Raw genomic sequence first — 57,671 nt, forward strand, 5'->3', positions numbered from 1 at the left:
GGCTTTGTTTATAATTTCGCCACCATCATCTTAACGCCCATCGGTTGGGGACCGGCCGCCAACGATTTAACCATTGGTCTCTGGTGTATGGCCGGACCACTGGCCGCCATTTTACTCCAACGGGCCGGCGCCGCTTTCATTGGTGAATTCATGAGTGCCTTTGTCGAAATGATTTTTGGTGGTCAATGGGGCGCCGCTAATCTAATCTCAGGCCTAATTCAAGGATAGGTAGTGAAGCCGGCTTTGCCATCACCGCCTATAAAGCCTTTGATTGGCGTGGCTTACTTCTCAATTGTGTTACGTTAACCATTGCCACCTTTGCTTGGGATTGGTTTAAAAATGGCTATAATCAATTTAACCCAACTACCGTGCTGGGAATGTTAATCATCCGCTTCTTGTCAATTCTGATTTTTGATGGTTTCCTAATTCATGCCATTCAAAAATGCTCACTAACAGCCAAGTTTTAAGTAATTAATTATGACAATTCAATTAACTAATTTAACCTTTACTGACCGCCAGCGAACCATTTTACAATTACCACCGATTGAATTTGCTAGTGGCCAAACACATTTGATTATCGGGAATTCAGGGGCTGGTAAATCAACCTTCTTAAAAATCATTGCCAACTTATATCCTAAATATCGCGGTCAATTAACGGGCACCATTACCGGGAACGACCACGTCGCAATGGTTTTTCAACATCCCGGCTTACAATTTACCATGGATACACCCCGCCATGAACTGAACTTTGTCCTCATGAATCAGGGGGTCCCGCCTTCCCAACAAGCGGAGCAAATTACCACCTTAGCGACTAAATTCGGGCTCACAAACCATTTGGATCAACCGTTCACCACTTTATCAGGAGGGGAACAACAACTAGTTGCCCTTGCAACGGCCATGGCTATGCAACCCAAAATTTTATTGCTAGATGAAGCCCTCGCTAGCTTGGACGTTTCCCATCAAACGCAAATTATCCAGCAACTCCAAACCTTACAGCAAGCGGGCCTCACCATTATTATCGCCGACCACGAACCAGCGATTTACCAGGCTTTGCACCCCAACGTTTATGAGCTCCAGGCCACTAATTTTCGTAAACTGACCCCGGCCGAAACAAATGCTTGCCTGCATCCGCAACTTGATACGGCGACCTTTTCCCTCCCCACTGGTAACGAATCATTAACGGCCACTGATTTGACCATTCAAACTAGTTCGCAAACCTTATATGAACATCAATCTTTTTCCTTGCCAAGCCACGCTATTACTCTTTTAACCGGCCCGTCTGGGAGTGGAAAAACAAGTTTCTTAAAAGCGTGTTTTCAGTTAATTCCTTATACCGGGCAGTTGAATTTCCAAGGGCATGACCTAACCAAATGGCGACGGAAACGACTAACTTACCAGCTCGGTTGGGGCTTTCAACAAGCCGCCGACCAATTCATCCAAATTACCGTCGCCCAAGAATTGGCAGTGAGTCTGAAACACAGTCACCAACCAACGCTTTGGCAAGCACACCAAGCCGATATTTTACAACAATTACGCCTGACTGAATTACTCGACCGCTCTGTCTATACCTTGAGTGGTGGGCAACAAAAATCGTCCAAATTCTTAGTCTGCTGATTTTAGCCCCACCACTATTATTTTTAGACGAACCATTCGTAGCTTGGATCCCGCCATTGCGCAACAAATTGCCAATTTAATTCAAACGTGGCAACAATTAACCAAAATGACCATCATTATTATCAGCCATCGGATCGCCCCCGTGATTCCAATTGCTGATTATCACTTAACACTTCATCAACAACAATGGTCGTTTACGGAGGAGTTAACTTATGAAACTCAGTCTACAATTTAGTTGGGTCTTGATGTTGGCCCTCATCGTAACCTTCACTCATCAACTAACGACGAACCTAGGTTGGCTGCTGGTCATTATTGGGGCCTTGTTCATCCGCCGATTACCCTGGAAATCACTAATTAAATTATCCTTAATCCCCCTTATCCCGGCCCTGGCATTATTCGTTAGCGTCTATTACTTTGGTTCCCATGATTTAACGGCGGCCCTGGTATTAGTTAGTCGGCTTTACCTGTACATTGGAACGAGTGCGCTCCTTTTTGCGCAACGCTCCCCGCAAGCATTGCTGAATACCTTTCAAGTTGAATTAAAACTTCCCGCCACCCTTAGTTACGGAACCTTAGCCGCCATCAACATTTTTCCCAAAATTAACGGTGAATTACAACGGATCCGCTTGGCCGGTCAACTACGTGGCGTGACCTTCCACTTATGGTCACCAGCCTTATATTTTAAAGCTATTTTAGCGGCCATTAATTGGTCCGATCAACTTGCCCAAGCAATGGAATCCCGGGGATTTAACCCCGTGGTCATTGATCAACAGCGGTCGCAAGCTCGTTGGACGACGAAAGATTGGCTCCTCTTACTTGGTGGCAATCTCTTAATTATCATTAGTTACATCATTTAAAAAAACAGGCTCGGCACTATCAATTTAGCGCCGAGCCTTTTAACTACAAGATATTAATAAAACTAGTGATAATCAAACTGTTACAGAAGTCAATAAAGAGTGCCCCGACTAACGGAACCACAAACAAAGCATTCGGTGACGGACCAAATTTTTCGTTGACGGCGGCAATGTTGGCCATCGCATTCGGCGTGGCCCCCATCCCAAAACCAGTCGTTGCCGTCGTGAAACAAGCGGCTTCGTAATCGCCCCCCATAAAATGGAAAACTACATAGTATGCAACGGCGGCAGTTAAGATCCCTTCCGCTAATAAGATGACAACCATTGGTAAGGCCAGATCAGCCAAGAGCCATAATTGCATACTCATTAAGGCCATCGCTAAAAATAAATTCAACGAAATGTGACCAAGCGTATCAATTTCTTCATGCGGAAATGATAAAGCTTCAAAATGATCCCCGACATTCCGCATTACGGATGCTAATAACATCGCCCCAATATAAGATGGGAATGTAATCCCAACTTTTAAGAAGAAGTTATAAATTAACGTCCCAGCGCCGACCGCCACGGCAATCCAAATCGCCGCTAACATAAACCGTTCTTGGTTAATTGAAGGGCGCTTGGCTTCTTCCCGGGCCGCTGCATACGTTAAGACTGACCGTTCATTCGAGTCATTATCGTCAACATCGCGTTGATACCGCGTTACTTCTTCATTCAATGCTTCTTCTTCAAAGGTCATTTTTTCGGGCTTTAAATGTAATTTATTAATCCGGCGGAAGGCTAATGGCCCCCCGATGGCTGATCCAGCCACTAACCCAAACGTCGCGGCCGCAATCGCGACGTCGTTGCTCCGGCGACCCCATTGGCTTCAAGCACGGGACCAAATGAACCAGCCGTTCCCGTTCCCCCGACCATTGGAATTGAGCCCATCGCTAACCCTAACTTAGCATTCAACCCAAATACCTTAGCCAAGGAAGCCCCAACTAAGTTTTGACCGACACACAATAAGCAGACAATCACGAGGAAAACTAAAACCTGCTTGCCCCCGCGCCCTAATTGCTTAAAGGACGCCGTTGCCCCAACTGTACAATAAAAAACGGTCATAAAGAACGTCTGAAACGTCGCATCAAACGTGATATACCCTAGATGCGTGGCATAACCAACTAAATTCAAAAGGGAAAAGATAAATCCCCCCACCACGGGTGCCGGAATACAATACTTCTGTAAAATCGGCCACCGCAATGTCAGCCAACGTCCAACCAGTAAAACCACTGCCGCCACACCAACCGCTTGGTAGGCAGTTAATTTTATAATGTGCATTTTCTCTTTACCTCCGTTTTTTATGATTAGGACTTAATTAAATTAAAATTAAATCAATAAATTAACTATAACGAAAATCTAAGAATTATGAAAGTAATTTACCAAAGCGGTTACAATTAAAAGTTATCGGAGAAAATGGGTTAATAAAATAAAGCCGAGCATTCTTCAAACTAAAGATTATAAGCACGAAAAAAACAGGCCAGCTACCAATTCTGGGCTGACCTGCCATAAAGATAAACTTAATTTAAGCCTGCGCTTGTCGCTTCATCCGGGCTTCCGCCCACATAATGTAAATCAGTAATAAGACGGATAAGCCACAGGCGCCGTACAAAATGGTATTACTTGCCACCCAGCCATAATGAGCGACTAAAATCCCAATTAAGGCCGTTGCTAAGGTTTCCCCGAAAATGTATTGGAAGAAGCCCATGAATCCAGTCGACGAACCAACCGCAAACTTTGGCACGGCTTCATTAACCATTAACCCAACTAGCGTCAATGGAGCATAAATTAAGGTCCCCATAATGAATAGTACCGTCACAATAACCGCATGACTCGTACTAAAGAAGTAACCCGTTAAACAAACAATTAACCCAAGCACACAGGCTAAACAAACGAGCGCTCGCCGATCTTTCAAAAAGTCTGAAATCGCCCCCATTAAAATCACCCCGGGGACAGCAGCTAATTCAAAAATCCCGACTAACCACTTCGCAAAACTAGCATCAAAGCCTTTGGATTGGACTAAATAACTCGGAATCCACGACATAATCCCATACCGCACCAAGTACAATGACATTGAAGTTAAGGTAATCGCCCAAACTAGTGGATTCTTTAATATGTAGCGCACGAAAACTTGACCTAAACTTAAATCTGTTAAATCATTAGCTGACGTTTCACCACCATCGAGAACAATTTTGTCCCCCGTGTATTCAGCAATACTTGGTAATCCAACCGCGGCTGGACGTTCTGACCCCGCCCACAAAACAAAGGCCGCAATTATTAATGAAATTACTGAGGCGGCATAGAAGACCGCTTGAATTGAGCCCGCAAATAAAAACGTTGCTAATTGAACAACAGCCACACAAGCAAAGGCCCCCGCATTATGCGCCGATGACCAAATTGAGTAAACCGTTCCACGCCACCGTTTTCCCCACCAAAGTTGGATGGTCCGTTGACAAGCGGCCGCGCCCATCCCTTGGGCAATTGACATCACGAGCATCAAAATCATCATGACGTAGAAATTCTTCGTCGCCCCTAAGCCCACGTTTAAAAGCGCCGAAATAATCAACCCGGTAGCTAAATAACGAATCGTATTCGCTTTATCACTTAACGCCCCCATGAAGAGCTTGGAAATCCCATATCCAATCCCAAAACAGGATAAAATCAATCCAATTTGCGCCGTTGAATACCCATAGGCATGCATAATATCATTTTGTTCAGTGGTGAAAATCAAGCGAATGATGTAGTAGCCAATATAACCAATACACAGTGATAATAAGACGCCCGTTTGATGCCACAAATAACTCGTCTTAACTTTCCCCGCTGGTACTTTCGTCGTCGCATCCGGCGCCGGTTGTAAAAATTTAAACATTCGTTTTGTCCCCCTCTAATATTCATTTCACTCGTAGTATAACGAGCACACCGCCTTCGTTGCAAGCGCTTTCACGAAATAACCATAGTTTATTTTTAAAGGGGTTTGTTGATATATCTTAGCTCGCCACGGAGCGTGTTATAATTAATAATAAATAACTTTGAGAGGTAACCAACCATGTTTCCAGAACGCTTACGGGCCCTCCGCCGCGGTCGCCAAATCACCTTACGAGGGTTAGCCGATGAATTAAACCGCCACTTAGGCCCCGGGGAAAAACCGAATACCCCCTCACAAATCGGGAATTGGGAACGCGGGATTCGAACGCCTAGCTATGTCGAAGCTCGCAAATTAGCCGAATTTTTCGATGTCAGCCTTGACTACTTAACCGGTCGCACCGATCACGATGAACGTGATTTAGCTAAATTATTCTTCGCTAATGGTGATTTAAAATTTAACGACACGACCCTTGATAGTCAAGATCGCTATGAAATTTTTCAATTAATTACTGGCTACTTAAAAGGTAAAACTGATCGCGATGAAACTGCTACTTTCTATGCCCAACAAGAAGAATTAAACCTTGACCTATGAATCCAAAGCAATTAAAAAAACTCAAAAAACAAGTTAAACACGCCCGCCAAGTTATCACTAAAGCCCCCTATATTGAGCAATTGGAACACTATGCAAAACTTTTTGACCAAGTTCCACCCGTCAAATACTTAATTAACTTAGTCTTAGCCAATGATCATTTAATTAAACAGGGGCTCCTTCCCCAACCAGTGCCACAGATGATGTTACCAGACGATATTCAAGATACCATTTTCCAACTCGTTAACGCCCAATATGCCCCTGGCGATCCAGCTGGCGACCGACTCTGGGACCAATATACGACCGCCTTGCCAAAAGTTGATAAATTATTGCGCGAATACCGAGACTATTTAGAAACCACTTACGGTATGTGGTCCTACCCCAATACTAAATTTATTACCGAACTAAGCCATTACTTACACGGAGCCCCCGTCCTAGAAATCATGGCCGGCTCTGGGTACCTCTCCAAAGGTTTACGCAGTCTTAATCCGACCCAAACCATTATCGCCACTGATGATTTATCGTGGGCCCAAGTTAATACGACCGGCAAACAACCGGTCACAACCATCGAAAATTACGATGCCCTTGCTGCCATTAATCAATTCGCTAATCAAGTCGAGTATGTGATTATGTCCTGGGCGCCGGATCGGGAAACGATTGATTTAGCAGTGTTAAATTTACTGCGCCAATCATATCCAACGCTAAAGTTCCTCGTCATTGGTGAATATCAAGGGGCTACCAACTCGCAAGCATTTTGGCAAACTGCTAAATTAAGTCAACCTGCGGCCCTGCAACCCGTTAATGCCGCCTTACATAGCTTTGACCTGATTGATGAACAAATCTATTTAGCCGAATAAAAAAAACCGTGTCCACGTTAATGGACACGGTTTTTCGTGATGTCTTGATTAAATTAATCGCAGGTTAAGCCAGCCGGTTCACAACAACTCCTTAACCACCCCACCAACAATCCGGTCGGTATTTGGGGCCATCAAATGAAAAATCATCCAACCAATCAATCCTGACTGGTGGCGACCTCTCGACTCATCTGAAACTAATTATACCACGTTCTTATTCAGCTTCACGGTTATTTTGAACTTGCGCCAAATGTTCGGTCACCCATGCCTGCAACGTACCTGAGGTTTCTGTAGCATCCGTCATGACTGCTTCCGCATTAGTTAATTCATCAATTCGCAAGCCAGAAGCATTTACTTCCGGGCCTTCAATTACCATGTAAACGTGAACGGGATAAGCAACTTCTTTGTCCAATAACTTAGGGTCAAGTCGCGCCGCTTCAACCATCGGTACATTAATCAAATTCGTTTCTAAGCGTACGTTAACATCCTCACCTTTAGGCATTGTGACTTGCCAACTAACTTGCGCTAAATAACCACTCGCCAATTGATCACTCAACCATGTCAAACCTTCGTTTAAGGTCGCTAATTGCTCAATTGTCGCCAAAGTAGTTGCTTGCGCCTTTACTTTAACTTGTTCATTTTCAATTTGGGCCAAATAGGCTGCCACTGTTAATTCCATTATTTATCCTTCTTTTGATACCAATTCCGTCGTGCATCTGTCCGCGTTTGGAAACCAATCACTAATCCAGCCCCAGCAGCCAACACGCCAATTAAACTCAAGCCTTGAATTAAAATCCCTAAGCCGGTCCAACGTGGGGTAACATTAATGATTCCGCCCAGCGATAGCACTCCTAAATACAACATCACAAACATGGTCACATAACTGGTTAAGACCGTCTTAAAATAACGGGCTCCCACGGCCACCACTGCTAAGATTAAAACCACTGCTAAGCGTGACCATGGCATTGCTTGGCCATGTTGGGTGGTCATCATGCTAAAATGATGGTCGCCATTAGCCAACTCACGCCCGTAGCTAACGCAAACTTTTGATTTTGATTCATCGGAAAAGCTCCTTTATTTTTACCTTCTTTTCAATTTATCACTCCCATCGATATGAAATCAAGCTTTAAATACGCTATAATAGTCACAATCTATTTGTTGGAGGGAAAGATACATGGAAATCAAGAATTACAAGCGCATTTTAGTCCCTGTTGACGGCTCCGAAGCCACGGAAAGTGTTGTTGCCCAAGCAATTTCATTAGCCCGGGCCTATCATGCCCAATTAGATTTATTAAACGTGATTCAAGTCGCGCAATTTAGCGATGGTCTTGTTTCATCAATGTCTTTATCCCAAGATCAAACGCAAACGTTAGTGACGACGACGACGGATCAATTAAACGATTTACGCCAAGCCGCCTTAGACGCTGGTGTTAGTGATGTGGATATTCATATTCGGTTTGGTAATCCCAAGCAAGTCATTGCCCATGACTTCATTGAAGATCACCACAACGATTTAGTCGTCATTGGTTCAACGGGCTTATCAGCAGTTGAACGCTGGATTGTTGGATCCGTCACGTCATACGTGATGAAAAATGCGGCAGCGGATGTCGTAGTGGTTAAAAAATAGGTCGCGAAATCCAGGTCGCGAGCTCAGCTATCAAAGCGCCTGTTGGCGTAACGATACAAATGGCGTCGGAACTGGCATCGCCAGGTTCGGCGTCATTTTGAGTTAGGCCCTAAGGCGCTGCTGAGCGAGCGTAGTTAGTATTAGGTCGTGAGGCGGACATTAAAACCGCCGTATCATAACGTTGAAACTGGCATTGGCGGATAGCATATCCGTCGGCGTCAGTTTTGCGTTATGACTAGGTGGTTGTCCGCCGAACGTAGTTACATTCAGGTCGTGAGCAGAGCGTTAAAAGCGACGTTAGGCTAACTTGGAAATGGGCTCTGACGTGGCACACGTCGGAGTTCGTTTTCAGTTAGTCCTAGTCGCTTGCTCGGCGAGCGTAGTTACTAATCAGGTCGCAAACCACGCATCAAAGTTACCATTAAAATGAGGTCGGAGAAATTCTATTCCCCGACCTCATTTTATTATGACTAATTCGTCATCACCGCACTATTTCCCCAAACCTTGGTAAAGCTAAAATCAAATGACCATATTCATTACTAACCACAATCCCTTTTTCTAACAACCGCTTGCGGTAAACACTCATTTTACTCGAATCAAAACCAACTTTGGTCCTGATATCTTTCACTCGCGATTCACCTTGAGCTATCACCGTAATCACTTTCCGATCATTGCCCGAGAGTTCTGACCAGATTTTTTTCATAGACTAATTCTTGCATGATTTGATCGAATTGTGGTAACACGGTCGCAATTGATGTTGCTTGAGTTTGGAAAACTAAATATCCTAACACCTGATAGGCAAACGGATAACCCATCGTGAGATTAGCCATTTCTTGTGCTAAGGCCGGGGTAACCTGCAAACTAGTTTGATACGAATGCGCCATTGCCCCTAAGTTTAACGGCGTCATGTAATATTTAGGTGCTCGATATAAAAATGTCAAATCTTTACTGTTCTGCAAATCGCTGACATTCTCATACAAACCCGTCATCAATAAGTACAGAGGCGCCTCATCACGAATAAACATTTGAAATGCACTGATAAATTGTTGCACCGTTAACCGATTAGATACATCATCAACTGTAATTAAAACCCGTTTCCCAGCTTGCGCCAGTTTTTCAAACATCATTTCCAAGACCGTTTCAATATCAACTACGGGAGGTTGATTTTTAATTTTTAAGCCAAATCCAAACGCCGACAAATCAATTTCTGCATTTTCTAGCAACGCATACACTGGCTGCTTCGCGTATAATTTCGCGGATAAACTCGTGAGCATATCCCGCGTTGGATTTAACCCCACTACAATCCAATCATCTTCCGTAGCCAATTCCCGACTAATTTGCGTTAACATGACCGTTTTCCCGGATCCACGCACCCCCGTAAACATAAAGACATTACTAGTTGGATTAGCGGACATTAAATCCGTTAACACGGTTTGCTTTAAATCAAATCGTTCAATATATTCCACTGGCTTTTTACCAAATGATAGTGAAAATGGATTTGATGACATCTTCGCACCCCATTCTTTTATAACTTTTTATAACTTTGAATTTATTTTATAACTTTTTATAACTTTTGCCAATTTTTCCTACCAAAAAAGACGAGGACGTCCTCGTCTTTGGTTAATTATTGGCTTCTACGGCAACTTAGTAACTTCGCTCGCCACGCGGAAGCCTAGTGCCTAACTATGACAAAGTCGCCGACCCTAGCATAGCTAGTGCCAACGACTTGTCTACGTTAGGCCACGGCTTCCCTAATGCGTGGCTCACGACCTGGGTAGTAACTACGTTCGGCGGTTTTAATGTCCGCCTCACGACCTATTTATTAAGTGCTTCCTCAACTTCAAAGCCCATTGGAATTGAAGGCATGGCTCCGTACTTTTGAACGGTTAAACTTGACGCCCGTTGCGCATACGTAATCGCTTCAGCTAAATTGCTCAAGTCAGGATTTAATTGACTCGTCATTGAGCCGATAAACGTATCACCAGCGGCCGTTGGGTCAACGGCTTTGACTAAGAATGGTTCAATAATTTGTCGATCATCACCCTTCGCACAATAGACACCCCGTTCACCAAGTGTAATCATCACTGTCTTAACCCCTTGGCGTTGAAAAGTATCCGCTATTTGGTCCATCGAAGCTTGGTCCGTTAACTTAATGCCTGTTAAAACTTCACTTTCCGTTTCATTTGGAATAATTACGTCTACGTATTGCAGCAATTCCGGTAAAATTTCGCTAGCTGGCGCGGGATTTAGAATCGTCATTACGCCATGCGCTTTTGCCCGCTTAAAGGCTTCTAACGTTACCGCTTGTGGCGTTTCGAATTGGGCAATCATGAAGTCAATATCTTCAAACACTTGATCCGTTCCATTTAAAACGGCATCCGTCATGGCTTGGTTTGCCCCACCATAAACCATGATATCGTTTTGTCCTTCGCTATTTAACGTGATTAAGGCCGTCCCCGTTCCATGGTTCATATCGGTCGTTAAATGCGCCGTGTAAATCCGTTCATCTTCTAAACATTGCCGCATTAACTTACCTTCATCGTCGTTTCCAACAGCCCCGATAAAGTAAGTTTTCGCCCCCGAACGTGCGGCCGCAACGGCTTGGTTCGCCCCCTTACCACCTGGAGCACTTGAGCGTTGTTGTGCTGAAATGGTTTCTCCTGGTTCTGGGAAACGAACCACTTGGTAAGTAGTATCGACATTTAAACTTCCTAAAACTGCAACCCGATTTGCCATCCATCAATTCCTCGTTTCTTCTTTTAATTCACCTACTAGTTTAACAAATAATAACAACTAAAACACCAGCCTGAACTTAATTTCATAGCTAGTTATATCAAAAAAAACGCTAGTTATCCTAACGTTGCTAAATATTGTTTATTCAATTACATTTGCGTTCGTGCCAGTTGCAAACGAGTCCGCAAAGTTTTTAAAACTAATCGAGATCATATCCTCTAACGCTGGTTCCGTAAATGAACCGACGTGTGGCGTTAATAATACCTTTGGATAAAGAGCTGCTAAGGCTTGCACTTGTGGATTTGGCAACTCGTTAATGGACGCAAATTCCTTGCCCATAATGTCTTTTTCCGCTACGAAGACGTCCGCTGCATACCCGGCAATTTCACCTTGCTTAATCGCTTCGATCACGGCTTGATGGTCAACTAATTCACCCCGCGCCGTATTAACGAAGATCGCTGAATTCTTCATTAACTTGAACGATTCGGCATTAAACATGTTTTCATTTTTTCCTGGGAAATATGGCACATGGACAGAAACAATGTCACTTTGGTCCAATAATTCTTCTAACGAAACAAATTCAACGATGTCTTTGAACCGATCATTAGGGAATGGATCGTAGGCTAAGACCTTGGCCCCCATTCCATGATAAAGTTTAGCTTCAGCAATCCCAATTTTACCCGCACCAACAATACCGACCGTTGATGAATGGATTTCTTTACTAAAGTAACTTGGTAGCACCCGGAAATTCCCTTCGGCCGTATTCGCAACGACTGTACTCGTTGACCGGAACATTTGCATTCCTAAGGTCATGGCAAGTTCTGCCACGGCATAAGGAGAGTAATTAGGGACCCGCGCAATTTGGAGCCCAAGTTCCTTGGCAGCCGTTAAATCGATGTGATTAAAGCCAACCGTCCGCGTGAAGACATACTTAATCCCGTAACTAGCAATTTTCGCTAAGTTATCCGCCGTTGCAGCACAGTTTCCCCGAATCAACACGGCATCCATACCTTGCGCTTCCGCCACATTCTCATCATTCATGAAGTCCGGTACTAACTTCAATTCATAATTATCTTGATTTAACCGGTGGAAGTACAGCTCTTCAATTGGCCGCACCCCGTAACATACAATCTTCATTTAATTCGCTCGCTTTCTAACTAAACTATTCTAGTGGAAAATTCCTGCTGAGTTTAAAATACTCAAAATTGCAATCCAAATTGGCATCATCACCACCGCTGAAACCGTTGAAATCAGTGATGAGTTAGACGTTAAGACTGCTTCACGATCATAACTAATCGCATAAGCTGCTGCTACCGTTGCCGTTGGCGTTGCCATCATGATTACCACCGTCGCAATTGCCGCATAATTCAATGGCATCACATGCGTAGCACTTAAAACTAATAATACTACTAAGTTAAATAATGGTACTAACACAACCTTATTAAATGAGTAATACCAAGCTAGCTTGTTCGAAATAGCTTCTTTCAAGGAAATTGAACCTAACGTACACCCAATTGCCAACCAAGCTAATGGGGAAGCTAGTGATGCTAAGTAGTTTAATGGTTTCCACAACCACAACGCCGTTTGATCAATCCGATAGAAAGCTACCGTTGTTGTTGCCCCGGTAGCAACTCCGGCTTTTAATTCTGGCACTGTTACTTGTGGCATCGCTGTTTGGGCAATCCAAAGTACAAATCCAACTAACGTAGAAATCACAATCGGATTTAAAAACATCTTCTTAATGTTTTCCTTTTCCATCTTCAAACCGGTCATCTTAATGTAAGCGTATGAGTATAAGAAAATCCGGTACCCGATATTAAAAATTGAGCTGTACAAGACCCCTTCAGTCCCATAAATAGCGCCCACAATTGGAATCCCGAAGAACGTCGTTGAACCAAAGGTCGTTAAAATTCCCATTACTTCCCGCTTGTCCATATCTTTCCGACTGTACAACAAGGGAGCAACAAAAATCAAAATAATGTAAATCACAAATCCCCATACCAAAATACCAAGCCCTTGATGTAATGACTTTTGGTTAATTGGTTGCATAAAGGAATTAAATGACAACGCAGCAATTGCGACTGATAAAACGACCTTTGTTAAAACTTTTCCGAAGTCAGGGCCAAAGGTTCCTTTTTTTCCGTAAATAAAACCCTAATAAGATAATTAATACCGTTGAAGTAATCGCACTTACGATACTTGGATTAGTAAAGGTTTGCATAATAGCATCACCAATCTTCATGACACTTGATCCTCCAATTTGTATAATATTGAGCAAAGTAGATCTTTTTGCTCAACAATATTTTATGCTTTTGCATCAATGCATTGGACTTGTATACAAATAGTATACTAACGCAAATTCAGAAAAATACAACCCCTTACGACTGAATTAATTCAATATTTCACAATTTTTTTGCCTAGCTACCTGATTTAACTTGAGGTTAAAATCAATTTCACAAAAAAAGATTATCCGGAGTTACCGAATAATCCTATTTAGTTTATTCAAAATAATTCAATGCCTGATGCGCCGTATGATAAACATGATGTAAATGAGATTCAAGCTCAATTTCAGCCTGGGTCAAATCATGCGCTTTGATTAAGTCAATCAACCTTAGATGCTCTTGTAGTGAATTTTCCATCCGTGTTGCATCGTAAGCACTCAACCGTTGAATCCGATCTGTTTGCCCTTGTAAAATCTTTAAAAATTGCTGCAACCGTTCGTGACCCTTTAAGTGCGTAATTAAGGTATGAAATTTAGTATCAACTGCCAAATATTCTTCCCAGCTCTCAACCTTAGCTGCTTGTTTAAATTCCGCGGCTAGTTCATCTAATTTAACCGCTGGAATTAACGAAATCGTCTTCGTTAACGCGTATTTTTCTAATAAGGTACGTAATTCACGGACTTCATCAATCATCTCATCCGTAATGGGAGCAACAATATTTTCGCGCCCATGTAAAATTACTAACCCATCAGCCCCTAATTGCTTTAGGGCTTCGCGAACCGGGGTCCGACTCATCGATAAATCATCAGCAATTTGATTTTCTGAAATAACTTGTTGAGGATGAAAATGATTTAAAATAATTTCTTGTTTAATATAACGATACGCATCATCTTTTAACGTCATCGTATCTCCTACTCTCTTTAATAATTATTTATTACTATATTATCATATTGAAACAGATTTCTTTTTCACAAAGCATTTTAATCGTCTATTTCAATCAATTCATGAACCTGCCCCTGACCTGTTTCAATTTGCTTCTTCCCTCGTTGAATTTTTGCAACTAGTTCTGGATTAGACATAATGTATACGGTCTCCTTCCAACTATCAAATTCAGCTTTGTCCATTATTACCACCGAAGCATGATGATCTGACAAGGTTACTTCTAATAATTTCTTATCATCGACAACTTGATGCAAATAAGTGTCTAGTCCTTCCTTAAATTTCAATTGCGAAAGCTTATCCATCACAATTTCCTCCTTGGTAGTTAAAAAAATGGATCTACCCAGCACGTAGATCCATTTCGAGCACACATATTTAATTACTTGTTAAGCCGGGACTTAACTAATTCGGCAACTTCTTCCGCCGTGGAAAGGTTGATTGCTTCTTCAACTAATTCAGCACATTCCTTCGTGTCAAGCTTGCTCATCATACTCCGCGTCCGTAAGATTGACGTGGCGCTCATGGAGTATTCATCTAAGCCCATCCCCATCAGTAATGGTAAAGCAAGTTCATCCCCGGCCATTTCACCACACATCGCTGCCTTCGTATCGTGACGGTGAGCTGCTTCAATGACATGCTTAATCACACTCAATAAAGCGGGGTTCAATGGTTGGTAAAGGTATGAAACTGATTCATTCCCCCGGTCAGCAGCAAAGAAGTATTGAATCAAGTCGTTCGTCCCAATACTAAAGAAGTCAACTTCCTTCGCCAAAGCGTCCGCATTAACGGCTGCTAATGGAACTTCGATCATCATCCCAATCTTCACGTTATCACCTAAGCCAGGGTGCGTTGCTTGCACTTCCGCCTTAGCTTCTTCGTAAATCTTCTTGGCAGCCCGTAATTCAGCCACCGTCGCAATCATTGGGAACATGATTTGGATTGGACCAAATTCAGAAGCCCGGACTAAAGCCCGTAATTGCGTCTTGAACATATCAGGTTGTTGCAAGCAAATCCGGATTGCCCGGTAACCTAAGAATGGGTTCAATTCTTCTGGCAATGGCATGTAGTCAAGTGGCTTGTCACCACCAATATCCATCGTCCGTACCACCACTGGCTTACCATTCATGCCTTCAACGGCCTTCTTGTAAGCTTCAAATTGTTCATCTTCTGATGGGAAGTGATCACCACTCATGTAAAGGAATTCGGACCGGAATAAACCAACCCCATCAGCACCTTGCTTGGTTGCATCTTCCACGTCATCTGGTGTCCCGATGTTCGCAGCAATTTCAAATTCCTTCCCATCCTTAGAAACGGATGGTGCATCAACTAACTTAGCCCATTCAGCTAATTGCTTTTCGTAATCAGCCGCCGCTTGTTCGTACTTCGCAACTTCTTCTTCACTTGGATTCAAGACAGCATCCCCGTTGAGCCCATCAACGACCATCATTTCGCCGTCCTTAGCGTCCGTCGTAATCGTTTGGGAACCAACAATGGCTGGAATCCGTAACGTCCGCGACATAATCGCAGCGTGACTCGTCCGGCCACCAAGGTCCGTAATCATCCCCTTGACGAACTTAGCATCCATTTGGGAAGTATCAGATGGGGTAATTTCATGTGCCACAATAATAACTGGATGATCGATTCCAGCAATGTTAGGAAGTTCTTTACCCATTAAGTTACTCATGGCCCGCTTAGCCACGTCCTTAACGTCAGCCGCCCGTTCCTTCATGTATTCGTTGTCCATTGACGCTAACATGTCAGAGAACATTGTCGTAACGGTATCAACGGCTTCTTCGGCACTCACCTTGTTTGTTTCAATGCTGTCCTTAATTTGCCCCATCATTTCAGGGTCAGAAAGAATCGTAATGTGCGCATCGAACACGGCTAATTCTTCCGCGCCTAGGCGGCTAGCTGCATTTTCCTTGATCGTTTCTAATTGCTTAATTGACTTTTCAAACGCAGCTTCAACGCGGGCGTATTCCGCAGCGGGGTCGTCAATCGTCTTCTTTTCATATGAAAGATCAGGATCAACTAATAGGTAAGCTGGGGCAATTCCAATCCCATCGCTCGCAGCAATTCCTTTAACAACTTGTGACATTTTAAATCCTCCTTCAAGATATGATAAACGATTATCATATTATCCATTTAACAATTATAAAGCGCTTTCATTCAATTTACAAGTAATTATATAAAATTCAAAAATATTTTATCCCATATATAAAAAGCGCCGCTCCCAAAATGGGAGCGACGCTTTTCACATTATTACAATGTGTTTTAAGTCAATTGTAATTACTTAAGCCCAGTCCACTTCCAGTTAACAACTTCAGGTAAGTCCTTACCTTCAGCGTGAACGTAAGCAGTGTGCTTAGCAAGCATGTTATCCATTTCTTGGATAAATGCCGTAGCCTTTTCTTCGTAACCAGCGACCTTAGAAATTGCCGTCTTAGCAATGTCGAACCGGTCCATGTGGTTCATAACACGAACATCAAAGCTTGACGTGATGTCACCGTTTTCTTCGTAACCGTGAACCGTTAAGTTGTGGTTGTGACGGTCGAAGAAGATACTTTGAAGCATGTCTTGGAATCCGTGCCATGCGAAGACAACTGGCTTGTCAGCCGTGAAGTAACGGTCGAATTCTTCGTCCGTAAGACCTTCAGCGTTCCGTGACGTTGATAACAACTTAAGTGGTTGCACAACGTTGATGAAGCGAATCTTCAATTCAGGGAAGGCGTTGTGAAGAAGGTCAATAGCGGCCAACGTTTCTTCGTTAGGTTCCGTACCAGCAGCTGCCATAACAACATCTGGTTCTTCACCTTGGTCCGTAGATGCCCATTCGATGTAGCCAAGCCCGTTCTTAGCGATCGTAGCAGCTTCATCCATTGAGTACCATTGGTAACGTGGGTGCTTAGACGTAACGAAGAGGTTGATAACGTCTTGGTCATTGAATGCCAAGTCAGATACAGCCAAGAGTTGGTTCGTATCTGCTGGGATGTATTCCTTGATCATGTCTGGACGTTCCTTTTCGAAGAGGTGCGTTAACAGACCTGGATCTTGGTGCGTGTAACCGTTGTGGTCTTGTTGGAATACCGTAGAAGTATCAACAAAGTTCAAGGCAGGAATTGACTTACGCCAGTATTGTTCCTTAGCCTTACGGATCCACTTCATGTGTTGCGTTAACATTGAGTCAACGACACGACCGAATGATTCGTAAGTAGCGAAGAAACCGTGACGACCAGTCAACGTGTAACCTTCTAACCAACCTTCAGCTTGGTGTTCTGAAAGTTGTGAGTCGATTAAACGACCCTTTGGTGCTAAGTCTTCATCTTCTGGTTCGTGAATCGTGTCCATCCATTGACGCTTTTGGTTGTCAAGAACAGAGTAAAGACGGTTTGACTTAGATTCGTCAGGACCAAATCCACGGAAGTTGTTAGGGTTCAATTCCATCATCTTGGAGAGGTACTTACCCCATTCAAGCATGTCTTGAGCCTTAACCGTCCCTGGTTGGTCAAACTTGATAGCGAAGTCATCAACGTTAGGCATAACAAGTGGCTTTTGGTCAGCCCCACCGTTCGTAGCAGGGTTAAGAGCCATCCGTTGTGCACCGTGCGTAGCGTTAGCAAGTACTAATTCCGTAGGTGCCCCGTTTTCGTCGAATAATTCTTCTGGCTTGTATGACTTCAACCAGTCAACTAACATGTCGGCGTGCGTCATGTCGTCTTGAGCAACTGGAAGTGGAACTTGGTGAGCCCGGAATGAGTTTTCAATTGGGTTACCATCAAGATCCTTAGCTGGACCAGACCAACCCTTAGGTGCACGAACAATGATAACTGGCCATGCAGGGATTGATTCATCGTTGTTTTCACGAGCATTCTTTTGGATAGCCTTGATTTCTTCAACAGAAGCATCAAGTTCCTTAGCCATTTGTTCGTGAACATCCATGATGTCCTTGTAACCTGAGAAGGCATCGTCTTCAACCTTGTAAGCTGAAACGAAGTGAGGCTTCCAGCCAAGACCTTCGAAGTACTTCGTAAGTTCTTCGTCGCTCATCCGTGCCGCAATCGTTGGGTTAGAAATCTTGAACCCGTTAACTTGAAGGATTGGTAATACCGCACCATCAGTGATTGGGTTGATGAACTTGTTTGAGAACCATGATGCTTGAAGAGGACCCGTTTCGAATTCACCGTCACCGATTTCAACGGCAGCGATTAAGTCTGGGTTATCTAAGATAGCACCAACCCCGTGTGAAAGGGCGTAACCAAGTTCCCCACCTTCGTGAAGTGAACCTGGAACTTCTGGAGCGGCGTGAGAAGCCGTACCACCTGGGAATGAGAAGTGCTTGAATAACTTAGCCATCCCCTTTTCATCTTGGGTAAATTCTGGGTAAAGTTCAGTGTATGAACCGTCAAGGTATGAGTTGTATTGCATAACTTGACCACCGTGACCAGAACCTTCGATGTAGAACATGTTAAGGTCGTACTTCTTGATTGCCCGGTTTAAGTGAGCGTAAATGAAGTTTTGAGGTGCGATCGTACCCCAGTGACCAATTGGCTTTGGCTTAACATCAGATGCCTTTAATTCCCGACGTAGCAATGGGTTGTCCATCAAGAACATTGCACCTGCAGAAAGGTAAGTCGTTGCACGCCAGAAAGCGTCAACGCTTTCCAAGTATTGCTTGGAATCGTAATCTACAGTCATAGATATATCTCCTTTTTATAAAGTAACTACTACGTTTGACTTAAAAAAACGCATTGTAAATCCTGAGTTACGAGAATTTACACCCTTAATCATACTAATTTTTTTGATAATTGTCAACCTTTTTGAACATTGGAACGGTCCAATTTTTATTTTGGTGCATTTTGCTTTAAGTATTGTTCAATTACTTGGCGGACTCCTTGTTCCGTATTCGCCGGGGCGCTAAATTTAGCGACTTGTTTAGCGACGTTCATTCCATTCGCCATCGCATAACTATAACCAGCCCACTTAAGCATCGTGACATCATTTTGCCCATCCCCAAAGGCCATCACTTGACTCGGATCCCAGCCCATTTCATCCGCCAGACGTTGCAAGCCGGTCGCTTTATCACAGCCAGTCGCAATCAAATCTAAATTACCGTACCCACTAGAAACGCCGGTAATTTCCGGGACGCGAGCTTGAATTAATTGTTGCACAGCCGTGACTTGATTTGGCATCACGTCAAGTTGCATTTTCACAATTGGCGCCGTAATTTGGGTCCAATCATCGATCCGCTTTAAATTCAAATAATGTTTCGTTAAAACTTGCCAAACTTCATCACTAACATCATCCATCAAGTAGGCTTGCTCCACCGTTGAAATTAACCAAAACCGCGCGTAAACCTCGCGACGAAGCTTATCAATGGCTGCCACTGAAGCCGGCTGCATCGCAACACTATCAACCAATTGACCATGAACGACAATTTCACCACCATTTTCAGCCACCATCATGATTCGATCAGCCACTTCCGCAAATTGTTGCCGTAATTGGTAATGTGGATTGCCACTCGCGACGACAAATTGAATCCCCGCCGCTTCTAGTTGTGGTAACAAGGCTTGAAACCACTCATGATCATACGTTCCGTGTTCATTTAAAAAAAGTCCCGTCCATATCAACGGCAATTGCATCAATCATCAATTAATCTCCTTGTAAATTCGTAAACGTGTTGTAGCGCATATACTGATAATGGAACCGCATATTTGAAACTTCAAACGGCGTGCCGTCATCTAAGAAAAAGACCCCATCTAACAAGGCCACTGGTTCGGTTGATTGTAATTGTAACGAGGCTTGATCAGTCGCCGTTGACGGGGCCACTGAGACACTTACAAACGACCGCGTAACTTGTTTCTTCAACGCCGTTTCAATATGTTTAAAAATTGATTCTTGCGCCACTTCATGTGAAATCGTGGGCACAATTTTAATCGGAATATAGCTCGTTTCCAACATGAATGGTTGATCATCAATGTAACGAATCCGTTTAATTTCATACACAAAGTCGGTCGGCCGTAAAAATAAATCGATTTGAATATCTTCACTCGCGGGGATAACTTGCAGCGATTGCACTTCAATCCGCTGTTGTTTGCCATCAAATTGAAAACTATCGGTAATTCCCAGATTAGTCCCTTCGTAGCTAAACATTCCTTGTTGGCGCAAGTATAAGGGATTAATAAAGGTCCCTGAACCACGCTTTTTAAAAATAATTCCTTGTTGGGCTAAAACTTCTAACGCCCGTTTAATCGAACTTCGACTGACTTCATACTCACGGCTTAAACTCCGTTCGTCAGGCAACCGCATCGCGGGATATTGACCAGCCACGATCTTTTGTTTTATATCCTTCATAATCGTGCGGTATACTAAGTCTGACATTGGCGTTCGCCTCCTTTATTTGTTAATCTGCTGTTATCCATTATACCAACCCAATTAAAAATTGGATATTGGCAACTAAATAATTGGGACGAACCACTTTATTAAGGAGTATCTTATGGGGAAGAAAAAAAGGAATTAAGAAAACCCAAGTTGAACAAATTTTAGATAAAACAACATCGCTTACGAGCAATTCAGTTTTGCAACCGTCCAAGCAAAAACGCCCGGGATCTTCACATGGATCACCAAGGAATTGACGAACATTTAATTTATAAAACCTTGGTCTTAACGGGGAATGTCACTGGTCCAGTCGTTGGAGTCGTCCCAATTGATCGCCATTTAGACGAAAAAGCACTGGCCCGCGTCTCTGGCAATAAAAAAAGTCGACATGGTGCCACTCAAAGACCTCGTGAAAACGACTGGCTACGTCCACGGTGCCAACACCCCGGTGGGCATTTATGAAAAACATCACTACCCTATCTACATTGATCAAGAAGCCCAATCAATGGACTTTATCTTTGTGTCCTCGGGTCAAGTCGGTCGCTCGGTCAAATTAAATCCGGTTGACCTGGCGAATTTAGTCCACGCTGATTTCGCGCCCTTACAAAAGCAATGATGGAATTCATTCACTCACCCTGGGGCACGATTATCATCTGGGGACTCTTGACGCCGAGTTTGCTCGCGTGGCTCGTCAGTTGGTTAGGTGAACGCTGTAAAATGGCGGCGGTCCAATTTTTTTGGCTATCAAGCTCAATTTATCTTAGGTGGCCTGGGGATTATCATCCACGAACTCAGCCACCTCATCATGGCGTTGCTGTTCCATCACCAGCTTACCGGCGTCCGGTTGCTCCGCCGACCCGACCCGAATGACCCGACCGATAATGCACTCGGCTACGTCGCCCACCGTTGGAATGAGCGGAGTTGGTACCAAACAATTGGCAATTTTTGGATTGGAGTTGCCCCCATTATCGGTTGTCTCGGTAGTTTAGTCGCCATCATCCGTTTCCTAACCCCCAGTTGGTATAACACGCTCATCAGCACGTTAGGCACGGGAAATTTGGTGATCGCCAACCACACCCCGTGGTGGCAATATCTGCTCGCCATTTTGTTAATCATTCAATTAAGCGTGGGCGGCTTTGATTTAAGTTTGGCTGATTGGCAAAATTCTAAGGCCGGCTTAATCGCCACGGTGATCACCATTGGGGCTGCGCTGGCCCTTAGCAACTGGCTTTGGGGCCCGGTGGCAATCCAAACCTGGCTCAATAGTTGGATACCCCTAGTCAATTGGCTCTTATGCTTCGCCAGCCTCATTAACGGATTAGTGCTATTATTATTTTATTGTTGCTATTTATTTAAAAATTAAAGTTAAAGAAGGTTCTTAAAATGAAAAAAATTATCAGCATGTACCACCGTGTTAGTTGGTAAAAAGGCCACAATTGACGGCTCCACGATGGCCGCCCGGAACGACGACACCTTCAAGCCATTAACGCCGCAACACGTCGTCGTTTACCCCGCCTATCATGACCACCCCAACCAAGTGCACTCTTATTTAAATGCCTTCGTTGGCGACCGGCCCGCTGATGGCGCCCGTTACCAAGGGGTACCCAACGTCAACTTCCAACAAGAAGGGGTTTACGATGAAAACGGCTTTAACGAATTTAATGTTGGGATGAGCGCCACCGAAAGTGTCTACGCCAACGAACGAGTCTTAGCCTACGATCCATTGAACGAAACTAGTGGGATTAACGAAGATGTCATTGTCGCGATGGTCTTACCATTCATCCACAGCGCCAAAGAAGGGGTGCAATATCTTGGCGAGCTCGTGGCGAAATATGGTTCCGCCGAAGGAAATGGGGTCATTTTCGTTGATCAAAATGACGTTTGGTATATGGAAATTGTCACCGGCCATCACTGGGTCGCCCAACGGATCCCCGACGATAGTTATGCTGTCACCGGGAATCGGGTTGCCATTCAAACCGTTGATTTTGATGATCCGGATAACTTTATGTGGTCTGATGGCATCCGCGAATTCGTCGCCCACCACCACTTAAACCCCGATTTAGACACGTGGAATTTCCGCCACATTTTTGGGACGGCGACGACCTTTGACCAACACTACAACACGCCCCGGCAATGGTACGGCCACCGCGTTTTATCACCAACGGTTGACCTTGATCCACTGGATTTTGATTTGCCATTCATTTTGCCAGCAACGCATCAATTGACCTTGAAGATGTCCAAACAGTCTTGAGCAGCCACTACCAAGGCACGGTTTATGATCCCCTCGGTAATGGTACTGACCACCAAAAGAGCCAATTCCGGCCGATTTCCTTAAACCGGACCCAAAATTCCCACATCTTACAAGTCCGAGCTGACGTTCCCGCTAGCGTGGCGCCAATTATGTGGATGACGATTGGGGTCCCAACTTTCACCCCCTATGTTCCCTTCTTTGGTAACGGTGAACAAATCGATGCCTCATATCGGCACACACCAATGACTTACGACCGCAATACCAAGAGTGCTTACTGGATGTATCGCGAACTGTCCATGCTGGTCGAAAGTCATTACGGGGACTTCTTACAAGCTGACCTCGATTACTTAAAAGAAGTCCGGCAATATCTCTATACCCAAGTCGCTTTAGTTACCCAACAAGTTATGGAACATCCCGATCAAGCCACGAAACTTATTGATCAAGCCCATCAAACCATCGTCCGTGAACTTGAAACGCGCACAAATCAATTGATTGGGCAATTAATCATGCACGGGCTTGAATTATCGAAGTTGACGTTTAAAATGGATGCCAATTTGTAATTTCATCATTGACTCGCAAATTCTTGCCAGGATTTCCTTATTAACAGCGTACAATGAATCACTGATTCGATAACACATGCCTAACTGGGAGGATTACCATGAAAAATCTAACTTGTCTGTATATTTCAATTAGCGGGAACACGCGCTCCTTTATGCACCGGTTAGTCGCTTACGCTGACCAAATGCATACCATTAACCCGGATGAAGCGCCCACCATTTCAATTAAAGAAATTTCTGATGCCACCTTACCAGCCCACGAAGACACCCCCTTTTTCGTCTTTGTACCCACGTACTTAGACGGTGGCGACGGGATTACTTCCGGCACGACCGAAATCATGACTAATGCGCTTGGTGAATACATCCATGATGGTGATAACGCCAAGCTCGTGATGGGTGTGATTGGCAGCGGGAATAAAAACTTTAATGAACAATACTGTTTGACCGCGCGCCAATACGCTCAAGCTTTTGATGCCCCATTCATTGCCGATTACGAACTCCGGGGGACGGAACAAGACCTCGCCAACGTTTATCATCAAATGATTACGGCGTCCAAATATTATAAATATTTACAAGCATAAGAAAAACGCACCGAAAATTCGGTGCGTTTTTTTTGTTTAACTCAACCTAACTATAGTGCATGGTGCTAGTTAAAAATTGTAAAACAAAAAGTCTAACATGGAGTAAACTCTTAAGTGACCAAACTATAGGAGTTGTTACATACCATGTTAAACCACTTAAATTTTAAAGAAAAACACGCGACATTACAAGGAAATTTTGAGTATTTTGAGAAAATTGCTCGTTCCTTGTATGCCAACCTATGTCCCACTAGCTTAAAATCTCGTAAGAACAGTCATTTAGCACTAAATTCCGATACTGAGGTATTGACACTCATGCTTTACCAAAATGCAATTGGTGTTAATTCACAACGTAAATTTTATCGGGTATTTAGGACGTCTTTCCCAGAAAAGACATTATTAAGCCGTTCACGTTTTAATCGGCGTTCTCGTCAACTCTTTACCGGTGCTTGCTATAATGCGTCGCAGATTAGTTGAAATTAGCGGACCTGGAGCTGACATTGCCATTATAGATAGCTTCCCGATGCCTTTATCAATGTCACATAGACGGTACACCACAAAAATTTTCAAGGATATTGCAGATGTCGGTAAAAACACGACAAAGAACGTAAAGTTCTACGGTTTTAAAGCTCATGTAATGACATCAGCTACAGGTATAGTTCTGAATTACAGTATCACCAAAGCATCAATTCATGATGTAAGGGTAGCACCTGAACTAATCGCTGAAAGTCCATGCAAGAATATCCTTGCGGATATGGGATATATTGGTGAAGACTACGTCGCTTATGCCAAGGATTTAGGCTATAATTTCTGGACCCCATATCGCTCTAATATGAATGGTGCAAAGGAGCAAAATAGTTATGATTTAATTCGCTGTAGAGGTAAGATAGAGCGTTGTTTTTCGATTTTAAACAGTAATTATGACATCGAAAAGAATCGCGCCCGTTCTTTGACAGGTTTTCAAACTAGATTTAAAGTTTCTTTATTGATGTACAATTTAGGATTCTATGACTTGCCAATCAACTAGCACCACGCACAACCTTTATTATCATTTACAATAAGGGTGACATCTGTGCCAAACATTGGATTCTTTTTTTATACTGCTGTAATCCACCTTATAAGATTTCATTTTATCTGCGTACGGAAAATACTCTTTATTTCGTTTATAACTTTCAAGACACTCATCAAACGCCTTATGCGCTTCCTCACTCTTCACAATTTTGACCATTTAATAACGTTGATATCTGCCCACTGCGTAGATTCCTCCTATTAAAAGCACCCAAAAGGCCACTACTCCCGCTAAAGCTATTAATACTCTTTTTAACATAAAATCTTCCTTTCTTGGGCACCTTTAATATAACAGACAATCAATCAATTTATATCTCAAATAATTTATTCTTATAAACCTTGATATATAGAAACTTACGGATAATTAACTTATCTTATAATTTATGTATAGTCACGAATTTTTGTTATGATAACGTTTGCGTGAAACGACAAAAAAAGGCACCTCACATTACATGAAGTACCTCGGTCTTTATCTTAGAATCTTGCCCAGCCTAAGGCGTGTTGTGCCGCCAAATTTAGTAAACTCCATTGACGGTCGTAGCCTGGTTGGAAGAAGAAGTCGGCCTCAGCCAAATCTTCCAAGATTAATTTATGTTCAATCGCTAGTGATAAGACATTGGTTTGGGCGGTGATATCATCACTAGATAAGACTGCCCCACCTAAAATTTGGTGACTATCTGGGTCAAAAGTTAAGCTGACGTATACTTTGGCATTGTCTTTTTCTGGAACGTATGCCGGACGTTTGGAATCTTCATAAAATGAAGTCGCAATCTTCTTGCCAATTCTTCCAGCAGAAAAGGTGTTTAACCCTGCTGAAGCCCCGTGTAAGTCAAAGACACCAAAGGCTGAAGAGCCCACCACTCCTTTAAATGGACGGGATGGCTTACTTTCAAAGAGGTGACTTGCAAGATACATGGCTTCACGGCGTGCTGTTGTTGCCAAAGCGACGGGCATGTGAGCTTGACCTGGGATAGACCATGGTAAGATAGCATCCCCAATTGCGTAAACATCAGGGAGATTAGTGCGCAAGTAAGCATCTGTTTGGATAAAGCCCCGATCAGTTAAATCAACGGTGCCCTCAAGCCATTTTGTATTTGGTTTAACTCCGGCTGCGACAATCACTAAGTCTGTATCAACTTGACCCTTGTCCGTCTTTATAGCTGTGACCTTACCATCCCCTTCAAAGGCTTCAATTTTAGCCCCTAAGACCTGAGTGACATGGTGCTTTTCAAGTTCAGCTGCGACAAGGTCTGCCAATTCGTCGTTGACATAATTGCCCATTGGTTTGTCAATCATATCTAAGAGCGTGACATTACGCCCAGCATTGGCGAAGACTTCGACAGCTTCAACCCCGATATTTCCGGCCCCAATCACCGCAACATTCTTGATAGCGGGATTGTTCAAAGCAGATTTAATCTTGCCGGCCCAGTCATATCCACGCATGAGGTAGATATTTTCAAGGTCATTTCCTGGGACAGGTAGCGTTTGAGGGGTTACCCCAGAACTAAGAATTAACTTATCGTAGGAAACCTCTTCTTCTTGGTCAGTTAAAACGTCTTTAACGATTACTGTCTTCTTATCAGCGTTAATCTTTGTAACTTGGTGATTGTTGAAAATTCGCCCTCCCTTAGCTTCAAGGTCAGCAGGGGCGAAGTTTCGCACATCATCTTTAGCGGTCGCCTTATCTTCCAAGTACAACTGCATCCCACAAGACATGAAAGAGACAAAATCACCCGCTTCATAGATTGTGACATCAACATTATCGTACTTGTCTAAAAGTTCAAGTGCGCTTTGGTGGCCACCATGTGAGGCTCCGACAATGATAACTTTTTGTTTTTCCATAATAAACACCTCTTAATCTTGACGAAAAAAATATTGTTTACAACTTAAATATAGTTCTTCTTGAAGGCAGATTGCAAGAAATAAATTGAACAAATTATGAACGGTAATGCTCCATAAAGACTTCAAGTGGTGTTCGCCAGTTTAAACACTTGAGTGGCATCGTATTCATTGTCTAGTTAATCCGCATTAGTTCCTCATCACTAGCTTCTTCAATTGGACGTCCGACGTCCCTTAGGTATAAAGCGGCGTAAAGCACGGTTACGATTCTCGTTAGCTCCACGTTCATGTGGCGCGTAAGCGTGGGCTGCTTGTAACCAGAGAATTCCTTCCCATGGTCTACAGTAATCGACTTCATACCTTTAGTTCCTAACTTTTCAGCTAGGTCAAGGATAGCTTCCGTCATGGCGGCACTATTACGGCCGCTTAAACGTGTCACAATATAGAGGCGACTCATTCGCTCTAAAAACGTTCCTAAAGCTTGTCCTTTAGTCTTACCTGAAAGAACTATATCGCCCTCAAAATGGCCAAAACCAAGCCGCTTATTATCATCTTCAGGGCGGTCTTCAATATACTTACCTTGTTGAGTATCTTTCCCTCTGGTTTCAGCTGCACGTCTTCTACGAATTCCTTTATCTGGAAGGTTTTCTAGCTGAATATCAAGTAAGTTATTATCAATCCAGTTATAGATTGATTTGAAGCAAAATTTACTCTTAGACATAGCCGCAACTGTTTCGGGAGCCCAATGAGAGTCCTTGATTTTACTTTCGATATCATCCTTTATATCACTGGTAAGAATCGATTTTCGACCTCGATGTGATACTTTTTCAAGGTAGTCTTCATGTGCTTTTTTTAGCGTGATACGTACCTTTAATGCGGTGGATTTCATTAAAGACCATTATGGTTTTTTGTCCACTCAATGTTCAACTTAAATTATACAATCTGCCATTTTAAACAGTAATTATGACATCGAAAAGAATCGCGCCCGTTCTTTGACAGGTTTTCAAACTAGATTTAAAGTTTCTTTATTGATGTACAATTTAGGATTCTATGACTTGCCAATCAACTAGCACCACGCACTAACTATAATAAAAAAAAGGGTGCCATTTCTAGCACCCCGCCGGCTGGAATCAAAGGGAGCTACCCTTTGACCCACTTTTGCACGCTGGCTCATTATCGTTACTTATGTTATGCCACAGATTTGACTATGATCTAATCTAATTTACACATTAGCATAGCTCCTTAAAAAGCACCTGAACGCTTAATCTAAGAATGACTTTGGATCCGCTAATAATTCAGGCACGCTAATTCGTTGCCGCCGTTCTTCAACCAAGGACTTAATTTCAACTTCCTTGGTTTCAATTTCGCGGTCCCCAATCACCATAAAGTGCTTGGCATGTTTCCGTTCAGCTTCCTTGATTTGCTTACCGAGCTTCAAACCCCGGTAGTCTTTATCGACGGCCACCCCGGCTTCGCGAAGTTGTTGCATCAACTTGAAGGCATACTTGTCACCCGTTTCATTAGCTGATACTAAGTAAAGGTCTAAACTTGGCGTTGGAATAAAGGCTGGGTTTTCTTCTTGCAGGAGTAATAATAACCGTTCGACCCCAAGGCCGTAACCAATCCCACCTTCTTCTTGCGGACCACCAAGTTGGCTAATTAAGCCATTGTAACGACCCCCACCACAAACGGTGACGTAACCACCACCAAAGGCCTTCGAATCAGACATGATTTCAAAAATCGTGTGCGTGTAGTAATCAAGTCCCCGGACCATCGTTGGATCAACGACGTACTCTACGTCAAATTCATCCAAGTACGCTTGGACTTGTTTGAAGTAATCGGTCGAGTATTCGTTTAAGGCGTCTAAAATTGACGGCGCATTCGCCACAATTGCTTGGTCATGTTCATCCTTACTATCCAGCACCCGCAATGGGTTACTTTCCAACCGGACTTTGGAATCATCACTTAATTCATCCTTAAAGGGCGTTAAGTAGTCCACTAAGGCTTGGCGATAAGCATCCCGAGATTCCTTATCCCCTAATGAATTAACCGCCACACGCAAGTTCTTAACCCCGAGGCGCTTAAAGAACGTTAAGGCTTCTAAGATTACTTCAGCATCAATTTGGGGTGATTCACTATTTAAAGCTTCACACCCAATTTGGGTAAATTGCCGTTGCCGACCAGATTGTGGCCGTTCGTACCGGAACATTGGTCCAATATAAAACATCTTGTATGGCTTCGGGAATTCTGGCCCGAATAACTTATTTTCTACGTATGACCGTACAACCCCGGCTGTACCTTCAGGACGCAACGCAATGTGGCGGCCACCCTTATCTTCAAAGTCATACATTTCCTTCGTCACAATGTCAGAAGTTTCCCCAACGTTCCGCGAGAAAACATTAAATTCTTCAAACATTGGCGTCCGAATTTCACTATAACCATATTGATGGAACGTTTCCCGTGCCACACTTTCTACTTTTTGCCATAATTCACTCGTCCCCGGTAAAATATCTGCCGTTCCCTTAGGCTTTTGATACAAACTCTTTGCTTTTGCCATCTGACCAATTCCTCCAATTATTGCATAAAAAACCTCCTAACCCGCCACTATTGGCTAGTTAGGAGGGAGTTATCATACTAACTCGGTACCACCTCATCTTCATCGCCACCTCACAGTGACAACCTCATGAAGTCAACTTGACTTCCACGCTGTTAACGAAGCGCAACCGCTACCATCTTAAATCAAAAATGTAATTGTGTGTTCAGCTCATGTTCCTGCTCTCAGCGCTGCGCAGGATCTCTGTTTGATATGTCATGAGCCTTTAAATTACGATGGTTATTCTATTGTCATGCTCAATTTTATTGAGCCACACCAGTCTTGTCAAGCCTTCCCGAAAGTTACATTAAGCCTTGTTATTAAATGTGGTAAAATGTGGCAGTAACAATCTCGTTTTAAACAGAAAGGAATCGTTTATGAAGAAATCAACGTCAACTTGGTTTATTATCGGTATCTTTATGCTTGCCGCTTGTATGCGGGCGCCATTTACTTCGCTACCATCGATTATTACGCAACTCGCCAGCGCCGTACACCAACCGGTGGCGAGTCTCGGGATTTTAACGACCATCCCGCTGATTTGTTTTGCGATCTTATCGACCTTCATTCCTACCTTCAGCCGGAAATGGGGGATGGAATTAACGTTAATGGGGGCGCTCATCTTAATGGCCATTGGATCGGCATTCCGGATCATTAATTACCCGATGTTATTAATGGGGACCGTCTTAATCGGCATCGCCGCCACCGTCTTAAATGTGCTCACGCCAGCAATCATCACCGAACGAACTCCCGAAAAAATCGGAACCTTAACGGGAATGTACAGTTTTTCATTAACTTTCTTTAGCGCAGTCGGCGCTTATGTAATTAGCCCGGTTACCAACGCCGTTAACTGGCAAATGGGGATTAATGTCTTAACCGCCCTTGTCATCATCACCATTTTAATTTGGGTCCCTAACTTACGCCAACGGGGGCGTGAACAACAACCAACTACCGTTAATCCAACGGGCAGTCTTTGGACAAATGCGCGGGCTTGGTGGTTATTAATCTTCTTTGGGTTCCAATCCTTCTTATTCTACACGTTAGTTGCTTGGTTACCCGCCATCACCATGGCCGGCGGTTTATCGAACACCGAGCCAGTTTAGTCGCCAGTGGGTTCCAACTATTCTCCTTACCCGCCGCCTTCATCGTCCCAGCCATCACGCCTAAAATCCAACGTCGTTACTGGTTGGTCATTGGCACGGGAATTTTATACTTAATTGGGTTCGGGATGCTCTTAGTCCCACATGCTTCCCTAGCTTACTACCTATTAACTTCATTTATTTTAGGAACCGGCTGTGCCGCCGCCTTTGGCTTGGTTATCACCCTCTTTGGCCTCAAGACAAATTCCCCCACTCAAACTGGGCAACTCTCTGGGATGGTGCAAGCCGGCGGATACGTGATTGCCGCCTTTGGTCCCGTCGTCATCGGGAATTTACAAGCCGCCACGAACTGGACGACGGCAATCTTCTTTGCCATCATCATCATTGGCATCATGACATTTTTTGGCATCTTAAGCGAACGCCACAATAACATCAACAATTAAATCCAAAATATTTTTGGGCTATACCAATTTTGTCAATTGGGACTATTAAGCCTTATTATTAACATCAAACTTTATAGACCACTCATCAAAAACCACCGTCACCGGTGGTTTTTAAAGCGCTTGCCTAGTGCATTCATGCACAAAACAGGCTATAATAGCCATTGGATTTATAAGGATAAATAACTTAAAGGAGTGACCATTTTGAGTACCGAAATCAAAGCTGTAATTACGTTATTTGGGGCCACTGGTGACTTGGCCAAGCGTAAATTATACCCATCATTATTTAATTTATTCCGCAAAGGCTTTTTAGCTGATAACTTCGCCCTCTTAGGGACCTCGCGGAGTGCTTGGTCGGATGAAGAATTCCAAGCTAACGTGCGGGAATCAATCCAAAAGATTGCTGAAGACAAGGACGGTCAATATGACGCCTTTGTTAAGCACTGTTTCTACCAACCACATGATGTGACGAACCCAGAACATTACGATAAGTTAAACGACCGGATTGCGGACTTAGAAACGAAGTTCGGTACGGAAAACAACCGCTTGTTCTACATGTCAATGGCCCCACGGTTCTTTGGGACCATTGCGGCTAACATCAAATCCCAAGGTTTATTATCAGACGACGGTTTCAACCGCTTAGTCATCGAAAAGCCATTCGGCCGTGACTTTGAATCTGCTAAGCAATTAAACAAGGAATTAACGGAAACGTTTGATGAAAATCAAATTTACCGGATTGATCACTACCTTGGTAAGGAAATGGTGCAAAACATCAGTGCCCTTCGCTTTGGTAACACGGCCATTGAATCCCTTTGGAACCACCGTTACATCGACAACATCCAAGTCACGTTAAGTGAAGACATGGGAGTTGAAGAACGGGCTGGTTACTACGATCAATCAGGGGCTTTACGTGATATGGTACAAAACCACATCATGCAAGTGGTCGCTCAATTAGCCATGGAACAACCATTAACGTTTACCGACCAAGAAATCCGGGAAGAAAAAGCCAAGGCGCTCCGGAGTTTACGGAAGTACACGCCACAAGAAGCCGCCGCTAACTTTGTCCGTGGTCAATACGCTGCTGGTGACAACAACAACGACTACCGCCACGAAGACGGGGTTGACCCAGAATCCATTACGGAAACTTACGTTGCGGCTAAGTTAAGCTTCGACAGCGAACGTTGGGCTGGGGTCCCATTCTACGTGCGGACTGGGAAGTTATTAGCCGGCAAGTTCACGCGCGTCGATGTTGTCTTCAAGAAGCCACTCTTGGACATCTTCTCCAACGCCGCTAACTCCCACGAACAAAAGCTCAACCAAAACGTCTTAACGATCTACATCGATCCAAAGCCAGGCTTTAGCTTAACGTTAAATGCCAAGAAGGTTGGGCAAGGTTACACAACGGAACCGGCAATGTTAGAATTCTTCCACAGTGACGAACAAAAGGCCCTTTCCCCAGAACCATACGAACGGCTCTTCACGATGCCTTAGAAGGTAACTCAACGAACTTCGCCTCCTGGTCTGAAATTGCGGATGCATGGCAATTTGTTGATGTTATCCGGGATGTTTGGGACCACGAATCACCTGAATTCCCTAACTACACTCCAGGGACGATGGGACCTAAGGAAGCTGATGAATTATTAGCTCGCGATGGTCGCGAATGGGTTGTTAAATAATTTATAATTCATAGCGTGATTGACGAATTATTCGTTAATCACGTTTTTTCTTTAGCGAAAGCGGTTAAAAAAATAATTTGTGTACTAATTCGCAAGCCGTTTTTAGATATGATATAATATACAAGTAAAATATTTTAAGGAGTGTGACAAACTAATGTCAGAACAAGCACAAATTGGTGTGATTGGTTTAGCTGTTATGGGTAAGAACCTTGCCCTTAACATCGAAAGCCGCGGCTTCAAGGTTGGGGTTTACAACCGTTCACGTCAACGTACGGATCAAATGATGGCCGACCACAGTGAAAAGAACTTGGTTCCTTCATACACGATCGAAGAATTCGTTAACTCACTTGAAAAGCCACGTCGGATCTTGATGATGGTTCAAGCCGGTAAGGGTACGGATGCCGTTATCGACGAATTACTTCCATTATTGGACAAGGGTGACGTGTTAATCGATGGTGGTAACACGAACTTCAACGACACGATGGCTCGGAACGCTAAGTTAGATGCTTCTGGAATCAACTTCATCGGAATGGGTGTTTCTGGTGGTGAATTAGGTGCCCTTCGCGGACCTTCCTTAATGCCAGGTGGTCAAAAGGAAGCTTACGACTTAGTTGAACCAATCTTAACGAAGATTGCTGCTGATGCTGAAGACGGTAAGCCATGTGTTACTTACGTTGGTCCTAACGGTGCTGGTCACTACGTTAAGATGGTCCACAACGGGATTGAATACGGGGACGAACAATTAATCGACGAAGCTTACTTCGTAATGCGCAACGTCCTTGGTCTTTCTGTTGATGAAATGGCTGATATCTTTGGCGAATGGAACAAGGGTGAACTTGATTCATACTTAGTTGAAATCACGGCCGACATCCTTTCACGTAAGGACGACCTTGGTGAAGACAAGACGAAGCCAATCGTTGACATGATTCTTGACCGTGGTGCTAACAAGGGGACTGGTAAGTGGTCTTCTGAAACGGCCCTTGATGGTGGTGCCCCACAATCTGTTATCACGGAATCTGTTTACGCTCGTTACATCTCCATGTTGAAGGACGAACGGGTTGCCGCAAGCAAGGTGCTTGATGGTGATGTTGAAACGCCTGCCTTCACGGATGATGAAAAGCAAGAATGGATTGAAAAGGTTCGCCAAGCCCTTTACTTCGGTAAGATCATGTCTTACGCTCAAGGGTTCGAACAAATGCGGATCGACTCTGACCGTTACGACTGGAACCTTAAGTTGGGGAATTAGCTCAAATTTGGCGTGAAGGTTGTATCATCCGGGCACAATTCTTACAAAAGATCACGGACGCCTTCGAAAAGGATCCTGAACTTAAGAACTTGCTCTTAGACGACTACTTCAAGGAAGTTGCCGTTAAGTACCAAAAGGCTATCCGGGACGTTGTTGCCTTAGCTGTTAAGGCCGGAATTCCGGTTCCAACGTTCTCAGCTGCCATTTCTTACTTCGACTCATACCGTTCAGAAGTGCTTCCTGCTAACTTACTTCAAGCACAACGTGACTACTTCGGTGCTCACACGTACGAACGGGTTGACCGTGAAGGTAACTACCACTACCCATGGTACGAAGAACAATAAGCTTAATTTAAAGCAATTTAAAACGCAATTGGTTTTAACCAGTTGCGTTTTTTCTTTGGCAAATTTAACGCCGTTGGTATACACTAGAGGTAATCAATTAAAGGAGCGTGTGGTTAGGTTTGTACCTCCTCCGCTCCTTTTCCACGCTTATCAAAAGGAGGTGTTTGTGATGTCAACACGTCGGGCTCAACTTTACTTATGGATTGTCGCCTTTGCTTGGGGGAGTAGTTATCTCTTAGATCAAATGGCCATCGAGGCGGGGATGCACTCCGGGATGATTAACATGCTCAGAGGGCTCTTCACCGTCCTGACTGGAGTGTTATTTTTCCGTCCCGCCATCCGGCAAATGACCAAGCAAGACCTCAAAATCGGTATTACCATTGGGGTCATTAGTTTCTTTGGCTATTATTTCCAAACGGCTGCGTTGATGTTTACCACGCCGGCCAAAAATGCCTTTCTCACCTCAATGTACGTCGTAATTGCCCCCTTTATCATTTGGCTGGTTATCACCAAGCCCCGGAACGCAAGGAGTGGATCGCCCTCGTCATTGCGGTGATTGGGACTGGGGTCATTTCTAACATTAATCCTTTCAATTTGACCTTCCAAGCCGGTGATTTATTATCCTCGTCGGGGCTGCCTTCTGGGCTGGGCAACTGGTTTTGTTTGGCAAACAAGCCAACCGCGCTCCAGTCCTTGGATTATTATTATTTTAATCGCCGCCGTCGAAAGTGTTCTCGGGATGCTTACGGTCTTCACCACTGAAAAAGCGACCCTGTCCCACATTAACTGGCTCCTGGGGCTCCCACCATTAGCCATCATTGCCATGGTGATTACTTATATTGGCCAAGGCCTACAAATTATTAGCCAAAAACACACTTCTGCCACGGCAGCCGGCTTAATCTTAATGACCGAATCACTATTTGCCAGCTTAGTTTCAATTCTATTTGGCGTTGACCATCTAACTATGAATCTGATGATTGGTGGTGCATTACTAATTCTCGCTAATTTAGTCATGCAACTCGATTTAATTCACCGCCATCGGATCAAATCTTAGCCACCTTAAAAGCCCGCTACCAATTAAAGGTAGCGGGCTTAATTCGTAAGCAGTTATTTAATTATTATTTCTTTAACATCTTAATTAAATCACGCATCCGTCGATAACTAACCAATAAACTAATTTTATGATTAATATCAAAATAAATTTGTCGATTTTCTTGGTCAAACTCCCTAATCGTCATCGGATTAACAATGGCGCTTTGGCTAACTTGCAATAAATTATTATTTTGTATCGATTTCAATTCCCCATGACATTCGATACGAATATTTTTACCTACAATCCGGATTCGCCGACTAGCATACTTGATTGATTCAATATAATATAGTTCGCTTAATGGTATCTTTCGGCGTGACCCATGTCCTATTTCATATGTGATATACGTTTTATCTGCATTATTGCTAGCTAACGACGCTTGATATCGTGCATAAGCTTCATCAATATCGTCGCGCAATCTTGCTCTTAATTTAGTTATCTCCATTCCTTTATCAATATAATCAAACGGTTCTACCCGGCGAGAAACAGTATATGGCAAATATTGTTGATAGGCAGAGATAAAAATAATTTCAGCAAAACTAGCAACCTTTCTAATTTGTTCGGCAACGTCAATCCCATTAGACTGATTTTCGCCCAACTCAACATCTAATATCGCTAAATAGTCATCTTCTTTTAAAAAATCTAATAATTGCTTCGGATTACCAGTTACTAAGGCAACCTCCATATCATAAGCATGTGGAGTACGATTAATCATTTGTTGTTTATTTACTAATGATTCAATTCGCTTAGCTTGATCCTTATTATCTTCAAGGATTATCACTTTCAGCATCTATTTCAACCTTTCCTTGAATAGTACACGTCATAATAATTGACCGTTGCTTCACTTCCGCAATTAATGCATACTGATCATCTTGATTAATTAATTGATTTAAATTAGATAGTCCAATTCCCTGATGTCCTGGCTTTGTTGAGTATTCATATTGCATTATTTGATTAATATCAATTTCTTCCGTTAATGAATTTGCTACCACCAAATCATAACAATCATCTGACCGAGACAGAATTGCAATCTGAACATACGCCTGGTCTTGCTTTTTGATTGATTCTAATGCATTATCCAATAAAATCCCAACAATTCGAGCTGTTTTAACCTCTGAACCAGGGAGTTGATTAATCACTTTAGGAATATCAATGGAAACTGCGCTACCTTGCTCAATTATTTGGTAAGCTTTAACCTGAATCAAATTCCGTAGCCCAGAAATATGTAATTTTTCTAACGATTGATCAACCTCTTGATAATGATGATTACTAGTTTTAGTTTGTATAAAACTCGACAATAATTGATTAGCCTTATCCGTGTTCCCGTCAATTAACTCTCCTTGTAAATTTAATAACATGTTCTTCATATCATGACGGTCTCGCCGTAATTGGCCAAATTGTTCATTCATACTTTTCGCATATTTTAACTGCTCTTGATAATTTAAAATCAATTGTTGTTGCTGTTGTTCATTTACATAATTATGAATGAAACTAGTAATCACGATTCCGCCTAGCGAGATTATCGCTATATCAATTGCTAAAATCAATGAATAATAAGTATCAGCTACTTGTTCATAATCAGCTACGATATTAACAACTTCATAAACGACAAGCATCAATAACGCACCATACCAAATTGATTTCGTATTTTTAATACTTTTAAATAATTCTTGATACTTTGGTTTTAAAAATTTCGCAATTATTATTCCTATAATGATTGAAATTAATAAATCCCCAATCGGAATTAACCAGCCAACAACAACCGGTTCTTTATGACTACCGATAAATAGCAAATTTAAGCAATGATCAATCAACCCGTATAGACTCCCCATCAAGACCCCTATGACTATTGCAAGAGTATGCCTATTATATTCGCGATTAACTAACCATAAATACAAAATAATTAGTATCAGGTAAAGAGATTCTACTGGCATTGGAATGGCTAAAATTAAAAAACCAATCAGTAAATCTCTTACCACTAGCTTAACTGAAAGATTCTCAAATGATAGGCGATATAAAAATATTACTTCAACAATATTTAAATAATCAGCTACAACCGATTGTAAAAAAAGTTAAAACAACCATTTATTAATTACCATTTCCCGTGTAGAAACCATGCCCACGAGCCTCTAGTTAACATCATCGCAATTGTCATCAAACTAAATAAAACTTTATTGTTCATTTTATTATCCCCCTAATAAATAATTACCGGTTCATTTTTTTTGTAAATATTCAAACGCAACTCCCGCTACTGCTGGGTGCATATTGATACACCCATGCGATCCACCCTTTAAATAGGCTGTTTTACTCCAATCATGACGCCAACTAGCATCATGAAATCCGCATCCCGTTTCTGTAAATGGTGACCAATATTGAACTTTACTAGCATATGTGGATCCATCATCATTTTTTCCACGTAGAATTGATGATGTATGTTGATACATGATATACCAAACTCCACGTGGTGTTTTATTTCCCCGGTTATCAGTTCCGCTAACAATGTCAGTATCCAAAACACATTTACCATCACGATAAAACCAAGCATGTTGTTGTGACAATGACACTTCTGCATAAGTCTTACCAATCCCGTGATTAGCTATAATTCCATATCCTGTTCCTTGTTTATTATACCCAGCTCCCTTTATATCTGATTGAGCAGAAAGCATCGATCGGTGTTGAACAAACGCTTTAGTCAAACTTTGAGTGGCTTTCTTTGGATCTATTTCCCAACCAAAAGTTCCTTGCTTCGTTGTAGTAATTACTTTACCATCATGCGTTTTAAACCGATATGATTTATTCAATGTTGCATGCTGCTTGTTTAACTCACGGATCTTTCGTTGCCCAATTTCAGTATCAAAATTATACTTTCCCTTCTTAACTTCAGCTGAACTAATAATTTGTTGGGCAGTAAGTCGGTACGTTTTATTTTGAATTCGATAATTAACATCTCGTTTCATTAATTGAGTTAACTTTTTTTGATCTCGACGCACTTGTAGATTATCAGCTTTAATCGGTTCTACATAAACTGAATGTAATTGAATCCGTTGATTATACCGTTGCGATTTCAATTGATTCATCAACTGTTGTTCATCGAACTGGTTTCCCTTAATTTCAGGTACAATCTTAATTTCATGATGTTCATACTTAACAAATGCATCACGTGATTTTCGACGATGTTGATTTTCTTGTTCTAAATAAGTCTGCAATTTAGTTTCCATTGTAGCTAATTGAGCTGGCGAACTATGACTTGATTTAATCATAAAATTTTTCGCCGCACGGGTAGGTAACAATGTCTTTTGTTGTTGAAAGACCCGATCAACTTTACTTTGATCTGACTTCGTAAAACCTAGTTTTTGACGATTGCCTTGATAAACTTTGGCCTGATTAACATAAACACATGTTACCCCCGTTGTGGATTGGAGTTTATCCAATGCTTGGGAGGGCGTCATCCCACCGACATGAATTTGATTTATTGTCACGTTATCGTTAAAGTGCGTTGATTGATGATAAAACATCACCATTAATAACAAAAGCAAGCTTAGAAACAGTCCTGTTAAAATCTGCTTAAACGAACGTCTTGACATCTTATACCTCATTTTAATTTTTAACGCATAATATCCCCTAACTAATAAATAACTTAGCTAGGGGGATACGTTATAAAATATTAATTTAAATGTATCATTCCTCAATTAATATGGGTGATTACATTTATAGCGAAATTATAACAAATCATTTCGTTAATGATTCATTTTGCAGAATTCGTTATAAATTTTGCAGAATTCGTAAAAAAACGATGATGAGAATCATAAATGATTCCATCATCGTTTAACTTTCGTAAGCAGTTATTTAATTATCTTACTTCTTTAACATCCACCGCGCTAAGAAGGCCGCAATCACTGCCCCAACTTCTGGCGCTAATAGGTAAACCCAGCAATGACTCATGGCACTACCCATGGCGAATAAGGCTGGACCAAAGGAACGCGCTGGGTTTAATGAAGCTCCCGTTAAGTTAACTGCCACCATCACTAAGATTGCCAATGCCAAACCAATTACCAAACCGGCTAAGGCTGGGTTACCGTATTCATCACTTGTCACTAATAAAATCATGAAGATAAACAAAGCCGTTACTAACATTTCCACAAAGAACGCCATTGGACTCGTTAACTTTGGAAAATCAGTTTGTCCTAAGGCCGTTGTTGATTGACCTAAGGCCCCCACAAACATCTTCAAGACCCCACTAGCTAAAATCGCCCCAACAAATTGGGCAATTACATATAAAATCGCTGTGGCTGCATCAATCTTCTTGTTGATCCACATTGCGATCGTCACGGCTGGGTTAAAGTGTCCCCCAGAAATCGCACCAACCGTGTAAGCACCAATCGTTACCGTTAACCCAAAGGCCAACCCAATGGCTAATACATTTCCTTTAGCAACCACGACTACCGCGGTCCCAAATAACACTAACATAAACGTACCGATTAATTCGGCCACTGCTTGACGTACTTTCATCAAACTTCTCCTCTCTCATTCCCTCTGCTTACATTACGTTATTAACCATATCAAGTTAATGACTTTTCATCAAATATTCCGGTACTAAAAAAATGATTGTTTTAAGATTTTTTTTATAGAACTTACGGAATTTTTATTAGCCAGGAAAATTAAAAAAAAGTTGGGAATCATTTCCCAACTTCATCAATTACTATCTGAATTAATCAACTGGCGTCCGCACTACAAGCACATCTACCGGAGCCACCCGCTTAACATAAGAAGTTGTTGACCCAATCATCGCCCTTTGGAACCGCGTCATTCCGCTAGCCCCAATCATAATCAAATCATTGTGGTGATTGGCAACAAATTCAGTCGCAATTACGGTCTTCGGATTCCCCATCCGCACGTGAATGTCCAAGTTTTCAAAGCCAAATTGATCCTTAGCTTGCTTGGCCAATTCATTTAAGTATTCCGTTGATTTTTCAACTAATTCGTACGCAATCCCACTCGCTGATAAGCCAGCAAAGTTGTACGCCATCGTCCGCGTGTCAATTATGTTTAATAAATCAAGGTGGGCATTATTCCGCTTCGCCGTTGCCACCGCCTTTTCAAACGCAACTTCCGCTTCCTTAGAGCCATCAACTGGAATTAAAATGTTTTGGTATTCTTGCATAATCTTTCTCCCCGTGTTGTTCTTTGCTTGTCTATATTATATCAAAATAAAACCGCTTACACCACTGATGTTACGCCATTTCGATTGACTTTTTAATCAAAATCTAATATTATCGAAATAATCATAATAAAGGGGATTGCACTCGATGGATGCCATTGATCAACGAATTTTAAACATGTTACAAGTCAACGCCCGGACCTCCTTAAAGGAATTATCCAAGGCGTGTTTTATTTCTTCACCGGCGATTGCCGCCCGCATCGCTAAACTCGAAAAGGCTGGCATTATTAATGGCTACCACGTGAGTCTTAATTTCGATGCCATTAATTACCATGTCAAAGCTTTCATCATGGTCCAATTAGAACCCAGTCAAAAATCCGAATTTTATCCCTACATTCAATCCATTCCCAATGTTTTAGAATGTAATTGTATTACGGGGGATTTTTCCGAAGTCATGGAAGTTGCCTTTCCAACCACCGTTGAACTTGATAATTTCATTAACGAAATTCAACGCCGGTTCGGCAAGACGAGTACGCAAATTGTCTTCAGCACCAGTGTTGAACACCGCGGGATTCAATTTGAAGAGTAAGTTAACAATAAAGGGACGCGTCGTGGCGTCCCTTTATTGTTTTATTTCATTTTAGCTAATAGGGATTCGACTTGATCGAGGCGTCGTTCAAATAATTGTAAGGCCGTGGTTAAATATTGACTATTCGTCATATCAATCCCGGCGGCTTGCATCGTGGCAATCGGTGCTTGCGAACTCCCGGACTTCAAGAAGCCGAGGTAGCGTTCCAACGCCCCATCTTCATGTTGCCAAACGGCTTGCGCTAAACTAGCTGAGGCCGCCCATGACGTTGCGTATTGGTAAACGTAGTAATTCATGTAGAAATGGGGAACGTACGCCCAACTTTGCGTCGCTGCTTCAGGCAATAAGCTTACGTTCGGACCATAATATTGTTTTAACAAGTCCGTACTAATTTGATCTAAGAGGTCCGCGGTCAACGTTTCCCCCGCTTGTTCCGCCGTATAAGCTTGATGTTCAAATTCTGCAAATTGCGTTTGCCGATAAATCGACCCAATAAAGCCATTAATTGATTCTTCTAAGATATATAATTGCGCTTGTGGGTTATCGTGATACTTTTCCAATAAGTGTTCCGTTAAGATATTTTCATTAAACGTTGACGCCACTTCGGCCAAGAAGATTGGTGCTTCCGCATATTGAGCTGGTTGATGATGTTGACTTAACCAACTGTGCATCGCATGCCCAGATTCATGCGCTAAGACAAACGTTGAATATAATTTATCAGTCCAGTTTAACAAAATAAACGGATTACCATCATAAACACTAACTTGGTAGCCACCGGAACGCTTGCCTTTATTTTCAGCCGCATCAATCCAACGTTCATTCATTTCCCGGGTTAACCCGTCCATGTATTCTGGTCCTAAAATTGATAACGCATCTAAGGTTAATTGCTTCCCTTCCGCAAACGTCGTCTTCAAGACGTCATTGCCGGCCAAGGGCACGTTTAAATCAAATTGGCTCATATCTTTAATGCCCAAGGCTTGTTGCTTAATTTGGTACCAACGATGGGCTAAATCAAGATGTTGGTGAACCGTCTCAATTAATGTGTCATAAACACTCTCATCAATTTCATGCGGTTGCAAGGCGGCTTGGCGCGCACTTTGGTAATGCCGTAATTGCGCCGTTGTATTCCGGCCCCCGACATAGGTATTAAACATTTGCGCAAACGTATTCCGTAAATCATGGTAAGGTTTCGCAAAGGCTCGCGCCGCAGCTTCCCGGACCCGCCGATCAGCTGATTCGGCGAATTGACTCCGGTTCCCGTGCGTTAATTGCACTAATTGCCCTGCTTCATTCTTAATCTTACCAAAATCTAAATCCGCATCATTTAAGGTGTTATAAATTTCATCTGCCCCGTTTAACGTCCGACTCACCCGACTTAATAACGCTTCTTCGGTTGCCGATAAGATATGCGCTTTTTGCGCCCGCATCCGCGTTACCATCACCTTAAATTCCGCTAACTTTGGTTCTTGGTCCAACCAAGCCGCTAAATCGGCCTCCGCAATTTGCATCACTTCTGGTTCGATGTACGCCGTTTGCGTTTGCACGACTTCTAACGTTTTCGCCGCTTGCCCAAACAATTGGTTCGCATCCGCCTTCGTCGTATCGCTATCGCGGCGTAAAAAGGCATACACATAAGCTTTTTCCAGCTTAATATCTAAATCCCGAGCAGCCACTAAGACTTGCACTAAGTTCGCCGCGGACGTTAATTGTCCCTTCATCGCACCGATTTGTTGCGCCAAGTCCTTAATCGTCGTTAAATCAGCCTGCATCGCTTGATCGTCAGCATATAAATGGGTTAAGTCCCACGTTAATTCCGTGGCACTTGCTCCCGCGTTAATAATTCATCTGTTTGCATTTTCATTACTTCCCGTATTCATCTAGGTACCGTTCGTATTGTTCACGATCTAAGGCGGCTTCAGATTGCCCGATTACTAAGGTCGCAACGGAATTACCGACCACGTTCACAGCCGTCCGTCCCATATCAACTAACCGGTCAATCCCAGCAATAAACGTCAAGCCTGTAATTGGCACCCCAATCGTGGAAACACTAGCTAATAAGACCACGAAGGACGCCCCTGGCACCCCGGCCATCCCCTTACTCGTAATCATCAAAACAACCAATAAGGTAATTTGGTGCAATAAAGTTAAATGGATGCCATAAGCTTGCGCTAAGAACAAGGCTGCTAAGGATTGATAAATGGCGGATCCATCCAAGTTAAAGGTGTAACCAGTTGGAATTACGAACGAGGCCACCCCTTGCTTAACCCCCATCTTTTGAGTCTTATCAATTAACCGTGGTAAGGTCACTTCGGAACTAGCGGTCGTAAAGGCTAATAATAATTCATCCCAGACCGCCCGCATCGTTTTCCAGAAATGTAAATGGTAAATCTTCGCTACTAAACCGAGGACGACAATACAGAAGAAAATCATCGTTAAGTACGCCACTAAAATAAAGTATCCGAGTGGCAAGAGGGCTTTAACCCCCATTTGGGCAATCGTCATCCCAATCAACCCAAAGACCCCAATCGGTGCATATTTCATTACCCAATTCGTCACCTTAAACATGACTTCTTGGACGGCGGTTAAAAAGTCGATAATAATCTTCCCTTTTTCGCCTAAGGAAGCTGTCCCCAGCCCAAATAGGACGGAGAAGAAAATGACTGGCATCATATCACCTTCAGAAACAGCCTTAAAGAAGTTCGTTGGCACAATCGCTAACAAAGTCTCCCAAATTCCGGTATGTTGAGCCGTTTTCGCGGTAGCTACATACTTGGAAATATCGGATCCTTGCATTGCGTGAATGTCAACAAATGCTCCTGGTTGGGCGATGTTTCCCACTACAATCCCAATTAACAAGGCAATCGTCGTTAACACTTCAAAGTAAATTAAGGTTTTTGCCCCAATCCGCCCGAGTTTATGAATATCACCAATATTAGCAATCCCAACCGTTAAACATGAAATCACAATTGGCATGACAATCATTTGGATTAACCGTAAGAAAATGGCTCCCAGATTTTCCATCGCCGTAATCGCAGTTTGATTACCATAAAAAATAATCCCACAAATAATCCCGAGGACTAATCCAATTACAATCTGCCACCCCAGTGACAAACGGCCTAATTTAAATTTTTTTCATTTTATTTCCCTTGTCCCTTTCAATACATATACTAATCATTTTATCATATTAAAAGGTTTATTTGTGAGAACACGCACGATAAACCTTGTGAAAATGAGAGAAAATCTAATTTTCACAAGGTTATAAAAGTGCTATCATGAAAACATCTTAAATACGGAGAAGTTACTACTAATGACCATTGAAACCGCCAATTCATTTAAGGGTCGTTTATTTTATTTAGGCGTCTCGATTTTAATTAATTGTTTTTTCAACGCTTTAACCGTTGCCACTAACATGGGGAGCGCGATTTGGACCGCTTCTGCAGTAAACTTAGCCCAAGCATTAAATATTCCATTAGGGACCACCCTCTTTTTAGAAGGCGTTGTGGTGGCCTTGGCTAATTTATTATTACTCGGTGAATTCGATTATTTCCGGCTCGGACGCAACTTAATGTTTATCATTCCCTTTAGTTACTGCTTAGCCGGCTTTGAACACCTTTTTGTTTGGATCGGCGTCCCAAACTTTCCCCTGTGGGCACGCTTTCTCTTAGATTTCATCGGTTTAGTCGGGGTGGCTCAAGCCGTCTCAATTTACCAACGGGCGAACTTAATCATTCACCCCAATGATGACTTACCGTACATCTTGCGCTTCCGGTTTATGAAAGGCTCACCAGTTTGGTCACAATGGGCTAGCAACGTACCCCCAATTTTAATTATTCTGATTTGTTGGATTATCACCAAAAAAACTATCCGTCATTAACATTGGGACAATCATTAACATCGCTTTTCAAGGGGCGTTAATCGGCTGGGGCGATACTCATATTTTTCCCAAACTTCACCACCACTTAGAATTTAAAACCACGAAAATCAATCCCTAATTTATATTTTTAGCCCAGCATTTGTGAAAATGTTGGGCTTTTTTTCGAGAAACCCTTGTCAAACCTCAAGAAAGCGCTTACACTGAATTGTGAAAATTGTTTCTGTAACAGGAGGAACGTTTATGTCAAACGAAAACACAAGCGCCAAGACCATGTCGTCACGGATTGCCTACTCCTTTGGGGCATTCGGGCATGACATGTTCTATGGGATGCTATCAACTTACTTTATGATGTTTGTGACTGGCCACTTATTCAGCCACAACTCACCTGCTGAAGCGGCTAAATTAGTCAGCGCCATCGGGGTGATTATCATGGTGCTCCGGATTGTTGAATTATTAATCGACCCTTACATTGGGAATACGATTGATAAAACCAACACCAAATGGGGGCACTTTAAGCCTTGGGTTGTCGGCGGGGGGATTATTTCCGCCGTTGCAATTATGATTTTATTTACTGATTTGGGTGGTTTAACATACAAAAACCCATTGCTGTACTTAATTGTCTTTGCGATCCTCTACATCACGATGGATATCTTCTACTCCTTTAACGACGTAGCCTTTTGGTCCATGGTGCCAGCCATCGCCTTTGATTCCGAAGAACGGGACAAGGTCGCAACGTTTGCGCGGGTTGGTTCTACCGTTGGGGGCCAATTAGTTGGGGTGATTGTCATGCCAATCGTCCTTTACTTCTCCCTCAGCGCTAACGGTGGTACTGGGGACAGTCGCGGTTGGTTTGCTTTTGCTGCTATCGTTGCGATCATCGCTGCCGTAACCTCCGTTGGGGTGGGGATTTTTACCCACGAAAAGCAAAACGAACTCCGGGAAAACAAAGAAAACACGTCCTTTGGGCAAGTTTTAGGGGTCTTATTCCACAACGACCAATTAATGGCGATTGCGTTAACGTACCTCTTCTACACCACTGGGGTAACGCTGTTAAACTCACTTGGACTTTACTACTTTACTTACATTTTGGGTAAGGCAGCCATGTACACGACCTTCGCCGCTATTAACGGGGTCATTGGTTTCTTCACCGTCATGTTCTTCCCAGCTTTAGCTAAGAAGTTTAGCCGGCGGAAAGTTTTCATTACCAGTGTTTCCATCATGTTATTAGCAGTGATTATCTACGCTTTTGCCGGAAAGTCCGTAGCCGTAGCAACGACGGCGGGGTGCTCTTCGCCTTACCACAACCATTAGTCTTCTTAGTTGTCTTAATGACGATTACTGACTGTGTGGAATATGGTCAATTAAAGCTTGGTCACCGGGACGAAGGGTTAATCCTATCTGTTCGGCCATTACTCGATAAGTTCGGGGGCGCGTTGCCAACGGGGTTATCGTGGTAACGTCCGCAGCCGCCGGGATGATTTCTGGTGCCACAGCGGCTTCAATCACGCCTCATGGCTCATTAATTTTTAAATTAGTGATGTTCTTAGTTCCTGCCATCTTAATCATCATTTCCTTTATACTCTACCTCAAGACGGTTAAGCTTGATGAAAAGCGGCACGCTGAAATTGTCGATGAACTTGAAAAGACGTGGCACAAGACATTAGATGGCACGGATGAACACCCAGTCATCGAAACCCCATTAGACGGAGCCGTTGCCTTTATGGCCCCAGTTGACGGGCAATTAGAACCACTCAGCGATGTAGCTGATCATGCCTTTGCTTCTGGTTCCCTAGGGGACGGATTCGCCATCAAACCAACCAGCAACGAAATCCACGCGCCGTTTGCTGGGAAGATTGTCGCTACCTTCCCAACTAACCACGCCGTCGGGATGGTTTCAGACAACGGGATTCCAGTCTTAATTCACGTCGGGATTAACACCGTTGAAATGCAAGGAACTGGCTTCACTAGCTTCATTGAAAAAGGTCAACATGTTGAAACCGGTGATCTCTTACTTGAATTCTCATTCAACGCGATTAAGCGAGCTGGCAAGGACAATACCGTTATGGTTGCCTTCACCAAGAATGCCCAATCGCCTGAATTTGAATTACATCATTTGAAGGATACGGGTTCCGTCACGATTAATGATCAAGTCTTAGAAGTTAAATAACCTGTTGAAAAGCGAGGGTTAACCTCGCTTTTCTTACCTAACCATCATGGAGGATTTATCATGAGTATTCACTACAACGAACAAACTAAAGTTTTCCATCTTCAAACTGACCACACCAGCTATATTTTCCAAATTTTACCAACTGGGGTGGCTGGTCAAGTTTACTATGGCCCGCAAATTCCAGTGAAGGCTGAATATCAAAACCTAATGACCCGTGAAGAACACGACTGTACCAACACCTATACGGACGAACAAACGGACCTGCAATATGAATTATTAAAGCAAGAATACGCTTCGTATGGTTCTGGTGATTATCGGTATCCGGCTGTGAGTGTGACGAATCCAACTGGTGATCGGATTAGCGAATTTAAATTTACGAATGCTGAAATCGTGGATGGCAAGGACCGCTTAGCTGAGTTACCATCCACCTTTGATGACGACCACCACGATGCCCAAACACTCCATGTACATTTTGTTGATGCGGTTAACCAATTAGAAATGGTCTTAAATTACACCGTCTTCGCCACCGAAGACGTGATTGCGCGGAGTACCACCTTCATTAACCACGGGGAACCCCTCAAACTTAACCGGGCGCTTAGTTTACAACTCGATTTACCTGATTTTAATTACGACCTCATCCAATTCGATGGTTCTTGGGCGCGCGAACGGCACTTGCACCGGACCCCATTACGCTATGGCATGCAAAGTAATAGTTCGTTACGCTTTACTTCAGGACATCATTCCAATCCCTTCTTTATGTTAGCGCGGCCGGAAACGAACGAGCTCACCGGAAGTGCCTATGGGTTCAACTTAATTTACTCGGGTAACTTCATCGACAGCGTTGAAGTGGATCAATTCGATGTCGCCCGCGTCTTGACGGGAATTAACCCCGCTGAATTTAGTTGGGAATTAACATCTGACGCAACCTTCCAAACGCCTGAAGCGATTATGACGTACACTGACGCTGGGTTAAATACCTTAAGTCAAAACTTAGCTGACTTTTACAACCATCACTTACTCCCAAGCCGTTTCGTCAAGCAAGAACGCCCAACATTAGTTAACAATTGGGAAGCGACCTTCATGGACTTTACGGAAGACAAACTAATGCCGATCGTTAATAAAGCTCACGACCTGGGCATTGAAATGTTCGTCCTTGATGATGGGTGGTTTGGCCACCGGGATAATGATCAATCGAGTTTAGGGGATTGGTTCGTTGACCACAAGAAATTCGTTAACGGCGTGGGTGGCTTTGCGCATCGGGTGCACCAACTTGGGATGAAATTTGGATTGTGGTTTGAACCAGAAATGGTATCTGAAGATAGTGAACTATTTAAAGCCCATCCAGAATGGCGAATTGGCGCCCCACACCGCCACCATACCCCGGCACGGCACCAATTTGTCCTCGATTACAGCAATCCCGCCGTGGTTGACTTTATCTATGATGAAATGGCCAAAGTCATTACCGACACGAAACTTGATTACGTTAAGTGGGATATGAACCGGAGTATTACGGAAGCCTTTAGTACTAATCTCCCGGCGGATCGACAAACTGAATTTGGGCATCGATACATCCTCGGGGTTTACCGCTTATACGATCGCTTAACAACAGCCTTTCCAAACGTCTTATTTGAATCTTGTGCTTCCGGCGGGGGCCGGTTTGACCTCGGGATGATGTACTATGCGCCCCAAGCCTGGGCAAGTGATAATACCGATGCCGTTGAACGGCTAAGCGTCCAAACTGGCTCTTCCTACGGTTACTCCCAAAATATGTGGGGCGCCCATGTTTCCGCCGTCCCAAATGACCAAAATGGCCGCTTAACATCACTTGACTTCCGGGCTAAGGTCGCTTACTTTGGGGCCTTTGGTTATGAATTAGACCTGAATGAATTATCCAATGCTGAACAAGCACAGGTTAAAGACCAAGTTGCCTTTTACAAGCAATACCGGTCGCTTTTCCAATTTGGGAAGTTCTATCGGTTACCACAACGGCTACAAAATCCAGCTAACGTGACGGCCTGGGCCGTTGTCAACGACGATCAGACCCAAGCAATCGCCACGTACTTCCAAGTCTTAAATCCAGCTAATCCGGCATACGTCCGCTTCTACTTAGCTGGACTTGACCCGCAAAAACACTATCGCGTCAACGATGGTGATGAGATCTTTAGTGGACAAGAATTAATGACGGCCGGCTACTTCTTACCACGAATTATGCCTCGGGTTGCTCATAAAGATCCCGCTGACTTCAAAGCGACGATGTTAATCATTAAAGCTGTTGATTAAGCGTTGAATTAACCATCTAAATTGATTAAAATAAACAAGGTTAGTTTTTAAAACGGACTATCATGCGCTAAGCATGGGTCCGTTTTTCTTTGGAGGAATTTTATCGTGGGACAAACAATTACCAAAACCACTCGTTGGGCCTTGATAAGTGCCGGATTATTAACGTTTTTAGGCATTTTAAACGAAACGTCAATGAATGTCGCTTACGAAATCATCTCGCACCAATTTAACATTTCATTAGATCTCGTCCAATGGATTACCACGGGCTACTTATTGACCGTGACCATTATCATGGGCGCCACCGCCTACTTATTGCGGACCTTCCCCGCCCGCTGGCTCCATTTAACGGCCGGCTTAATGTTTTTAACCGGGGCCGTTTTAAGTGCACTCGCCCCGAATTTCACTTGGTTATTAGTTGGGCGGATTTTACAAGGGGTTTCAACTGGGCTCGCCACCCCAATTATGTTTCACTTAATTTTTACGCAAGTTCCCAAACAATATCTTGGCGCCACGACAGGCATGGCGGGGATGATTATCTCCCTCGCTCCAGCGTTAGGACCATTATTCGGCGGCTCCATTTCCCATCAATTAACGTGGCGGTGGATTTTTTTGGCTGATTATGCCGTTAATTATCGTCGCGTTAATTGGCGGTCAACTTTTTATCCGCAACCAACTCAAAGCTAATGTTAACTTATACTTTAATTTTGGTGCCCTCATCGCTTTAGGCGGGGCCTTAACCAGCTTTATTTTAAGTGCTAATCAATTAGGCGCCACCAAGTCCCATTATCATTTTTATTTATGGGGGCTCGGTGGGATTTTAATGTTAATTATCTTTATCGCCATTAACCTATTTAGCAAATCCCCCTCATTAATTTTAAAATTTTTCGGTTCCCTACCATTCGGACCGCCGCTGTGACTTACTTTGGCCTCCAATTCATGAACATCGGTCTATCAGTCGTCCTACCAACCTACGCCGTTTACGTTATGCGTACCAACTCCTTCGTGGCGGGTTTAATTTTATTACCCGGTAGTTTAGTGGGCGCCTTCACCTCCCCCTTTGCTGGAATCTTAGCCGATCGGTATGGGGCTAAATGGCCCGTTTCCATCGGAGCAGCCATCTTTTTAATTGCAACCTGGGCAATGATGGCTTTTCAACGGCCCCTCTTAACACCTTGGGGATTAGCCTTATCCTTTGCTTGTTTCCGGTTTGGATTTAATCTCGCCTTTTCCAATACTATCTCGTATGCAGCCGCCACGGCCGACCATGCCTTAACCCCCGATGTTAATTCCTGTTTCAATATGCTCCAACAATTTGCCGGTGCCGTTAGCGTGACCTTAGCGACAGCCCTGATTTCCTACCAACAACATTTTGCTAAATTAGGCCACTTACCATATCGGACATATCTCGGCTCCCGGCACGCCTTTATTATGATGTTTTTAATCGCGATAGTTGTTGTCAGCATGATTTATTTAACTTACCATGTTAACCGACCAAATAAAAAAATGACTTTACCCCATAAAAAGGGAGCGTGACAGAACTAAAATTGATAAATTTTAGTTCGTCTTCACGCCCCCGCAAGCGCAAATAGGGCTCGCAGCGTTCGGATTTCCGACGTTTCGAGCCCATTTGCGTACTGCGATATTCGATTTTTCAAGAGGTTGCCTGACTTATGTCACAGCCTCTTTAGTATGTTTAAAGTTGTTCAATAAACCGTTGCCACCCAGCGGCCCCTTCATCATCACGCTTGAAGACACCAGCATCAGCTAGCACATCACTGAAGACTTGTGCGACGGCTTGTTCTAAGACTTCATCAACATTCGTCGGTGTAATCGTCGTCTGGGATTGTACTTCCTTGGCCCACGATAAATGACTAGCTGCAATTTCATTTGTTTCACCTAACCAGTAACGTTTCACTTCCGCCAATTCAGCTTTTAACCGTCCTGGTAAAATTGCCCGCCCCATAACTTCAATCAGGCCAATATTTTCTTTCTTGATGTGCCACAATTGTTCATGTGGGTGGAAAATTCCCAGTGGGTATTGCTCATTCGTACTGTTATCCCGCAAAACTAAATCTAAGACGAATAAATCACCTTGGCGATGCATAATTGGCGTCACCGTATGATGCCGTTCTTCGCCATCCCCAGCATCAATCATCAACATTGGATCGCTGTAATTTTGCCAGGTCGTCATAATATGCGTTCCTAGATTAATCAATGCCGTCGTATCCGTACTTTGCAGGCGCAAGTCGCTCATTGGCCAATCAACGATTCCGGCCGTCACTTGCGGGTAAGCTGGAAAATCAACGGCTTGCTTAATAGGCGCCTTCATCATTGGGAACGTATGCCGCCCACCTTGGTAGTGTTCATGAGCTAACATTGAGCCCCCGACAATTGGCAAATCGGCATTACTCCCAACAAAGTAATGTGGCAATTGGCGTTCAATTTCAACCAAATTAACTAACGTCTGTTGATTAATTTTCATTGGTTGGTGTTCGCCTAACAAGAAAATACAATGTTCATTAAAGTAAGCATATGGCGAGTATTGGAAGCCCCATGTTTCGCCCCCAATGTTCATCCGAATAATCCGGTGATTCGTCCGGGAAGCATAACCTAGCCGGCCCCGATAACCTTCATTTTCCATACACAAGGCACACTTCGGGTATTGATTGGCTGCTGCATGAGCCGCCGCCACAATTGCTTTCGGATCTTTTTCCGGCTTTGATAAATTAATCGTAATTTCGAGTTCATTCCCATCCGCTACCGTCCGGGTAAATTCGATATTTTTCTTAATCGCATCCGCCTTCACGTAATCCGTCTTGGTTTCTAAATCATAAAACCAATCCGTCGCTTGTTGGGGACTAACCTGGGCTAAATTCCAAAAGTGTTCATTCACTTGCGCTGGTAATGGTGCTAAGAAATCATATAATTGATCACTTAAAATCGTCCGCTCCGTAATCGAGTCCTCAATCTTTTCCCGGGAAATCGAGAGGTCAACTAACTGACTCACTAACTTACCAGCCTGGGTTGGCACATCTTCATCACCAACTAACGCCCGTAATTGATTCATCACATAATTCCGATCAAGCTCTTGATAGCGACCGCTAGCAATTACTTGATCACAAAAATCACTAATTACACCCATCGTTACATTACCTTCTTACATTCACTAAATCTTGTGTGGACCATCCACAATTTCGGCATCGTAGAAACTTGCATCATAGCCGACGGTTTCCCGATAAATCTTCCCGACCTTTTCCTTTAAGGCTTCCGCTTGGTCTTTCTTCACAATCGCAATGGCGCTTCCAGCGAAACCACCACCAATCATCCGGGCCCCAAGGACCCCTGGTTGTTGCCAAGCCGCTTCGGCTAACGTATCTAATTCCGTGCCTGAAACTTCGTAATCAAAGTGCAAGGACACGTGCGATGCATTAATTAAGCGTCCTAATTCATTTAAATCCCCGGCTTGCATTGCCTTCGTGGCCCGCAATGTCCGTTGATTTTCGGTTACTGCATGGCGAGCCCGCTTCAATAAGACGTCATCATTAATTAAGTATGAGTATTCATCTAACGTGTGTTCATCTAATTCACCCAAGGTTTGAATATCCAACTTTTGTTGCAGTCGCTTAACGGCTTCGTGACATTCAGCCACCCGATCATTATAAGCGGAACCAGCTAATGAGTGCTTTTTATTCGTACTCATAATGACAATTTCATAATCCCCGAGTTCCAATGGTAAGTATTGGTATTCTAACGTATTACAATCAAGGAAGATCGCATTATCTTTCTTCCCCATCCCGACCGCAAACTGGTCCATAATTCCAGAATTAAGACCAACAAAATCATTTTCCGTTTTTTTGGCCCAACTTAACTAACTCAATTGAATCAATCGCTAAGTCAAATTCGTCCCGTAAGACATTTCCCATTAATAATTCAATTGAAGCTGATGATGACAATCCCGACCCATATGGCAAGTTACCATAGACGTATAAATTAAACCCTCGGTCAATTTGCTTAAATTGAGCTCGCAAGTACGTCAACATTCCCTTGAAGTAATTTGCCCACGTCCGACTAGCCTCCGTTTCTGGTTGGTCATCAGTTAACGCAAAGACTACTTCATCGCCTTCCATATTACCTGAATATAAGTGAACTTCTTGGTCATCCCGAAAACCAAAGGCTCCATATGTCCCTAAACTAATCGCACAGGGGAACACATGTCCACCGTTGTAATCAGTATGTTCACCAATCACATTAATCCGTCCTGGTGAGAAAAAGACATCTGCCCCTTCCGTGCCAAATTGTGTTTGGTAAGCTGCTAAAATTTCTGCTTTTTCCATTTCATTCACCTTCAATTAACTTATTTTTAGTCTGATTTAATCTTACTCTGCTGTTTAACCAGCCGTCAAGATAGCGCTTACATTTTCGTGGTTTTTTTTACCGTTATGCGCCATTTAGTATTACAATAAAATTATTAAGTATGAAAGGATCGACCCTATGACGCAACGTATCTTATCAATTACCAGTGGCGAAAACTTTCGTGATCTTGGTGGTTACCAAACAACTGACGGCCGGCATTTAAAGTGGCGCAAGCTAATCCGTTCGGGGGCCCTTGGCAAACTTGATGACCACGACCAAGCCAAGCTCGCCGCTTTAAACGTTAAATACGATATTGATTTCCGCTCCCCCGCTGAAGTGAAGCAATTACCTGATCATGTGCCTAGTACGGCTCAATTTCACCATGAACCAGTTTTTGGAACTGACTTAACAGAAGCTTCCAAAACCACGGCCGATCTCGATCAAGAACTGATGACGATTCCCAATCGCGGAGCCAGTCATATGCAAGAAGTTTATCGGCAAATGACTCACCTTGATAGCTCACTAGTCGCTTATCGCAACTTCTTTAACTACCTCCTTAGTACGCCTGACGATGGTGCCTTACTCTTTCACTGTCAAGCCGGAAAAGATCGCACCGGCTTTGGCGCTTACTTGGTTTTAAGTGCCCTGGGCGTTGATTTTGAAACGATTCAACAAGATTACTTATTAACCAACACTACGACGAGCGACTGGGTTACTAATAAGCTCGCTGAATTACGCGCAGCGGGCCATTCTGAGACGTTTGTAAACAATTACGCCCAATTAGCTGGTGTAGACGAAAGTTATCTCCACGCGGCCACCAGCGCTATTCAGGCGCAATATGGTTCGGTCAACCAATTTTTAACTGACGCTTTACAACTCAGCAATCACGATTTACGTGATTTGCAGTCGCTCTACTTAACTGACAACTAGGAGGTTTTTCTCATGCAAATTAGTGTTCCCTTAAATGACCATCAATTATTAGATGATCGCTTTGGTAAATATGCCACCGAAATGATTGCTGACCATCCGGTTCGTTCTTTTCCGATTACGATTACCGATGCCCCAGCTAACACGCAGGCCTTCGCCTTATCATTCATTGATTATGATGCGGTCCCGGTCAGTGGCTTTGCTTGGATTCACTGGTTAGCTACCGACATTCCTGGCGATTGGCATACCATTCCAGAAAATGCCAGCCAAGAACTCGCTGGCCAATTTATCCAAGGTAACAACAGCAATGCCGGTGGGCTTGTTAATGGTAATCCGAACATTACCACCGGCTATGTTGGTCCCCAACCACCCGATCAAACTCACCAATATACTTTAGTTGTCTACGCGCTTGATCAACCATTAAAGTTAACTCCTGGTTTTTGGTATAACGAATTCCGGCGCGCCGTGGCTGAACACACGTTAGCACAAGCAACCCTTGAGTTACCAAGTCGCGCCTAGATAAACATTAAGGAGGTCCTTTTTATGCCAACGCGAATTTTCTTTAACCCAGCCGATTCAATTGCCAATATCAACGACTACAACGAAGCCGTCCGGCAAGGGCAAATTTACCATGAAAAACATCAACAATCAGAATTAGTAATTGCAAAAAACGAAGCCAACGAAGAGTATGCGATCTTCTACGCCCATGACCAAGCCACGCCGCAAGCTGATCATGCCCAACCATATCACGAACACCATCGGATTAAATAATCATTCCCTAAAAAAGAGGCTGCGACATAAGCCAGACAACCTCTTTTAAAATCGAACAGCGCAGTACGCGAATGGGCTCGCAACGTCGGAAATCCGAACGTTGCGAGCCCTATTCGCGCTTGCGGGGGCGTGAAGACGAAATAAAATTTATCAATTTTATTTCTGTCACGCTCCCTTTTATCTTCCGCCAACTAATTTGGTCACTTGTTGCGCTAAATAGTCTTGGAATTGGTCAGCATCCGTTTTAAATCCCGTAACTAAATCTGGTTCATAGATAATCATCCCGACTAAATCACCCATAAAATCAGTAATTTGTAGGCCTTTATCCGTTAGTTTCGCATCATCGTAATGACCATCTAATTCATGGTCGAGCATCGCTTGAACATTATCAACAATCGCTTGCTTGATAACAGCTTCTAAACTTACTTCATTCCCCCGCACTTGTTGTTGGGCGACCTTCATGGCGGCTTCTTCTAAATTAACTGGAATTTCAATACTCATTTGCCATCCTCCATTGCTTTTTTTTGTTATTATATACACAATTAACGCTTGAAAGGAAAAAAACATGGCTAAAATTTATTATCAATACATGACGCAAGCGGGCTATGATGCAATTGAGCAACAAATTAGCGCTCTTAAACAGCAGCGGCCCGCCAAAGTGGCACGACTAAAGGCCGCCCGGGCCCTTGGCGACTTATCTGAAAACACTGAATATAGTACCGCCAAACGCGAATTACGCCATTTGGATAGTCGGCTCCGGTATCTCAATAAACAATTACAATATGCTAAAATCATGACCCCAACTGATACCAAAACCGTCGAAATCGGGACCACCGTGACCATTACTTATTTAGATGACGCTGAAGAAGTAACTTATACCATGGTTGGTCATCAAGAAGCTGATCTCGCTGAGCATAAATTATCCTATGCTTCGCCATTAGGTAGCGCCATTCTCCACCAACCAACCGATACAATTTGTACAATTGTGGCCCCCGCCGGCACTTATCAAGTCAAAATTAATCATATTTCCCTCTAAAGTTCCCAAGATGTCTTGATATTGATATCATAATGTAACTATAATGTAACATTGTTAACTGCTTTAAGCTGCCATTTTTGTTTAGCTTAAAATCTAGAAAGGAACTTAACCATGTCACTTAAGAGTTCATTTGCTGCTGGAGTTGGTCGCTTATCCTACTCCGTCTTACATGGGATTTTTAACCGCGGAAGTTCATTACCCGGTTTAATCGCCTTAAAAATCGATCCTGATATCTTATATCACTACAAAGATCGGTATGATTTTGTCATTGTGGGAGGGACTAACGGGAAAACCACCGCAACGGCGTTAGCAGTCCAAGCCTTAAACCAAAAGTACGATGACGTCCTCTACAATCCGACGGGTTCTAACATGAAACGGGGAATTGCGACGATTTTCGTTTCTGCTCCTACCCCCAAGCAAAAGGCTTAGCCATCTTGGAAGTTGATGAAGCCAATATCGTCCGGATTGTAAAATATTTTAAACCGAAGGCCTTTGTCTTCACGAACTTGTTCCGGGATCAATTAGATCGGTATAGTGAATTGTACGCCACCTGGGACCGAATGTTAGCTGGGGTCCGAATGGCGCCGGAAGCAACCATCATCGCCAACGCTGATGACCCAATTTTCAATACGGTTGAGCTACCTAACCCCCGCGTTTGGTACGGCTTTAACGACCAACCAAGTAGTGATTTAGAAGCCCCGGCCAACACCGATGGGGTCGTTTGTCCAAAATGTCACCACATTATCCACTACGGATTTATCACTTATGGGGCTTAGGAAATTACTTCTGTCCGAACTGTGATCACCAACGCCCCGCGCTTGATTACCAAGTGACTGCCGTTGAATCCACTACCACGACGAACTCAGTCGTTAAATTTGATGATTACGAATATACGATTCCAGTCGGTGGGGTCTACAACATCTACAACGCTCTGGCTGCCTACTCATTAGCCCGGTTTATGAACGTTGACAAATCATCGATTAAGACCGCTTTTGAAACTAATCCTGAAATCTTCGGTCGCCAAGAAAA

General features: G+C 43.2%; 47 protein-coding genes and 11 pseudogenes (2 of these 58 only partly in view). 30 read left to right on the top strand and 28 right to left on the bottom strand.

Features of this window, described 5'->3' with window-relative positions; genetic code table 11:
- The 4 genes and pseudogenes from JCM14505_RS00890 to JCM14505_RS00905 form a co-directional block, all read left to right on the top strand.
- A pseudogene (locus tag JCM14505_RS00890) lies at positions 1-467 on the top strand (ECF transporter S component); it begins 84 nt to the left of the window's first position.
- Between the two features lie 10 nt (positions 468-477).
- Positions 478-1,614, top strand: a complete 1,137-nt coding sequence (locus JCM14505_RS00895; RefSeq protein WP_054652210.1) for an ATP-binding cassette domain-containing protein — start codon at positions 478-480, stop codon at positions 1,612-1,614.
- A gap of 43 nt (positions 1,615-1,657) precedes the next feature.
- Positions 1,658-1,849, top strand: a complete 192-nt coding sequence (locus tag JCM14505_RS00900) for a P-loop NTPase family protein (RefSeq protein WP_054652212.1) — start codon at positions 1,658-1,660, stop codon at positions 1,847-1,849.
- Positions 1,827-2,471: an energy-coupling factor transporter transmembrane component T family protein gene (locus JCM14505_RS00905; RefSeq protein ID WP_054652214.1), complete on the top strand. Its 645-nt coding sequence runs from the start codon at positions 1,827-1,829 to the stop codon at positions 2,469-2,471. The genes JCM14505_RS00900 and JCM14505_RS00905 overlap by 23 nt, the downstream gene beginning before the upstream one ends.
- 43 nt (positions 2,472-2,514) lie before the next feature.
- On the opposite strand, the pseudogene JCM14505_RS10245 reads toward JCM14505_RS00905, so the two are convergent.
- A pseudogene (locus tag JCM14505_RS10245) lies at positions 2,515-3,785 on the bottom strand (sodium/glutamate symporter).
- 244 nt (positions 3,786-4,029) lie between these two features.
- Entirely contained in the window at positions 4,030-5,373 is a 1,344-nt protein-coding gene (locus tag JCM14505_RS00915) for an MFS transporter (RefSeq protein ID WP_054652215.1), read from the bottom strand.
- Between the two features lie 177 nt (positions 5,374-5,550).
- On the opposite strand from JCM14505_RS00915, the gene JCM14505_RS00920 reads away from it, so the two are divergent.
- The gene (locus JCM14505_RS00920) at positions 5,551-5,961 is read left to right on the top strand and encodes a helix-turn-helix domain-containing protein (protein ID WP_054652217.1); all 411 of its coding nucleotides are present in this window, start codon (positions 5,551-5,553) and stop codon (positions 5,959-5,961) included.
- Complete coding sequence (locus JCM14505_RS00925) at positions 5,958-6,815, top strand: hypothetical protein (RefSeq protein WP_054652219.1); 858 nt, start codon at positions 5,958-5,960, stop codon at positions 6,813-6,815. Before JCM14505_RS00920 ends, JCM14505_RS00925 begins: the two co-directional genes overlap by 4 nt.
- 211 nt (positions 6,816-7,026) lie before the next feature.
- On the opposite strand, the gene JCM14505_RS00930 is transcribed toward JCM14505_RS00925, so the two are convergent.
- On the bottom strand, positions 7,027-7,491 hold the full coding sequence (locus tag JCM14505_RS00930; protein WP_054652221.1) for a hypothetical protein: 465 nt from the start codon (positions 7,489-7,491) through the stop codon (positions 7,027-7,029).
- Positions 7,491-7,805: a hypothetical protein gene (locus JCM14505_RS00935; protein ID WP_054652223.1), complete on the bottom strand. Its 315-nt coding sequence runs from the start codon at positions 7,803-7,805 to the stop codon at positions 7,491-7,493. Before JCM14505_RS00935 ends, JCM14505_RS00930 begins: the two co-directional genes overlap by 1 nt.
- A 181-nt stretch (positions 7,806-7,986) precedes the next feature.
- On the opposite strand from JCM14505_RS00935, the gene JCM14505_RS00940 reads away from it, so the two are divergent.
- The gene (locus tag JCM14505_RS00940) at positions 7,987-8,439 is read left to right on the top strand and encodes a universal stress protein (RefSeq protein ID WP_054652226.1); all 453 of its coding nucleotides are present in this window, start codon (positions 7,987-7,989) and stop codon (positions 8,437-8,439) included.
- 481 nt (positions 8,440-8,920) lie between these two features.
- Here JCM14505_RS00940 and JCM14505_RS08860 read toward each other — a convergent pair whose 3' ends face one another.
- The 11 genes and pseudogenes from JCM14505_RS08860 to JCM14505_RS00990 form a co-directional block, all read right to left on the bottom strand.
- Positions 8,921-9,142, bottom strand: a complete 222-nt coding sequence (locus tag JCM14505_RS08860) for a DUF8462 domain-containing protein (protein ID WP_500778347.1) — start codon at positions 9,140-9,142, stop codon at positions 8,921-8,923.
- Positions 9,108-9,947, bottom strand: a complete 840-nt coding sequence (locus tag JCM14505_RS00945) for a P-loop NTPase family protein (protein WP_082405575.1) — start codon at positions 9,945-9,947, stop codon at positions 9,108-9,110. The genes JCM14505_RS08860 and JCM14505_RS00945 overlap by 35 nt, the downstream gene beginning before the upstream one ends.
- Positions 9,948-10,254: 307 nt before the next feature.
- Positions 10,255-11,175, bottom strand: a complete 921-nt coding sequence (gene rbsK, locus JCM14505_RS00950) for a ribokinase (RefSeq protein ID WP_054652228.1) — start codon at positions 11,173-11,175, stop codon at positions 10,255-10,257.
- A gap of 138 nt (positions 11,176-11,313) precedes the next feature.
- Positions 11,314-12,309, bottom strand: coding sequence for an NAD(P)-dependent oxidoreductase (locus JCM14505_RS00955; protein ID WP_054652230.1), 996 nt, complete (start codon positions 12,307-12,309; stop codon positions 11,314-11,316).
- A gap of 30 nt (positions 12,310-12,339) precedes the next feature.
- Positions 12,340-13,414 (bottom strand): annotated as a pseudogene (locus tag JCM14505_RS00960) (AEC family transporter).
- Between the two features lie 256 nt (positions 13,415-13,670).
- Positions 13,671-14,297, bottom strand: a complete 627-nt coding sequence (locus tag JCM14505_RS00965; protein WP_054652232.1) for a GntR family transcriptional regulator — start codon at positions 14,295-14,297, stop codon at positions 13,671-13,673.
- A gap of 77 nt (positions 14,298-14,374) precedes the next feature.
- Positions 14,375-14,638 (bottom strand): type II toxin-antitoxin system Phd/YefM family antitoxin, encoded by a 264-nt coding sequence (locus tag JCM14505_RS00970; RefSeq protein ID WP_054652234.1) that lies wholly within the window; start codon positions 14,636-14,638, stop codon positions 14,375-14,377.
- A gap of 74 nt (positions 14,639-14,712) precedes the next feature.
- The gene (gene ptsP / locus JCM14505_RS00975) at positions 14,713-16,431 is read right to left on the bottom strand and encodes a phosphoenolpyruvate--protein phosphotransferase (RefSeq protein WP_054652236.1); all 1,719 of its coding nucleotides are present in this window, start codon (positions 16,429-16,431) and stop codon (positions 14,713-14,715) included.
- 191 nt (positions 16,432-16,622) lie between these two features.
- A complete protein-coding gene (locus JCM14505_RS00980) occupies positions 16,623-19,028 on the bottom strand; it encodes a phosphoketolase family protein (protein ID WP_054652238.1) in 2,406 nt (801 codons plus the stop codon).
- A gap of 146 nt (positions 19,029-19,174) precedes the next feature.
- Entirely contained in the window at positions 19,175-19,972 is a 798-nt protein-coding gene (locus JCM14505_RS00985) for a Cof-type HAD-IIB family hydrolase (protein WP_054652240.1), read from the bottom strand.
- 10 nt (positions 19,973-19,982) lie between these two features.
- Complete coding sequence (locus JCM14505_RS00990; RefSeq protein WP_054652242.1) at positions 19,983-20,711, bottom strand: GntR family transcriptional regulator; 729 nt, start codon at positions 20,709-20,711, stop codon at positions 19,983-19,985.
- 110 nt (positions 20,712-20,821) lie between these two features.
- Between JCM14505_RS00990 and JCM14505_RS00995 the strand changes: the two are divergent.
- The 6 genes and pseudogenes from JCM14505_RS00995 (at position 20,822) to JCM14505_RS01015 (ending at position 25,121) form a co-directional block, all read left to right on the top strand.
- Positions 20,822-21,324: pseudogene (locus JCM14505_RS00995) on the top strand (aminoacyl-tRNA deacylase).
- Between the two features lie 87 nt (positions 21,325-21,411).
- Entirely contained in the window at positions 21,412-22,071 is a 660-nt protein-coding gene (locus JCM14505_RS01000; protein WP_054652244.1) for a hypothetical protein, read from the top strand.
- Positions 22,072-22,158: 87 nt separating this feature from the next.
- Positions 22,159-23,519, top strand: a pseudogene (locus JCM14505_RS01005) (C69 family dipeptidase).
- A gap of 98 nt (positions 23,520-23,617) precedes the next feature.
- Positions 23,618-24,097 (top strand): class Ib ribonucleoside-diphosphate reductase assembly flavoprotein NrdI, encoded by a 480-nt coding sequence (gene nrdI, locus JCM14505_RS01010; RefSeq protein ID WP_054652246.1) that lies wholly within the window; start codon positions 23,618-23,620, stop codon positions 24,095-24,097.
- Positions 24,098-24,241: 144 nt separating this feature from the next.
- Complete coding sequence (locus tag JCM14505_RS09085) at positions 24,242-24,571, top strand: hypothetical protein (RefSeq protein ID WP_156402529.1); 330 nt, start codon at positions 24,242-24,244, stop codon at positions 24,569-24,571.
- Entirely contained in the window at positions 24,552-25,121 is a 570-nt protein-coding gene (locus JCM14505_RS01015) for an IS982 family transposase (protein WP_054652248.1), read from the top strand. Before JCM14505_RS09085 ends, JCM14505_RS01015 begins: the two co-directional genes overlap by 20 nt.
- Before the next feature lie 515 nt (positions 25,122-25,636).
- Here the strand turns inward: JCM14505_RS01015 and JCM14505_RS01025 are convergent.
- The 3 genes from JCM14505_RS01025 to hisS form a co-directional block, all read right to left on the bottom strand.
- Positions 25,637-27,004: an NAD(P)/FAD-dependent oxidoreductase gene (locus tag JCM14505_RS01025; RefSeq protein ID WP_054652252.1), complete on the bottom strand. Its 1,368-nt coding sequence runs from the start codon at positions 27,002-27,004 to the stop codon at positions 25,637-25,639.
- A 172-nt stretch (positions 27,005-27,176) separates the two neighbouring features.
- The gene (locus tag JCM14505_RS01030; protein WP_225352200.1) at positions 27,177-27,890 is read right to left on the bottom strand and encodes an IS30 family transposase; all 714 of its coding nucleotides are present in this window, start codon (positions 27,888-27,890) and stop codon (positions 27,177-27,179) included.
- A gap of 372 nt (positions 27,891-28,262) precedes the next feature.
- A complete protein-coding gene (hisS, locus tag JCM14505_RS01035; protein WP_054652254.1) occupies positions 28,263-29,558 on the bottom strand; it encodes a histidine--tRNA ligase in 1,296 nt (431 codons plus the stop codon).
- Positions 29,559-29,971: 413 nt separating this feature from the next.
- Here hisS and JCM14505_RS01040 point away from each other — a divergent pair, with 413 nt between their 5' ends.
- The 6 genes and pseudogenes from JCM14505_RS01040 (at position 29,972) to JCM14505_RS09285 (ending at position 35,451) form a co-directional block, all read left to right on the top strand.
- Positions 29,972-30,694 (top strand): MFS transporter, encoded by a 723-nt coding sequence (locus JCM14505_RS01040; protein WP_054652256.1) that lies wholly within the window; start codon positions 29,972-29,974, stop codon positions 30,692-30,694.
- Entirely contained in the window at positions 30,640-31,134 is a 495-nt protein-coding gene (locus tag JCM14505_RS08865) for an MFS transporter (protein ID WP_162200482.1), read from the top strand. Before JCM14505_RS01040 ends, JCM14505_RS08865 begins: the two co-directional genes overlap by 55 nt.
- Before the next feature lie 201 nt (positions 31,135-31,335).
- A pseudogene (gene zwf / locus JCM14505_RS01050) lies at positions 31,336-32,807 on the top strand (glucose-6-phosphate dehydrogenase).
- A gap of 154 nt (positions 32,808-32,961) precedes the next feature.
- Positions 32,962-34,397 (top strand): annotated as a pseudogene (gene gnd / locus JCM14505_RS01055) (NADP-dependent phosphogluconate dehydrogenase).
- A gap of 169 nt (positions 34,398-34,566) precedes the next feature.
- A complete protein-coding gene (locus JCM14505_RS09280; RefSeq protein ID WP_225352201.1) occupies positions 34,567-34,953 on the top strand; it encodes an EamA family transporter in 387 nt (128 codons plus the stop codon).
- Between the two features lie 54 nt (positions 34,954-35,007).
- Complete coding sequence (locus JCM14505_RS09285; RefSeq protein WP_225352202.1) at positions 35,008-35,451, top strand: EamA family transporter; 444 nt, start codon at positions 35,008-35,010, stop codon at positions 35,449-35,451.
- A gap of 64 nt (positions 35,452-35,515) precedes the next feature.
- Here the strand turns inward: JCM14505_RS09285 and JCM14505_RS01065 are convergent, their stop codons facing one another.
- From JCM14505_RS01065 to JCM14505_RS01085, 5 genes are all read right to left on the bottom strand, one after another.
- The gene (locus JCM14505_RS01065) at positions 35,516-36,277 is read right to left on the bottom strand and encodes a LytR/AlgR family response regulator transcription factor (RefSeq protein WP_054652260.1); all 762 of its coding nucleotides are present in this window, start codon (positions 36,275-36,277) and stop codon (positions 35,516-35,518) included.
- Positions 36,255-37,301, bottom strand: coding sequence for a GHKL domain-containing protein (locus JCM14505_RS01070; RefSeq protein ID WP_162200483.1), 1,047 nt, complete (start codon positions 37,299-37,301; stop codon positions 36,255-36,257). The genes JCM14505_RS01065 and JCM14505_RS01070 overlap by 23 nt, the downstream gene beginning before the upstream one ends.
- 399 nt (positions 37,302-37,700) lie before the next feature.
- On the bottom strand, positions 37,701-39,071 hold the full coding sequence (locus tag JCM14505_RS01075) for a L,D-transpeptidase (protein ID WP_162200484.1): 1,371 nt from the start codon (positions 39,069-39,071) through the stop codon (positions 37,701-37,703).
- A gap of 271 nt (positions 39,072-39,342) precedes the next feature.
- Positions 39,343-39,996 carry an MIP/aquaporin family protein gene (locus JCM14505_RS01080; protein ID WP_054652266.1) on the bottom strand — a complete coding sequence of 218 codons (654 nt, stop codon included), beginning with the start codon at positions 39,994-39,996 and terminating at the stop codon, positions 39,343-39,345.
- A gap of 199 nt (positions 39,997-40,195) precedes the next feature.
- On the bottom strand, positions 40,196-40,651 hold the full coding sequence (locus tag JCM14505_RS01085) for a universal stress protein (protein ID WP_054652268.1): 456 nt from the start codon (positions 40,649-40,651) through the stop codon (positions 40,196-40,198).
- Between the two features lie 142 nt (positions 40,652-40,793).
- Here JCM14505_RS01085 and JCM14505_RS01090 point away from each other — a divergent pair, with 142 nt between their 5' ends.
- Entirely contained in the window at positions 40,794-41,234 is a 441-nt protein-coding gene (locus tag JCM14505_RS01090; RefSeq protein WP_054652271.1) for an Lrp/AsnC family transcriptional regulator, read from the top strand.
- A gap of 41 nt (positions 41,235-41,275) precedes the next feature.
- On the opposite strand, the gene pepF is transcribed toward JCM14505_RS01090, so the two are convergent.
- Together pepF and JCM14505_RS01100 are read right to left on the bottom strand one after the other, a co-directional pair.
- A complete protein-coding gene (gene pepF, locus JCM14505_RS01095) occupies positions 41,276-43,003 on the bottom strand; it encodes an oligoendopeptidase F (RefSeq protein ID WP_263848924.1) in 1,728 nt (575 codons plus the stop codon).
- A 91-nt stretch (positions 43,004-43,094) separates the two neighbouring features.
- Positions 43,095-44,339: a dicarboxylate/amino acid:cation symporter gene (locus JCM14505_RS01100; protein ID WP_054652390.1), complete on the bottom strand. Its 1,245-nt coding sequence runs from the start codon at positions 44,337-44,339 to the stop codon at positions 43,095-43,097.
- Positions 44,340-44,541: 202 nt separating this feature from the next.
- On the opposite strand from JCM14505_RS01100, the pseudogene JCM14505_RS01105 reads away from it, so the two are divergent.
- The 5 genes and pseudogenes from JCM14505_RS01105 to JCM14505_RS09295 all read left to right on the top strand — a co-directional run bounded on the left by JCM14505_RS01105 (position 44,542) and on the right by JCM14505_RS09295 (position 51,088).
- A pseudogene (locus JCM14505_RS01105) lies at positions 44,542-45,226 on the top strand (DUF6198 family protein).
- 122 nt (positions 45,227-45,348) lie between these two features.
- Positions 45,349-47,275: pseudogene (locus JCM14505_RS01110) on the top strand (sugar MFS transporter).
- A 60-nt stretch (positions 47,276-47,335) separates the two neighbouring features.
- Positions 47,336-49,555, top strand: coding sequence for an alpha-galactosidase (locus JCM14505_RS01115; protein WP_054652273.1), 2,220 nt, complete (start codon positions 47,336-47,338; stop codon positions 49,553-49,555).
- A gap of 105 nt (positions 49,556-49,660) precedes the next feature.
- On the top strand, positions 49,661-50,239 hold the full coding sequence (locus JCM14505_RS09290) for an MFS transporter (protein WP_225352203.1): 579 nt from the start codon (positions 49,661-49,663) through the stop codon (positions 50,237-50,239).
- 195 nt (positions 50,240-50,434) lie between these two features.
- Positions 50,435-51,088 (top strand): MFS transporter, encoded by a 654-nt coding sequence (locus JCM14505_RS09295; RefSeq protein ID WP_225352211.1) that lies wholly within the window; start codon positions 50,435-50,437, stop codon positions 51,086-51,088.
- Between the two features lie 160 nt (positions 51,089-51,248).
- Here JCM14505_RS09295 and JCM14505_RS01125 read toward each other — a convergent pair whose 3' ends face one another.
- Positions 51,249-52,697: a UDP-glucose--hexose-1-phosphate uridylyltransferase gene (locus JCM14505_RS01125; protein WP_054652275.1), complete on the bottom strand. Its 1,449-nt coding sequence runs from the start codon at positions 52,695-52,697 to the stop codon at positions 51,249-51,251.
- Positions 52,698-52,721: 24 nt separating this feature from the next.
- Positions 52,722-53,889: pseudogene (locus tag JCM14505_RS01130) on the bottom strand (galactokinase).
- Between the two features lie 157 nt (positions 53,890-54,046).
- Here JCM14505_RS01130 and JCM14505_RS01135 point away from each other — a divergent pair.
- The 3 genes from JCM14505_RS01135 to JCM14505_RS01145 are packed head-to-tail and all read left to right on the top strand — an operon-like array spanning position 54,047 to position 55,606.
- Entirely contained in the window at positions 54,047-54,838 is a 792-nt protein-coding gene (locus JCM14505_RS01135; RefSeq protein WP_054652277.1) for a tyrosine-protein phosphatase, read from the top strand.
- Positions 54,839-54,850: 12 nt separating this feature from the next.
- Positions 54,851-55,354, top strand: coding sequence for a YbhB/YbcL family Raf kinase inhibitor-like protein (locus JCM14505_RS01140; protein ID WP_054652279.1), 504 nt, complete (start codon positions 54,851-54,853; stop codon positions 55,352-55,354).
- Between the two features lie 24 nt (positions 55,355-55,378).
- The gene (locus JCM14505_RS01145; protein WP_054652282.1) at positions 55,379-55,606 is read left to right on the top strand and encodes a hypothetical protein; all 228 of its coding nucleotides are present in this window, start codon (positions 55,379-55,381) and stop codon (positions 55,604-55,606) included.
- A gap of 177 nt (positions 55,607-55,783) precedes the next feature.
- Here the strand turns inward: JCM14505_RS01145 and JCM14505_RS01150 are convergent, their stop codons facing one another.
- A complete protein-coding gene (locus JCM14505_RS01150) occupies positions 55,784-56,107 on the bottom strand; it encodes a hypothetical protein (protein WP_054652284.1) in 324 nt (107 codons plus the stop codon).
- A gap of 64 nt (positions 56,108-56,171) precedes the next feature.
- Between JCM14505_RS01150 and greA the strand changes: the two genes are divergently transcribed.
- Both greA and JCM14505_RS01160 read left to right on the top strand, forming a co-directional pair.
- Positions 56,172-56,642, top strand: coding sequence for a transcription elongation factor GreA (gene greA / locus JCM14505_RS01155; RefSeq protein ID WP_054652285.1), 471 nt, complete (start codon positions 56,172-56,174; stop codon positions 56,640-56,642).
- Positions 56,643-56,753: 111 nt separating this feature from the next.
- Positions 56,754-57,671: pseudogene (locus JCM14505_RS01160) on the top strand (Mur ligase family protein) (it continues 418 nt past the right edge of the window).

The organism is Limosilactobacillus equigenerosi DSM 18793 = JCM 14505, from assembly GCF_001311375.1.
In the GTDB taxonomy this organism is placed as follows: Bacteria; Bacillota; Bacilli; order Lactobacillales; family Lactobacillaceae; genus Limosilactobacillus; species Limosilactobacillus equigenerosi.

Bases quoted from the DNA above. Each gene is read 5' to 3' on its own strand.
- JCM14505_RS00895 (WP_054652210.1), top strand. From the start codon at position 478: ATGACAATTCAATTAACTAATTTAACCTTTACTGACCGCCAGCGAACC.
- JCM14505_RS00905 (WP_054652214.1), top strand. From the start codon at position 1,827: ATGAAACTCAGTCTACAATTTAGTTGGGTCTTGATGTTGGCCCTCATC.
- JCM14505_RS00915 (WP_054652215.1), bottom strand. From the start codon at position 5,373: ATGTTTAAATTTTTACAACCGGCGCCGGATGCGACGACGAAAGTACCA.
- JCM14505_RS00920 (WP_054652217.1), top strand. From the start codon at position 5,551: ATGTTTCCAGAACGCTTACGGGCCCTCCGCCGCGGTCGCCAAATCACC.
- JCM14505_RS00925 (WP_054652219.1), top strand. From the start codon at position 5,958: ATGAATCCAAAGCAATTAAAAAAACTCAAAAAACAAGTTAAACACGCC.
- JCM14505_RS00930 (WP_054652221.1), bottom strand. From the start codon at position 7,491: ATGGAATTAACAGTGGCAGCCTATTTGGCCCAAATTGAAAATGAACAA.
- JCM14505_RS00935 (WP_054652223.1), bottom strand. From the start codon at position 7,805: ATGATGACCACCCAACATGGCCAAGCAATGCCATGGTCACGCTTAGCA.
- JCM14505_RS00940 (WP_054652226.1), top strand. From the start codon at position 7,987: ATGGAAATCAAGAATTACAAGCGCATTTTAGTCCCTGTTGACGGCTCC.
- JCM14505_RS08860 (WP_500778347.1), bottom strand. From the start codon at position 9,142: ATGAAAAAAATCTGGTCAGAACTCTCGGGCAATGATCGGAAAGTGATT.
- JCM14505_RS00945 (WP_082405575.1), bottom strand. From the start codon at position 9,947: ATGTCATCAAATCCATTTTCACTATCATTTGGTAAAAAGCCAGTGGAA.
- rbsK (WP_054652228.1), bottom strand. From the start codon at position 11,175: ATGGCAAATCGGGTTGCAGTTTTAGGAAGTTTAAATGTCGATACTACT.
- JCM14505_RS00955 (WP_054652230.1), bottom strand. From the start codon at position 12,309: ATGAAGATTGTATGTTACGGGGTGCGGCCAATTGAAGAGCTGTACTTC.
- JCM14505_RS00965 (WP_054652232.1), bottom strand. From the start codon at position 14,297: ATGACGTTAAAAGATGATGCGTATCGTTATATTAAACAAGAAATTATT.
- JCM14505_RS00970 (WP_054652234.1), bottom strand. From the start codon at position 14,638: ATGGATAAGCTTTCGCAATTGAAATTTAAGGAAGGACTAGACACTTAT.
- ptsP (WP_054652236.1), bottom strand. From the start codon at position 16,431: ATGTCACAAGTTGTTAAAGGAATTGCTGCGAGCGATGGGATTGGAATT.
- JCM14505_RS00980 (WP_054652238.1), bottom strand. From the start codon at position 19,028: ATGACTGTAGATTACGATTCCAAGCAATACTTGGAAAGCGTTGACGCT.
- JCM14505_RS00985 (WP_054652240.1), bottom strand. From the start codon at position 19,972: ATGCAATTGCCGTTGATATGGACGGGACTTTTTTTAAATGAACACGGA.
- JCM14505_RS00990 (WP_054652242.1), bottom strand. From the start codon at position 20,711: ATGTCAGACTTAGTATACCGCACGATTATGAAGGATATAAAACAAAAG.
- nrdI (WP_054652246.1), top strand. From the start codon at position 23,618: ATGAAAAATCTAACTTGTCTGTATATTTCAATTAGCGGGAACACGCGC.
- JCM14505_RS09085 (WP_156402529.1), top strand. From the start codon at position 24,242: ATGTTAAACCACTTAAATTTTAAAGAAAAACACGCGACATTACAAGGA.
- JCM14505_RS01015 (WP_054652248.1), top strand. From the start codon at position 24,552: ATGCGTCGCAGATTAGTTGAAATTAGCGGACCTGGAGCTGACATTGCC.
- JCM14505_RS01025 (WP_054652252.1), bottom strand. From the start codon at position 27,004: ATGGAAAAACAAAAAGTTATCATTGTCGGAGCCTCACATGGTGGCCAC.
- JCM14505_RS01030 (WP_225352200.1), bottom strand. From the start codon at position 27,890: ATGAAATCCACCGCATTAAAGGTACGTATCACGCTAAAAAAAGCACAT.
- hisS (WP_054652254.1), bottom strand. From the start codon at position 29,558: ATGGCAAAAGCAAAGAGTTTGTATCAAAAGCCTAAGGGAACGGCAGAT.
- JCM14505_RS01040 (WP_054652256.1), top strand. From the start codon at position 29,972: ATGAAGAAATCAACGTCAACTTGGTTTATTATCGGTATCTTTATGCTT.
- JCM14505_RS09280 (WP_225352201.1), top strand. From the start codon at position 34,567: ATGTCAACACGTCGGGCTCAACTTTACTTATGGATTGTCGCCTTTGCT.
- JCM14505_RS01065 (WP_054652260.1), bottom strand. From the start codon at position 36,277: ATGCTGAAAGTGATAATCCTTGAAGATAATAAGGATCAAGCTAAGCGA.
- JCM14505_RS01075 (WP_162200484.1), bottom strand. From the start codon at position 39,071: ATGTCAAGACGTTCGTTTAAGCAGATTTTAACAGGACTGTTTCTAAGC.
- JCM14505_RS01080 (WP_054652266.1), bottom strand. From the start codon at position 39,996: ATGAAAGTACGTCAAGCAGTGGCCGAATTAATCGGTACGTTTATGTTA.
- JCM14505_RS01090 (WP_054652271.1), top strand. From the start codon at position 40,794: ATGGATGCCATTGATCAACGAATTTTAAACATGTTACAAGTCAACGCC.
- pepF (WP_263848924.1), bottom strand. From the start codon at position 43,003: ATGCAGGCTGATTTAACGACGATTAAGGACTTGGCGCAACAAATCGGT.
- JCM14505_RS01115 (WP_054652273.1), top strand. From the start codon at position 47,336: ATGAGTATTCACTACAACGAACAAACTAAAGTTTTCCATCTTCAAACT.
- JCM14505_RS01125 (WP_054652275.1), bottom strand. From the start codon at position 52,697: ATGGGTGTAATTAGTGATTTTTGTGATCAAGTAATTGCTAGCGGTCGC.
- JCM14505_RS01135 (WP_054652277.1), top strand. From the start codon at position 54,047: ATGACGCAACGTATCTTATCAATTACCAGTGGCGAAAACTTTCGTGAT.
- JCM14505_RS01140 (WP_054652279.1), top strand. From the start codon at position 54,851: ATGCAAATTAGTGTTCCCTTAAATGACCATCAATTATTAGATGATCGC.
- JCM14505_RS01145 (WP_054652282.1), top strand. From the start codon at position 55,379: ATGCCAACGCGAATTTTCTTTAACCCAGCCGATTCAATTGCCAATATC.
- JCM14505_RS01150 (WP_054652284.1), bottom strand. From the start codon at position 56,107: ATGAGTATTGAAATTCCAGTTAATTTAGAAGAAGCCGCCATGAAGGTC.
- greA (WP_054652285.1), top strand. From the start codon at position 56,172: ATGGCTAAAATTTATTATCAATACATGACGCAAGCGGGCTATGATGCA.